Below are 45,006 nucleotides of genomic sequence, written 5' to 3'. Positions count from 1 at the left end.
GGGGGGGGGGGGGGGGGGGGGGGCGGCCCCCCGGGGGGGGGGGGGGGGGGGCCCCCCCCCCCCCCCCCGACGCGATGACCACCAGCGTCACGATGACGCCGATGAGCGCCGCCAGCATCGTCAGCACACGCCAGATGTGGAGGCGCGCAGGCGAAGCGTCGGTGGTGTTCGGAGAAGCGATCGGGGTCGCGCCGGTACTGGGTCCTGCAGCGGCGGACGCGACTGTGTTCGACGCAATGTGGGGTGAGGCCATGACCTTTCACCACTTTCGATTGTCCGGGGCCAACTTCGACCATGACGGCCTGCGGTTCACAGACCGGAGCGGACTCGCCCGGTTCTGGTACTGCAGTGATAAATGTGTCATAAGTTACCCACGTTGCGGTGGTTCCCCTCACGCGTGTCGCGATAACGAAACCGCAACGCGGCGGACGGCAACCCTGAGATCCTACGAGTCACACATCGAAGTCGGGGGCGGAAGATGAAATTGCCGAACGGATTCCGGATGGACGCGCGCTCCGCGTGGCTCGTCCTCGTCGCGTGCTTGTCCGTGAGCATGGTGGTAGCAGCGATGGCGGCACTCAACACGGCACTGCCCGACATCGCCGTCGACACCGGTGCCGACGCCGGTCAGATGACGTGGATCGTCGACGGCTACACGCTCGCCCTCGCCGCCCTCTTGCTGCCCGCCGGTGCGATCGGTGACCGCTTCGGACGGCGCGAGGTCCTCATCGTCGGTCTGGTGCTGTTCGGGCTCGCGTCGCTCGCCGCGATCTGGGTCGACGGCCCGGAACAACTGATCATCACCCGCTGCCTGGCCGGCGCAGCCGCCGCGCTGATCATGCCGACGACGCTGTCGCTCATCACCTCCGGGATGCCGGACGGCCAGCGAGCCGTCGGCATCAGCATCTGGTCGGCGATCGCCGGTGGCGGTGCGATCGCCGGTTTCCTCGTGACCGGCCTCCTGCTCGAGTTCTTCTCCTGGCATTCGATCTTCATCACCTTCGCCGCGTCATCGGGCGTCTCGGCGCTGCTGTGCTTCACCATCGGCACGTCGAAGGACACCGATCCCGGCCGCTTCGACATCCCGGGCACCCTGTGCTCGGTCCTGGCGATAGCCGGCGTGGTCTTCGGTCTCCTGGAGGCGCCTCACCGCGGGTGGGGCGATCCGTTGGTACTCTGCTGCCTCGTCGGTGGTCTCTTCCTCGCCGCACTGTTCGTGGTCGTCGAGGTGCGTTCGGCCTCCCCGCTCTTCGATGTCCGACTGCTCCGCAACCGGGCCTTCGGTTCGGGATCGCTGTCGGTGGCGGTGCAGTTCCTCGCCTCCTTCGGCATGTTCTACCTCGTCCTGCAGTTGCTGCAGCTGGTGTTCGGCTACTCCCCGCTGCAGTCCGCCGTGGCGCTCATGCCGTTCGTCGCCGGCGTCGGGATCTTCTCACTCCTCTCCAACTGGCTGGCGGTGCGGCTGGACTCGCTCAAGTTCGTGATCGCCGGCGGCGCCCTGCTGTCCGGGATCGGCCTGACCCTCATGGGTCTGATCCGGGTCGGCGACTACTGGACACTGGCCGCGATCCTGGCGGTGGTCGCCATCGGCATCGGCCTCGCTTCCGCCCCGGCGACCACGGCCATCATGTCCAACACACCCCTCGACAACCAGGGCGTCGGTTCGGCGATCAACGACACCGCTCGCGAGATCGGTGCGGCCATCGGTATCGCGATCGCCGGTTCCATGGTCGCCGCCGGCTACAAGGCACGGATCGGACCGACCGCGGACCTCGCCCGCGAGCAGCTCACCGCCGCCGGACAGCAGCAGATCGCCGCGGGTGACCCGACCGGCGGTCAGGCCACCATCGCCCAGGCCGAACAGGCCGGAACACTCATCGAGCGTTCCCTCGCCGAGGCGAGGGTCGTCGTCGACAATCTGTCCGCGCAGTCCGGCGAGCTCGCCGACGAGATCGCCGACGGCAGTCAGGCCGCCTTCGACGTGCCGTTCGAGCACGCGTCGTTGATCCTGGGCGGCATCATGCTCGCCAGCGCCGTCGTCCTGTTGTGGATCACTCCGCGTCGCGTCGTCGAGGGCCCGGTCATCACGAGCCGGACCGGCGACTTCGAACCCGATCCCGACCTCGACGACACCTACGCCCGCGACTGACGCGTAGCCGGTCTGCGCGTACTCTTTCTGCGGTGCTCACCGTGGACAGTGTCGCCGGCTGCATCGTCAGCATCGCCGGCCTCGTCGTGGTGATCGTCGCAACCCTTGCCGCGCAGCGTGTTCCGGCCGTCGTGGTGGCGGCTCCGGTCGCCGGGTTGCTCATCCTGCTCGGTCTGACCGACCTCGACGCCGCGGCCGACGAGGTCATGACGATGGCCCCGACCATCGGCTTCCTCGCCGCGATGCTGGTGGTCGCGGACGTGTGCGCCCGCGAAGGCGTCTTCACCTGGGTCGGGACGGTCCTCGCCGGCTGGAGCCGAGCCTCGCCATACCGGCTGCTGCGCATCGTTTTCGTGGCCGCGGCGGTGACCACCGCCATCCTCAGCCTCGACACCACGATCGTGCTGCTGACGCCGGTCGCCGTCGCCACCGCGCGCCACATCGGCGCACGGGTGACCCCGATCGCCTTCTCCAGCGCCCATCTGGCGAACACCGCGTCGACGCTGCTGCCGGTCTCCAACCTGACCAACCTGCTGGCGTTCTCCGCCACCGGGTTCGGCTTCCTCGGCTTCACCGGGGTGATGTTGGCGCCGTGGATCGCGGCGATCCTCGTGGAGTACCTGATCTTCCGGTGGTACTTCGCCGGCGCACTCGGCAGTCCCACGCCCGGCGATCCCGCGCCTCGACCCCCAGACGCACAGCCCCGGCCGGACGCGCCTCGGCCGACCCTTCTGCTCGTCGGCCTGGCCCTGTTGCTCGTCGTGTTCGTGGTCGCCGAACCGTTCGGTGTACCGCTCGCCGCAGTCGCCGGGGTGGGCGCGGTGCTCTTCACGCTGCCCGAGCTGCTCCGCTCCCCGATGGCCACGCTGCGCAGCACCGTCACCGCGGTGAACATCCCGTTCCTGGGGTTCGTCGCCACGCTCGGCGTCGTCATCCTGCCGGTCCGCGACGGCCCGCTCGGCGACTGGATCGGCGGACTCATACCGTCGTCGTCGACGCTGCTCGGCATCCTGGCGGTCGCCGTTCTCGCCGCGGTCCTCGCGAACTTGGTCAACAACCTCCCGGCGACGCTGCTGCTGATCCCGCTGGTGGCCCACGACCCCGGTCTGGTCATGGCGATGCTGCTCGGCGTCAACATCGGCCCGAACCTGGCCTACTTCGGGTCGCTGGCCAACCTGCTCTGGCGGGAGATCATGCACCACGACGTCGCCGCCCCGACCTCACGCGAGTACCTGAGGCTCGGCGCGCTCACCGTCCCCGCGACGCTGGGTGTCGCCGTGCTCGCGCTGTGGGCGAGCCTGCAGCTCACCTGAGCGACCCCTCCGCTCCCTCAGGTGCGAGCGAAGCACCTCTCCGCTCCCTGAGGTGCGAGCGCAGCACCTCTCCGCTCCCTGAGGTGCGAGCGAAGCGAGCCACGAAGGGCCTGGCGAGACAATGTCACCAGGCCCTTCGTGGCTCGTCGCTATCGCTCCTCGCACCTCAGGGAACGAGAAGGTCCACGCGCTACCGCTCCTCGCACCTCAGGGAACGAGAAGGTCCACGCGCTACCGCTCCTCGTACCTCAAGGAGCGAGAAGGTCCACGCGCTATCGCTCCTCGCACCCAGGGAGCGAGAAGGTCCGCTCGACTAGACGGGAGTGCTCTCCTTGGCCGCCTCGGCCTTGGCCCAGCGGTAGTCGGCCTTGCCGGCCGGCGTGCGCTTGACCTCGTCGACGAACACGACGGTGCGCGGGACCTTGTAGCGGGCGAGGGTCTCGCGGCAGTGTTCCTGGATCTCCTCGAGCGTCGGCTCCTCGGCGCCCTCGGCGAGCGAGATCACCGCGGCGACCCGCTGGCCGTACTTCTCGTCGGGGACCGGGACAACCAGCGCGTCGGCGACGGCCGGGTGCCCGTGCAGGGTGGCCTCGACCTCCTCGGCGTAGACCTTCTCGCCACCGGTGTTGATGCACTGCGAACCGCGGCCGAGGAAGACGATCGAGCCGTCGGCCTCGACGGTGCCCATGTCACCCAGGATCGAGATGCGGGTGCCGTCCGGCAGCGTCGGGAAGGTCTTGGCGGTCTTCTCCTCGTCCTTGTAGTAACCGAGGGGGACGTTGCCGATGCGCGCGATGTACCCGACGTTGCCCGAGCCCGGCTCGATCTTGTTGAGGCTCTCGTCGACGACCATCATCTTGTCGGTCGGCGGCACCTTGAGGTTGCCGTTGTCGTCCATCATGATCTCGCCGTCGTTGCCCGACTCCGACGCGCCGAAGTTGTCGCGCAGCACCAGATCCGGCTTCACCGCGAGCATGCGGTCGCGCACGTGCTGCGACCAGATGGCGCCACCGGAGGTGATGGAGAACATCGACGACAGGTCGACCTCGTCCTTCCGCTTCTCCAGTTCCTCCACGAGCGGCATACCCATGGCGTCGCCGACGATGAGGACGATGTTGACCTTTTCCTTCTCGACCTCGGTGACGATGGCCTCCGGGTCGAAATCGCGCTGGATCACCAGGCGACCGCCGAGGGTGAAGAACGTGAACAGCGAGTACGACGCCGCGCCGTGCATGAGCGGGGCCGCGAGCAGGAAGGCGATGGACGGGAAATCCTTGACCGCGGTGCCGATCTCCTCGAGGTCCTTGCGGGCCTCGCCGTAGGGGTTACCACCCGAGAGCGGCTTGCGGAAGAAGTCGTCGTGCTGCCACATGACGCCCTTGGGGTAACCCGTGGTGCCGCCCGTGTAGAGCAGGTACAGCTCTTCGCCGTTGCGCGGCTCGAAGTCGCGGTTGTCCGGCTTGGAGTGGGCATCGGCGAAGGACACGATCTCGACCGTGCGCCCGTCGGGCAGGTCGGCTGCCGCCCGGGTGAGCTCCTCGACGACGTCACCGATGACGAACACCGTTCGCACGGTGGGCGTCTCGGCGAGTAGCGTGGCGACGCTGCGCTGGTGTTCGGGGAGCTCGACGATGATCGCGCGCGAGTCGGAGTTGTCGAAGATGTACTGCAGTTCGGCGTTGGTGTACCGGTAGTTGATGTTGACCGGTACCGCGCGGACCTTCAGCAGGCCGAGGAGGCTCGTGACGTGTTCGACGCTGTTCTTGAGGAACAGGGCGACGTTGTCGAAGGCGCCCACTCCGGCACCCGCGAGCAGGTGTGCCACCTGGTTGGACAGCTTGTCGAGTTCGGCATAGCTGATCTGGCGGCCCTGATAGCTGAGCGCGATCCGCTCGGGCACCGAATCGGCGACCGTCTCGAAGACATCGGCGAGGTTGAACTTCATTCTGCGCGCTCCTCGTTCTCAAGAGTGTTGTTGCACTGGACTGGCTGGTCGGGACTGATGTGGGCGGTGCGTACGGTTCCGGTCATGCGGTGAGCACCAACCCGCTTGTGGGAACGCCGGTTCCGGCGGTGACGACGACCTTCTCGGCGTCGTCGACCTGGTTGACGGAGGTTCCGCGGATCTGACGGACGGCTTCGGCGATGCCGTTCATGCCGTGGATGTAGGCCTCGCCGAGCTGACCGCCGTGGGTGTTGAGCGGTAGGCGGCCGCCCACCTCCAGGGCACCGGGTTCCCGGACGAAGTCCTTGGCCTCCCCGCGTCCGCAGAAGCCCAGCTCTTCGAGCTGGAGCAGCGTGTACGGGGTGAAGTGGTCGTAGAGGACGGCCATGTCCATGTCCTCGGGACCGAGGCCGGACTGCGACCACAGCTGCCGTCCGACGAGCCCCATCTCGGGTAGGGATGCCAGTTCGTCACGGTAGTAGCTGGTCATGATGAACTGGTCGGCCGCCGAACCGGCTGCGGCCGCGGCGATCACGGCCGGCGTGTGCGGCAGGTCCTTGGCCCGCTCGGCCGACACGATCACCAGGGCGACACCGCCGTCGGACTCCTGGCAGCAGTCGAGCAGATGAAGCGGCTCGGCGATGTACCGCGAATTCTGGTGGTCTTCCAGGGTGATCGGCTTCTCGTAGAAGAAGGCGTCGGGATTGACCGCGGCATGCTTGCGGTCGACGACCGCGATACGGCCGAAGTCCTCGCTGGTGGCGCCGTAGTCGTGCATGTACCGCTGGGCGATCATCGCGACGAACGCCGCCGGTGTCGACAACCCGTGCGGGTAGCTGAAGGCGTTCTCCGTGCCCGAGGAGTTCTCCTGGTTGGCGACCGCCGAATTCACCTGTCCGAACCGTAGTCCCGACCGCTCGTTGAACGCGCGGTAGGCGACGACGACGTCGGCGACCCCGGTCGCCACCGCCATCGCGGCCTGCTGCACGGTCGCGCACGCTGCGCCGCCGCCGTAGTGGATCCGCGAGAAGTAGGTGAGCTCGGGGATTCCGACGGCCCGGGCGACCGAGATCTCACTGTTGGTGTCCATGGTGAACGTGACGAGACCGTCGACGTCGGCCGGCGTGAGACCCGCGTCGGCGATCGCCGCCGACACCGCCTCCGCCGCGAGCCGCAGCTCGCTGCGCCCGGAGTCCTTGGAGAACTCGGTGGCCCCGATGCCGGCGATCGCCGCTTGTCCGGACAGCCCGCCCATCAGTGCCCCTCCCCTTGCGTCGCATCCGAGGCGCCCTCGCCGATGGTGAGGGTCACGGTCGAGATGACGTGCTTGCCCAGCGAATTGGTTCCGGTGACGGCGACCGTCAACAGGCCGTCGTCGGCGACCTCGGTGACCTCACCGGTGAAGGTGACCGAGTCGTAGGCGTACCACGGCACGCCCAGTTTCAGTGCGATGGAGCGGATTCGGGCGGTGGGCCCGGCCCAGTCGGTGACGAATCGTTCGACCAGACCGGTGTCGGTCAGGATGTTGACGAAGATGTCCTTGGACCCCTTGGCCTGCGCGAGGTCGCGGTCGTGGTGCACATCCTGGAAGTCGCGGGTGGCCAGTGCCGTCGCGACGACGAAGGTCGGGGTCGCGTCGATGACCAAGGGCGGCAGGGTGGTTCCGACGCCCACCGCCGGAGTGGCGACACTGGTCATGCTTTTCCCCCTTCACTCGCCGGTTCCCAGGCGTACAGCGTCCACGCCGGCGTTCCGGCCTCATCGCGGGCCGGGAAGTCCAGGAAGGTCGCCCGGACCGACATCCCGATCTCGACGTCCTCCGGTTCGACGCCACGCAGTTCACCCAGCATCCGCACACCTTCGTCGAGCTCGACAAGGGCCACGACGAACGGCAGCTGCCGGCCGGGGACCTTGGGTGCACGATGAACGACGTAGCTGTAGACGGTTCCGGTTCCCGAGGCGACGACGTAGTCGGTCTCCGGGACCGATCCATCGGCCTCTCGTGGCTTCCAGGTAGCCGGGACCGGCGGATGACGCAGGGCGCCCTCGCCGTCTCGCTGGATGCGCAGTTCGTGTGCGGCGACACCTTCCCAGAAGAAGGCGGTGTCCCGCGAGACGCTCGGCTTCAGCAGACGCGCCGGGTCGAGATCGTCGGGCACCGACGAAACCGGCTCGGGTGCAGCGTCCTTCGCAGCCGGGCGGAACTTCAGGATGCGGAACCGCATCTCCGCGACGACCTCGTCGGTACCGTTCTCATCGGGCACCGACCACACGTTGCGGGTCGTGAAGAACCAGCCCTCGCCGAGCGCGGTGTTCTTGGGGCCGACGATCTCGACGAGTTCCGCCGACAGCGACACCTGCTCACCCGGCCGGGTGTAGCGGTGGTAGACGGTGTCGCAGTTGGTCGCGACCACCGAGGTGAAGCCCGCGTCATCGAACAGCTGGGTCGCGCGTCCGAGCGGATCGTCGGCCGTGCGAACGCCGTTGAGGCCGCGCATGGTCCACACCTGGGCCATCGCCGGCGGTGCCACCACACCCGGATGCCCGGCAGCCCGCGCGGCGGCCTCGTCGACGTAGATGGGATTCTCGTCGCCCATCGCCTCGACCCAGTTGTTGATCATCGGCTGATTGATCGGGTCGCGCCCACGCACCGGTGCGCTCGCACCGTCGTCCATGATCGCCTGCGCCGCAGCGCGGATCGCCTCGTCCCCGGTCAACTCGGTCCCGGTCATCTCGGGGGCGCTCACCGCTTGGCCCTCGGGAGTCCGAGGCCGGCGGTGGCGATCATGTCGCGCATGACCTCGTTGACCCCGCCGCCGAAGGTGATGACGACGTGGCGCTTCTGCTGGACGTCGAGCCAGTCCACCAGGGCGGCGGTCTCGGGATCGGTGAAATCGCCGTAGCGACCGATGATCTCGTTGGCCATCCGGCACACCGACTGGATGCGTTCGGTGGAGAACACCTTCGTCGCGGCGGCGTCGGCCATCGAGATCGCCTCGCCGGTGGAGGCGACCTGCCAGTTCAGGAGTTCGTTGATCCGGCCGTAGGCGTCGATGGTGGCCAGGGCCCGGCGCACATCGGGATGCTTGGCGATCACGGTGCCGTCGGGACCCGGACGCTGCGTCCAGGCCCGCAGCCGTGCCGCCAGACCGTCGATGCGGCCGGCCGGTCCGAGCATGACGCGTTCGTGGTTGAGCTGGGTGGTGATGAGCTTCCAGCCGTCGCCCTCCTCGCCCACTCGCATCGACACCGGGACCTTCACGTCCTGGTAGTAGGTGGCGTTCACGTGGTGGGCACCGTCGGCGGTGATGATCGGCGTCCAGCTGAACCCGGGATCCTTGGTGTCCACGATGAGGATCGAGATGCCCTTGTGCTTGGGCGCGTCCTTGTCGGTGCGCACGGCCAGCCAGATGTAGTCGGCGTCGTGACCACCGGTGGTGAAGATCTTCTGGCCGTTGACCACATAGTGGTCGCCGTCGAGCACGGCGGTGGTGCTCAACGACGCCAGGTCGGTACCGGCCTCGGGTTCGGTGTAACCGATGGCGAAATGCACATCGCCGGCCAGGATCGCGGGCAGGAACTTTCGCTTCTGCTCCTCGGTGCCGTGGACCTGCAGGGTCGGGCCGACGGTCTGCAGGGTGACCGACGGCAGCGGGACGTCGGCGCGAACGGCCTCGTTGGTGAAGATCTGCTGTTCGATCTCCCCGAATCCCTTGCCGCCGAAATTCTTCGGCCAGCCCACACCGAGCCAGCCGTCGTCACCCATGCGCTTGATGACCTTGCGGTACGTGGGTCCGTGCCGCTCGGTCAGCATGACTTTCGCTTCTTCCGGGGTCACCAGGTCCGCGAAGTACTCCCGGAGTTCCTCCCGCAGCGCGCGCTGCTCGGGCGTCAGATCGATGAACATGCTCACCCCTGTGCTCGGTCGGCCGGGGCAGCGCCCTCGGTGATGTCGGCGAGTTCGTCGAGCCGCACGGCGGCCCCGCCCACCAGGCGGGCGAGGTCCTTGGCGACGGAGAAATACCGGTGCAACGGATAGGTGATGTCCACGCCGATACCGCCGTGCAGGTGGGTCATCGTGCGCAGCGTCGGCGGGATCTCCTCGGCGAGCCAGTATGCGGCGACGCCGAGATCCGTTGCGGCGTCGAGGCCTTCGGAGAGTCGCCACGCCGCAGCGGTGGTCGAGAGCTCCATCGACCGGCCGACGACGTAGATGTCGGCGAGCTGCTGGCCGACGGCCTGGAACAGCGCGATCGGCTTGCCGAACTGTTCGCGGGTCGAGACGTGGTCGGCGGTGAGCCGGGTGGCCCCGGCGACGAGACCGTCGGCATAGGCACACAGTGCCAATCGGTAGCGATCGCGCAGGACCGACAGCTCACGACTGATGACGTCGGCATCGTCGACGGCGACGTCGTCGAAGGTGACCGTGTACTCGCCCCAACCGCTCGACGACGGAGTACGCGTGAGCGTGACGCCGTCGGCCGTCGGCGAGACGGCCACGACGCCGGCATCGGACGTGACGAGCAGAACCGAGGCCCCCTCGGCGTGCAGGACCCCGACCTTGGTGCCGTTGAGCTTCCCGCCCCGAACGCTCGTCTGCGGGGTCGGCGTCAGCGGGTCGCCGTGTTCACCGATCGCGATCGCGGCCCAGCGGCCACCGGTCAGGGAGTCGGCCCAGCGCGACCACACATCCGCACCATCGCCGGCGGCCTTGGCGAAGACGAGCGCGGCGGTCAGAGTGCCGAGCGCCGGGGTCACCGCGGCCGCCCGCCCCATCCGACGGAACAGCGGCAGCAGTCCAGACTCGTCGACCTCGTCACCGTCGTGGTGCGCCGGCAACGGCAACGCGAGCAGCCCGGCGTCGACGAGCGCCTGCCAGGTCTCGGCGTCGAAGCCACCGACCTGATCACCTGCTCCCGACCCGCCGGAATCCCCCTTGCCGAAAGTCGACTCCCAGTCGGGTTGTCGTCGTGCGAACACGTCCTCCGCGACGTCGCGAACCGCGATCGCCGTGCCGTCCAGGGCAAAGTCCACCCTGCGTCTCCTCACCGTGCGCGAACTACAGAACTAGAACTTGTTCTAGTTGTATCAGAGTCGGCCCATCGGAGGGTAGAGATCCGGTTTTATCTGCGGTTTCGTACGGCCGCGAACGGTCAGCCGCGTGGCAAACCGAGAATGCGTTCCGCCGCCGCGGTCTTGAGGATCTGGGTCGTACCACCGGCGATCGACAGGCAGCGGTTCTGCAGCACGGCGTCGGACGCATCGGTGGCCGCGAGGCCCTGCACGCCGAGGAGCTGCAGGGCGAGATCGGGTACCGATTGGCGGTGCTGCACGCCGATCAGTTTGCGGACGCTGGACAGCGCCCCCGGGTCGAGTCCGGCGAGCTGCTGGGTGGCGGCGCGGGCGTCGAGAACCCGGCCGACGTGCGCGTCGGCGAACTGACTGCCGAGTGCCACGCGTTCGGCGTCGGAGAGGTCGCGCGTCATGCCCTGCACCTGCCGCAGCAGCGACTCCATCTCCTTGCCGAGCCCCGACCCGCCCATCGCCACGCGTTCGTTCGCGAGGGTGGTGCGGGCGAGCCGCCAGCCGTTGTTCACCTCGCCGACCACGCAGTCGTCGGGCACCACGACATCGTCGAGGAAGACCTCGTTGAAGTTGGCGCGACCGGTCAGCTCGCGGAGTGGCCGGATGTCGATGCCCGGCGAGGACATGTCGACGAGGAAGTAGGTGATCCCCTTGTTCTTGGGAGCCTCGGCGCCGGTGCGTGCCAGGCAGATGGCCCACTGCGCATTGTGCGCCTGCGAGGTCCAGATCTTCTGGCCCGACAGTTTCCAGCCGCTGTCGACGCGTTCGGCCTTGGTACGCAGCGCGGCGAGGTCGGAACCGGCCTCGGGCTCGCTGAACAGCTGACACCACACGATCTCGCCGGCGAGGGTCGGGCGGACGAAGCGTTCGCGCTGGGCATCGGTGCCGTGCGACAGGATCGTCGGGATCGCCCAGGCGCCGATGACGAGGTCGGGGCGGACGACGCCGGCCGCGTCGAGCTCGGTGTCGATCAGCAATTGCAGGGCAGCATCGGCCCCGAGTCCGTACGGCGCCGGCCAGTGCGGGGTGAGGTAACCGGTCTCGGCGAGGACGCGCCGCTGGTCGTCGGCGTCGGCCTCCGCAGCGATGCGGGCGACCGTCTCGCGGACCTCGTCGCGCTGGTCCTCGACCTGCGACAGATCAAGCGCGAAGCGTCGGCGCGCACCGGCGAGCCCACGGTCGGCGAGCGCGGTGGCGGCCGCATGGGCGTGGTCCAGGGCGGCCTGCGCGGCGAGCGCGGACCGCAGGTAGAGATGCGCGTCGTGTTCGAAGGTGAACCCGATCCCGCCGAGCACCTGGATGCAGTCCTTGGCCGTGGCCACCGGCGCTTCGGCCACCACGACGTCGGCGGCGAGCCTGCTGATCTCGAGTTGCTCACGCGCAGCGGCCAGTTCATCGGGGGACGCACCGAGCACCTCGTCGACCGCAGCGGCCACGTCCCATGCGACGGCGGTGACCTCCTCACTGCGGCAGAGCATCTCGGCGCAGATGTGCTTGATCGCCTGGAACGATCCGATCGGCGCACCGAACTGCGTGCGGACCTTGGCGTAGTCGACGGCGGTGTCGAGCGACCAGCGCGTCACACCGCTCTGATACGCCGCGAAGGTCGCCGACAGCAGCCCCTCGACGAGCGGCGCGTCGGGAAGTTCGACGAGGTCGTCGGCGGTGACACCGGTCAGTCGTACGCGCGCCACCGAGGTCGTGCCGTCGAGCGGGGCCTCCGGCGCGATGTCGGCGCTGCCGACGTGCGGCGGGATGATCCACCAGCGACCGTCCCGACCGGGGACATCGAGCGCCGCGAGGACCGCAACCCCCTCGGAGTGACCGCCGACGAGACCGAGATCGAGGACGTCGGTCAGCGTTGTGGTCGCCCCACCTGCGTAGCTCACGACGGGCGTCACGACGGGTACCGCACCTTCGAGGATCTGGTCGAGGAGCGCCTGCGCCCGGGCATCGGTGCTGGTGGAAAGTGCGATGGCGGCGGTCACCGTCGGCGCGATGGGCCCCGGCACCAGCTCGATGCCGCATTGCTCGATCATCGCCGCCACGTCGACGAATTCCGCTCCGAGGCCGCCGGACGCCTCCGGCACCGCGGCTGCGAACACGCCGAACTCCGCAAGCTGACCGAACAGCTGTGTCCACTGGTCACGCGGTTTGTCGATGTCGGAACGGACGAGTTCGGTCACCTTCGCGGCGCGCGCCCAGGACTCGATGCTGTGGCATACGGCTTGCTGTTCGGGAGACGTGGCGATTGTCACGAGTGATCCTCTGTATGTCGAGTTGTGAGGAATAATTAGAACCTGTTCTAATATGCCATGGGTGGAGGTGATCGGGTAGCCACCCGTGAATCCCCGCCTCCCCGGTCGCCGATCACGTGAGGATGTTCGTAAACACATGGCCCGCTCTGCACCAGGCAACGCCGCGGTCGACGCCCCAGCCGGGGCCACGACGACCCCTGCCGCGTCGCCCGAAGCCGGTTCCACCGCGCAGCGCGAACGCCGCCGCCGCATCCTCGACGCGACGCTCGCACTTGCCTCCAAGGGCGGCTACGACGCCGTCCAGATGCGCACCGTCGCCGACAAGGCCGACGTGGCGGTCGGCACGCTCTACCGCTACTTCCCGTCCAAGGTCCACCTGCTGGTCACGGCGCTGGCGCGCGAGTTCGAACGCGTCGAGTCGAAGGTCGACCGCTCACAGTTGCGGGGCGACACCCCGGTCGACCGCCTGCGCCACGTCCTGGACATGATCACCTTCGCGATGCAGCGCGACCCGCTGCTCACCGAGGCCATGACCCGCGCCTTCATGTTCGCCGACGCGTCGGCGACCGCCGAGGTCGATCAGGTCGCCGGCATCATCGACCGACTCCTCGCCGGTGCCATCGTCGGCGTGGGCGAGCCCACGGAAGAGGATCTTGCGATCGCCCGTGTGCTCTCGGACGTGTGGATGTCGAACCTCGTGCAGTGGCTGACCCGGCGCGCGTCGGCCACCGACGTCACCAACCGCCTCGAACTCACGGTCCGGCTCCTGCTCAAGGACCGCGCCAACTGAGCTGATTCAGTCGTTCCGGTCGGCCGGCAGAGGGGTGCCGGCCGACCGAGCGTGTACGTATGCCTCGACGACGGTCCGCATCACCGGTTTTCCTGCGTCGTTCACCAGTTCCGATGTGGACGTGACGAGCGCGCGGTCACGGTCGTCGAACTCGACGGCGTCGATGGTCAGCGAACCGGTCAACGTGTCCCCGGGACGCACCGGCCGAAGGAACACGACATCGGCGAGTCGCCTGCCCGCGATGACCTTCCAGCGGTACAGGACCCCGGTCACCGCGAGTTTCTGGTAGATCGACATCGTGTGTAGGCCACTGGCAATGAGCCCGCCGTAGACGCCGGCCTCGGCCGCGGCCTTGTCCGTGTGGAAGTCCTGCGGGTCCCACGCGCGGGCGAAGTCGAGCAGTTCGTCCTCGGTCACATGGTGACTGCCGAATCCGAACACCTGCCCGACCTCGAGATCATCCGCCCACAGTCGATCGGCGTCGCTCACTTCAGATCTTTGGCGATCATCGGCCACGTCGTCTTGAGGTCGCGCTCCCAGTAACCCCAGGAGTGGGTACCGTCGGGCCGGAACAGGACCTTGTGCGGAACCTTCAACGCGCGCATGCGTTCTGCCATCTGCTTGGTGCACTCGTTGACGGCGGCTTCGATGACACCGCCGAGGACCACCTGGTTGGCCAGCGTCAACGGGTCACCGGCGATCAAAGGTGCCTCGAGGCGGTCGTACCAGCCGGGGAGGCCCGTGCCGCTGGTCATGTAGACCTTGGTGCCCCGGAGTTTCGCCGCGTTGACGTACGGGTCATTCTTGCGCCAGCCCGCCGAGTTGACCGGGCCCCACATGTTGTCGACGTTGCCCATGCCGCGATCTGCGACGACCATCCGGATGTAGGTCTGGCCCAACGGATCACTGGTTCGAGCGCAACCGCTGTAGGCGGCCACCGACTTGTAGAGCTTCGGGGCGGAGATGGCGAGGTTCAGCACCGAGGTGCCGGCCATCGAGATGCCCGCGATCGCGTTCTTGCGGGTGGTGTTGAATTCCTTGTCGACCAGCGGCGGCAGTTCCTTGGTGAGGAACGTCGTCCACTTGTTGCGGCCGAGCACCGGGTCGTCGCGCTGCCAGTCGGTGTAGTACGAGAACGCGCCACCGATGGGCGTCACGACGTTGACCTGCTTGTCGCGGAAGAACTTGGAGTACTGCGTCTTCGCCGCCCAGGTCGCGGAGTCCTCGCCACCACCGGCTCCGTTGAGGAGGTACAGGGTCGGGCGCGGCTTGGTGAGGTCCTTGGGGCGCAGCACGTTGACCGGGACCAGCCGGCGCATCGCGGCCGAGTAGACGATCAGGGTCGTCTGCTGGGCCGAGTCGTGGATGACGGTGTCGATCCGGGCGCGGTTGGGGTCGGGGGCCGGCGCAGCAAGAGCCGCCGGTGCCCATCCGGTCGCCGCCACTGCAACGGCACACGCGACGACGCTCAGTCGCCTCTTCCACGAGGAACGCACCAATAGCCCCTTTTGTTAACATTGTTCTCAGACGTAACAAAGGTAACCGAGATCGGCGGGACGTCCCAGCCGAGACGATCGTCGTTAGGCGTTTGTGACCGTCGAAGTGCGAGGACCGTCGGGCGCCCGTGGCCAGGTCCCGAGACGATAGAGGGAATCGTCAGCCGACGCCCGGCACCGGGACCTGCGCGCCGGTCACCGCGGCAGAGGCGTCGGACACCAGGAAGGCGACGGTCTCGGCGATCGTCTCCGGCGACACCCAGCCCTTGCGCGAGGAATCCGGCTGACTCTCACGGTTTCCCGGGGTGTCGATGACCGACGGCAGAATCGCGTTGGCCCGGATGGCGTCGTCCTTGTACTCGGCCGCGAGGGCGCCGATGAACGCCCACACCGCCGCCTTGGACGTGATGTATCCGGCGGCACCGGAGAACGGCGCGAACGCGGCCTTCGCCGACACCCCGACGATCGACCCGCCACCGGCCTCGATCAGCTTCGGGATCGCCGCCGCGGACAGCAGATACAGCGGTCGCAGGTTGAGGCGGAGGAGTCGCTCGAACTCGTCGACCGGAGTCGCGTCCACCCGCTCCCCCATCGCGAACCCACCGACCAGGTTGACCACCGCCTTCACCGGTGCCGTCGAGTCGCTTGCCGCAGCGGCGACGACCTCGGTCACCGATGACTCGTCGAACAGGTCTGCCTGCAGGGTGACCAGGCGATCGGATTCGGGTAGCCGCGACAGTTCGGCCTCGACGACCCACGGCACCACCACGCGCCAACCGTCGTCGAGCAGTTTCTTCGTGACCGCGGTACCCAAGCCGCCCGTACCGCCCGACACGATCACCGTCTGCACCATCGTCTGATCCGTCCTGTCCGATTGCCCGTTTCGTCTCACCCTATGCGTGAAAGGCTGGGCCGATGAGTACGAATGTCACCGCCGACGCTCCGGAGTGGTTTCGCACAGCAGTCGCCTCGGAACCCGAGCACTCGTCGATCACCGTCCACGGCGCACGGATCGCCTATCGCTGCTGGGGCGAACCCGGCGCCCCCGGCCTGATCCTCGTCCACGGTGGCGCGGCCCATTCCGGGTGGTGGGATCACATCGCCCCGCGGTACGCGCAGGACAGGCGCGTCGTCGCCCTCGACCTGTCCGGACATGGCGACAGCGACTGGCGCGACACCTACCGCCTGGGCACCTGGGCCGACGAGGTCACCGCGGTCGCGGCGGCTGTCGGGGCGACCACCGAGGCAGTCCTGGTGGGGCACAGCCTCGGCGGGCTCGTCGGCATCCGGACGTCGATCGCCCACCCCGACCTCGCCGAGAAACTCGTGCTCGTCGACTCCCGCATCCTCGACGCCGCGATGCTCGACGAGATCCAGCGCAATCAGCCCGAGGAGGGTATTCCTCGAGGTAGCAAGCACTACCCGTCACTCGAGGCAGCCCTCGAACGGTTCCGCCTCGTGCCCGACCACGCGAGCCTCGATTTCGCCCGGGAGTACGTCGCGCGACAGTCGGTCGTCCGCGATGACGCCGGCTGGCGGTGGAAGTTCGACCGCGGCTTCGCCGATGAGCTGACCGATCTGCCGTCATGCCCGCCGAATGACTGCCGACTCAGCGTCGTCTACGGCGAACACGGGGTCGTGACCCAGGCGATGATCGACACGGTCACCGCAGGTCTCGACGAACCGGCGCGCGTCGTCGAACTCGCCGGCGCCGGTCATCACATCCCGCTCGAGCAGCCCCTCGAACTGATGGATGTCATCGACGACGTTGTGCGGGCCTAACATGGACGTCGATGACCGACGACCGCGCTTCCGAGATCAGCGGCGTCGGCTCGGACTCACCAGTCTCCGCTGACTCACGCGACAGCGTCTTCGCCTCGCTGCACATCCCCAACTACCGGCTCTTCTTCGCGGGGATGACGGTGTCGATGACCGGCTCGTGGATGCAGGCCACCGCTCAGGCCTGGCTGGTCCTGACCCTGAGCGGGTCGGCATCGATTCTGGGCCTGATCGTCGCCCTCCAGGCGCTGCCCGTGCTCCTGATCGGCCCCTACGCCGGAGTCATCGCCGACCGCGTCGACCGTCGGCGGCTGCTGACGATCCTGCAGGCGATGATGGGTCTGCTCGCCGCGGTCCTCGCCGCGCTCACTCTCGCCGGGGTGGTGGCGGTGTGGCATGTGGCCGTCCTCGCGCTGCTACTCGGCCTCGGACACGCCTTCGAGCAACCCGCGCGGCAGGCGTTCATCCACCAGATCGTCGGGAAATCGCTGATCCGTAATGCCGTCACCCTGAACTCGGTGATGGTCAACGCCGCCCGCGCGGTCGGCCCGGCGGTCGCCGGCGTCATCCTCACCCTCGTCGGGGCTGGTTGGTGTTTCGCGATCAACGCGGTCAGCTTCGCCGCGGTGGTCGCCTCGCTGATCGCGCTCGACAGCACGAAGATCACCCAGGAGACCCCGGTCCCCCGCGCCAAAGGGCAACTGCGTGAGGGCATCCGCTACGTTCGCGGCGTCCCGTCGCTGTGGATCCCGCTCGCCACGATGGCGCTGGTCGGCACCTTGGCGTACAACTTCCCGGTCACCCTCACCGCCGCCGCCGATTTCGTCTTCGACGGCGGGCCACAGGCTCTCGGCTTCATGACCTCGGCCATGGGAGTCGGCGCGGTGGTCGGCGGGCTCGTCGTCGCCGCGCGCGGCACCATCGGACTGCGGCCCCTCACGCTGGCCGCGTTCGGCTTCGGCGTCACCATCGCGGCAGCAGCGCTGGCCCCGAACCTCGTCACTGCCATCTGCGCGCTGTTCCTCGTCGGTTGGCTCAGCGTGACGTTCATGTCGACCGGCAACGCCACCCTGCAACTCAACGCCGAACCCCAGATGCGGGGTCGGGTCATGGCCCTGTGGTCGGTGGCGTTCATGGGGTCGACGCCGATCGGCGGTCCGCTGATCGGCGCGGTCATCGAGGCCACCAATCCACGCGTGGGTCTGGGCGTCGGTGCCGCCGCATGTCTGGCCGCGGCGGTGCTCGCGTTCGTCGCCGCGAAACGCCTGCGGCCGGCCAGCTGAGCTGACCGGCTGCGTGCGAGGCTGGGTTCAGAGTGAGGGGTCCTCAGACCGCATCGCCCCCGTCGATGCTGCCGAAGTCGCCGACCGAGACGTTGCCCTCGTCGTCGACGGCGGTGTCGAACGTGCCGTCGCAGTCGGTGTCGGCGACCGCGATGTCGGTGTAACCGTCGCCATCGGAGTCTGCCTCGATCAGGTCGATCGCGCCGTCTGAGTTGGTGTCGTAGGCGATCGAATCGGCCGAGCCGTCACCGTCGGTGTCCAGGACGGCGTCGGTGGTGCCGTCCCCGTCGATGTCTGCGAGAGCGGCGTCGACGAGACCATCGCCGTCGGTGTCGACCAGGACTGCGTCTGCGGGGATCTGGGTGCTCATGGGGTGTTCCTCTCGATGGTGCCCGCCGGTGCGGGCTGTCTGCTGCGTTCGAATACTTGGAGGGGGTGCGGGCCGACAATGTTCCCGGCGGTCCCGGAGTCGTTCGGACGGCCGACCCGTCCGAACGCGCGCGTCCCGCGTGCAACTTTCGACAAATCAGCCCCGGCGTCTCAGCCCGGCCGCTAGCGTGGCTCACGTCACGATCGGAGGGGCGATGACGCCAGATCGATTCACTGTGTCCACCGCACGACGGCGATTGCACGCGATCACCTGTCTGGCCGCGGGGGCACTCCTTGCGTCGACGATGTTGGTGTCGGCACCGGCGAGCGCCGCGAACCATTGGTTCCCCGACATCTCCGACACTTCTGTTCCCAAGGCCGAGTGTGGTCCGGGCTCCAAGCCGGAACCGGGCCTGCAGGGCGACGTCAGTGCCGAGGACCGACAGTCGGGCCGAAGCAAACAGGGTTACCACTGCAACCTGACCAAGCTCGGCAACGTCACCGGTGCGGGCGGCGGCATCGTGTCGGCATCCTTCGAGCACTGCAGTTACACCGGAAGCCTGTTCCCCGGCAACAACTTCCTGCCCCAGCCAGGCGTCCAGGTCATCGACGCCTCGAATCCCCGGAAGCCAAAGGTCGTCGGGTCGCTGACCGATGCGGCGATGCGCGGCGGCACCTGGGAGACATTGAAAGTCAACAAGAAACGCAAGCTCCTCGCTGCGACCGGTGTGCCACTGGTATGGGGCGCAGGCTTTTTCGCGGTCTACGACATCTCCGACTGCACCCGCCCCAAACTGCTCAACGCCCGCGGCGGCGGCATCGCCTACCCCATCCCGTTCACCTCGCATGAGGGCGGCTGGTCCCCGGACGGCCGAACCTACTGGGCGTCGGGCATCGCGCCCGGCCATCTGAGCGCGATCGACGTCGCCGACCCGCGGAACCCGAGGGTGATCTGGCAGGGACTGCACAGCTTCCTCGGCCACGGTTTCGGCATCACCCCCGACGGCAACCGGATGTACCTGTCGAACATGGCGGGCGTCACCGTCCTCGACATCAGCGCAGTGCAGCGTCGTGCGCCGTATCCGCAGGTCCCGCACGTGGCTGCATACCTGTGGCCGGACGGCCAGCTCAACCAGCACTCGATTCCGATCACCTATCGCGGGACGCCCCACATCATCACGGCCGACGAGGGTGGCTCGGGCGGCGTGAAGATCTTCGACGTCGCCCGGGTGAACAAACCGCGTTACGCCGCACAGCTCAAACTCGAGATCAACCTGCCCGAACACCTGGACACCCAGTTCCGTTCGTCCATGGGCGGTTCGTTGTTCGGCAGCAACCCGCACTATTGCGCGGTCGACCGCCCGAACGATCCGACGGCGCTGGCGTGCGCATGGGAGTCGTCCGGCATCCGCGTGTTCGACATCCGGGACTTCTCCGCCATCAAGGAGATCGCCTACTACAACCCGCCGGCGCAGAAGGGCGCCACCGCGATGACCCGACCCAACTCGCCGCATGTGCTCGGGTCGATCATCGGCGCACCGGGCATCGAATTCCTCAGCCTCGGAATGTCTCTCGCGAACGGGAAAGCCAAGCTGAACGAGATGATCGGTCCGCGCATGGGCATGGTCGTCGGGGGTGACATGGCCACCGACTGGTGCTTCTCCCCGCCGGAGTTCCACGGCAACAAGATCCTGACGACCTGTGCCGACGGCGGCTTCTACGCCCTCGAGTTGAGCAACCGGGTCTACACCCCACCGCCGGATCAGGATTCCTTCCTCGGATGACCACCGAGCAGCGGCCCGCGTGGCTGCAGATCGCCGGGCCGGCGTCGCTGGCCGTCCTGCTCGTGGCGATCGGCGTCGTCGTCGGTTCGGTGTGGTCGCCCGGCTCGCGGGACGACGTGAAGGCGATGAGTGCCGCCGACATCGGCTTCGCGCAGGACATGTCGACCCATCACGATCAGGCGCTCCTGATGGCCCGCACGATTCTCGCCGCACCCGGCGTGGACCCGACGATCCGCGGCCTGGCCGATCAGCTCGTCGTCGCTCAGTCTGCGGAGAGCGCGACCATGCGCGGTTGGCTGCAGTTCTTCGAGCTGCCCCTGACCTCGGATGAGCCGATGTCGTGGATGTCCCACGGTGATTCGCACGCCCACGGTGATCTCTCAGCGGACATCCCTGATGCCCCGCTCATGCCGGGTATGGCGAGCACCGACGAACTCGGCCGGCTCGCCACACTCAGCGGCGATGAGGCCGAGAAACTGTTCCTGCAGTTGATGATCCGACACCATCGCGGCGGACTGGAGATGGCGCAGGCGGCGTACAACGACGACCGTTCCGGCCCGGCGACCAAGCAACTCGCCCTGAACATGCTCGGCGATCAGGGCAACGAGATCGGCCAGATGTCGATGCTCCTGAAAGAGCGCGGTGCCGAACCCCTGCCCACCTGAACGGTTCTCGCGTTTTCACGCTCTCAGTCGGTCTTGGGATGCAGCATGAACATCTCCCAGACCTCTTTCTGGTCGACGGCCCACGGGTCGTAGACGAAGGGTGCGTGCCGCAATGCCATGCCGGCTTTCCGCGGGGTTCGGTTGGCCTTGAAACCGTTGCAGGACTTGCACGCCGCGACCTGGTTGCCGAACGTGCTCGGGCCGCCCTGAGATACGGGGACGATGTGATCCACGGTGTCGGCCGGGCCGTCGCAGTAGGCGCAGATCCATTGGTCGCGCCGCAGGATCGTCGCATTGGAAGCATAGGAATCCATCGTCTTGCCTGCGTACGGGCGGTAGGCGTCCCGCTTGATGGCCACCACCTTGTGGATGGGCAACGAGAGGGTCGGCGAATGGACGACGCGCACCAAGGGGGTGCCCTCGACGTTGCGTGCGACCTCGGTGGTCAGCAGGACGGCGGCGCGACGCCAGGTGACGCGCGCGAGGATCTGTAATCCGGCATTCGTGACGAAGATGGTCATGGATACTCCTCGATGCGTGGGCGAGTGAGCGCGCCGACCATCGAGGTTCACGACCTCAGGAACTGGTGACGCTGGATGTGATTGGTCCGGACCGGGTTCGGGCTGGTAGCCCGTACCGGCAGCCGGGGTCGGTCATCCGCCACTCGCGAACGAACACCACCGTACCGATCGACATCTGCGCCACCTCCTTTCAGCACTCGTCTGGCCTGCTGTTCGCCACGATAACCGCGGTCAGCGCAGCCTGCCACCGTTTATGCCGCGTGTTCGCGGATGTTCACGTACGCAATACAAGGCGTTCGCACAGCTGACGAAGGTCCCAGCGGTATCGTCGCGACGTGCCGGACACCAGCGACAACCTCGACGGGGGCGATCTCGCGGCGTCGATACTGCTCTGGGTACTCCACGTCCCCCTCTCTGCTGACGTTCGTCGTCGCGGCGTTCACAGCATTCGTCACGGACCCGTGCGGTTACGAGCCCTGCGGTGACCCGCGGTGGACCCAGGTCGCGGACGCGACCGCGATCATCGCGGCGATCGTGCTGTGGACTGCGTCGTTGGCGCTCGGAATCCGACGTTTGCGACGCCGTGACCGCGCCTGGCCCGTAGCCGCGTGGGCATGTGCTCTACAGCTGCTCATGATCCCGATCGTGATCGCGATCGGAAACCAGGCCGGCCCCGTCAGCTGACAGCTGACGGGGCCGGACCTGAACAGCTGAGCTCAGAAGATATCGGGCAGATCCTCCGACACCTTGTTCGGGTACGTCGCCGGTCGCTTCTCCAGGAACGACATGACGCCCTCGTAGACGTCACCGGACTGGCCGCGGTAGAAGATCGCCTTCGAGTCGGCGTGGTGGGCGTCGAGCGGGCTGGGCGCACCGGCCATCCGCCACAGCAGCTGACGGGTCAGGGCGGTCGAGACGGGGGCGCTGTTCGCGGTCATCTCGCGGGCGACGGCGATCGCGGTCTCGAGCACCTTGTTCTTGGGCACGACCTGCTGGATCAGTCCACGCTCGAGCGCCTCGTCGACCTGCACCATCTTGGCGCCGACCGTCCACTGCAGAGCCGTCGGCAGGCCGACGAGCCGCGGGAGGAACCAGCTCGACGCCGCTTCCGGGACGAGGCCGCGGGCGGCGAAGACGAAGCCGAATTTCGCGTCCTCGGAAGCGATCCGGACGTCGGCGGGCAGGGTCATGGTGACGCCGACGCCGGCCGAGGGGCCGTTGATCGCGGCGATGACCGGCTTGAGCGAGGCGAACATGCGTAGCGTCAGCTTGCCGCCCTCGTCGGCCGGGACCTCGTCGCCCTCGACCACCGAGGACGCGTCGAAGGTCGAGCCGCCTGCTTCGAGGTCGGCCCCGGCGCAGAACGCCCGGCCGGTGCCGGTGAGTACCACTGCGCGCACCGAGTCGTCGGCGTCGGTCTCGTCGAAGGCCGCCCGCAACTCCTCGCCCATCTGCAGGGTGAAGGCGTTGAGCCGGTCGGGGCGGTTCAGCCTAAAGATGGCGATCTCGCCGTCCCGCTCGACGGTGATGGTGGGCTCGGCCTGCGTGGCCTTACGGCCGACCTCTGATGTATCGCTCGTCACAGTGATCGATGGTATCCACCACTGTCACACCTGCCACGGGCAGGCAACACAAAATGGCGGCGCCACCCTCTCGGGTGACGCCGCCGCTCTTTGTGTCAGATCTGCTTGTGTCAGATCAGCTCAGGTCAGCTCGCGTCCGAGCCGCCGTCGCCTGCCTTGGACAGCTCGACCGGTGCGTCCGGGACCGCATGCGGCTTGTCCGAACCGGTGAAGGTGAACTTGGCGTCTTCGCCGTCGCCTTCGCCGTCCCAGCCCTCGACGTCGACCAGCACGATCTGTCCGGGAGCGACGTCGCCGAACAGGATCTTCTCCGAGAGCTGGTCCTCGATCTCGCGCTGGATGGTGCGACGCAGCGGGCGTGCACCGAGCACCGGATCGAAGCCGCGCTTGGCGAGCAGGGACTTGGCGCGGTCGGTGACCTCGAGCGCCATGTCCTTGTTCTTCAGCGCGCTCTCCACACGGGTCAGCATGAGGTCGACCATCTGGATGATCTCGTCACGCGTCAGCTGGTGGAAGACGACGATGTCGTCGATGCGGTTGAGGAACTCGGGCCGGAAGTGCTTCTTGAGCTCGTCGTTGACCTTCTGCTTCATCCGCTCGTAGCCGGACTTGGTGTCGTCCTTCGACGAGAAGCCCATGCCCACGGCCTTGGAGATGTCGCTCGTACCGAGGTTCGAGGTGAAGATCAGGACGGTGTTCTTGAAGTCGACCGTACGACCCTGACCGTCGGTGAGACGGCCGTCCTCGAGGACCTGCAGCAGGGTGTTGTAGATCTCCGAGTGAGCCTTCTCGATCTCGTCGAACAGCACCACCGAGAACGGCTTGCGGCGCACCTTCTCGGTGAGCTGGCCGCCCTCTTCGTAGCCGACGTAGCCGGGAGGGGCACCGAACAGACGTGACGCGGTGAAGCGGTCGTGGAACTCGCCCATGTCGATCTGGATGAGTGCGTCGTCCTCGCCGAACAGGAAGTTCGCCAGCGCCTTGGAGAGCTCGGTCTTACCGACACCGGACGGGCCGGCGAAGATGAACGAGCCCGACGGACGCTTCGGATCCTTCAGGCCGGCACGGGTGCGGCGGATCGCCTTGGAGACGGCCTTGACGGCGTCTTCCTGGCCGATGATCCGCTTGTGCAGCTCCTCCTCCATACGGAGCAGACGGGTGGTCTCCTCCTCGGTGAGCTTGAACACCGGGATACCGGTCCAGTTGCCCAGGACCTCGGCGATCTGCTCGTCGTCGACCTCGGCCACGACGTCCATGTCGCCACTGCGCCACTGCTTTTCACGCTCGGCGCGCTCGGCGACCAGCTGCTTCTCCTTGTCGCGGAGGCTGGCGGCCTTCTCGAAGTCCTGCGCGTCGATGGCGCTTTCCTTCTCCTTGCGCGCGTCGGCGATGCGCTCGTCGAACTCGCGCAGGTCTGGCGGCGCGGTCATCCGGCGGATGCGCATGCGCGCACCGGCCTCGTCGATGAGGTCGATCGCCTTGTCCGGCAGGAACCGGTCGTTGATGTAGCGGTCGGCTAGCGTCGCGGCGGCGACGAGTGCACCGTCGGTGATCGAGACGCGGTGGTGCGACTCGTAGCGATCACGCAGACCCTTGAGGATCTCGATGGTGTGCTCGACCGACGGCTCGCCGACCTGGACCGGCTGGAAGCGGCGCTCGAGGGCGGCGTCCTTCTCGATGTACTTGCGGTACTCGTCGAGGGTGGTCGCACCGATGGTCTGCAGCTCGCCGCGGGCCAGCTTCGGCTTGAGGATGCTGGCGGCGTCGATCGCGCCCTCGGCGGCACCTGCGCCGACGAGCGTGTGCAGCTCGTCGATGAACAGGATGATGTCGCCGCGGGTGTTGATCTCCTTGAGGACCTTCTTCAGGCGTTCCTCGAAGTCACCGCGGTAGCGGCTGCCGGCGACCAGCGAACCGAGGTCGAGGGTGTAGAGCTGCTTGTCCTTGAGCGTCTCGGGGACCTGACCGTTGACGATGGCCTGCGCGAGGCCCTCGACGACGGCGGTCTTGCCGACGCCCGGCTCGCCGATCAGAACAGGGTTGTTCTTGGTGCGGCGGCTCAGGACCTGCATGACCCGCTCGATTTCCTTTTCCCGGCCGATGACCGGGTCGAGTTTGCCCTCGGCGGCGGCAGCGGTCAGGTTGCGACCGAACTGGTCGAGGACCAGCGAGGTGGACGGGGTGCCGGATTCGCTGCTGCGACCGCCGGTGCCCGCCTCCTGCGGCTCCTTGCCCTGATACCCGCTCAGGAGCTGGATGACCTGCTGGCGGACCCGGTTGAGGTCGGCGCCGAGCTTGACCAGGACCTGTGCGGCAACGCCCTCACCCTCGCGGATGAGGCCGAGCAGGATGTGCTCGGTGCCGATGTAGTTGTGGCCGAGCTGCAGGGCCTCGCGCAGCGAGAGCTCCAGCACCTTCTTGGCACGCGGGGTGAACGGGATGTGTCCCGACGGTGCCTGCTGGCCCTGGCCGATGATCTCCTCGACCTGACTGCGGACACCTTCCAGGGAGATCCCGAGAGACTCGAGCGCCTTGGCAGCCACACCCTCGCCCTCGTGGATGAGGCCGAGGAGGATGTGCTCGGTACCGATGTAGTTGTGGTTGAGCATCCGCGCTTCTTCTTGGGCCAGAACCACAACCCGTCGCGCGCGGTCGGTGAACCGTTCGAACATTGTTCTCCCTCACATTGCTAGCGCCCCGGCCGCCGCGAGAACCACCTCGTGTGTCCGGTCGGGACAACGCGGTGCGGGTAGGCGACGACCAGCCTGCTTCCACTCTAGAGGTCGTCGCTGATGTACCTGCAGTTAACGCCCGTGCAGAGTGCACGGATCGACCGCGATGGCGGGGATGTGCACAGTACAACTGCGCAGGCCGGGGCTGTGTTCCCCGTCCGCTACGCCCAGAGCGAACGGGTCGCCGGACCACCTCGAATGGGGGACGTTGCGGGTTCAGGCCGGCAGTACCGACAGGATGTTGCCCCGGCCGGTCGAGAACCAGACGATCTGGATCATCCGGTGTCGCCGCTGGGCAGGGGCGGTGAGCCGATCGTTACGGTTGCCATACCAATCCAGACCGGGTGGGGGCTCCGAATTCATCGCCGGCAATCGGCGAGTCGGGCAATTCACCCGACCACTCGAGTTCGGAGAGGCTAGCGTCATACGTCATGAGTGCTGGTGAGAGACCTGCAGTCCCGTCCACTCCGGCCACCCCGGACACCGGGGAACCAGCGCGGCGCCGGAGTACGGTCAACCTGACCGTCTTCGTCGCGTCGGCGGTCATCGTGCTCGCCTTCGCGATCTGGGCGTTGGCCGCGCCGGCCGCGGCGGAGTCCGTGATCAACGAGGTGCGGAACTTCATCACCCGCTGGTTCGGCTGGTGGTACTTCATCCTCGCCACCGCGATCGTCGGTCTCGTCGTCTTCCTCGGTGTCAGCAAGTACGGGCGGTACCGCCTCGGACCGGAGGAATCCCGTCCCGAGTACAGCCTGTTCACCTGGACGTCGATGCTGTTCGCCGCCGGTATCGGCATCGACCTGATGTTCTTCTCGGTCGCCGAACCGGTCACCCACTTCCTCAATCCCCCGACGGGCGCGGCGGAGACCAACTTCGCCGCGCGGGAGGCCGTGACGTGGACCGTCTTCCACTACGGGGTCACGGGTTGGGCGATGTACGCCCTGATGGGCGGGGCCCTGGCCTACTTCGCGTTCCGACACAATCTGCCGTTGACGATCCGCGCGGCGCTGTACCCGATCTTCGGCAAGCGGGTCGAGGGACGGTGGGGCGACGCCATCGACGTCGCAGCCGTGCTCGGCACGATCTTCGGCATCGCGACGTCCCTGGGAATCGGCGTCGTACAGCTCAACTTCGGCCTCAACGAGATCTTCGGCATCGAGCAGGGGAAGGCCGCGCAGATCGGCCTGATCGCCCTGTCGGTCGTCATCGCCACCGCATCGGCGACCTCCGGTGTGGACAAGGGCATCCGACGCCTGTCGGAGATCAACGTCATCCTCGCGATCCTGATGCTGGTCTACATCACCGTCGCCAAGGACGCCGACTTCCTGCTCAACGGTCTTGTGCAGAATGCCGGCGACTACGTGTCGACGTTCGCCGACCGCACCCTCGACACGTTCGCCTGGGATCAGGTGAACCCGCCGCCCGGCAACGACGCCCGCGCCTTCGTCGACGGTTGGACGTTGTTCTTCTGGGCCTGGTGGGTCGCCTGGGCGCCCTTCGTCGGCCTGTTCCTGGCGCGCATCTCGCGCGGACGCACGTTGCGGCAGTTCATCTTCGGCGTTCTCGTGGTCCCGTTCAGCTTCATCCTGGTGTGGGTCTCGATCTTCGGTAACAGCGCCCTCGCCGTCGCCCGCGGGGACCAGGAATTCGCCGAGACCACCGCTTCCACCCCGGAAGCCGGCTTCTACTCACTGCTCGACCAGTATCCGGGCGCGACGCTCCTGATCGGCATCGCCACCATCACCGGTCTGCTGTTCTACGTGACGAGCGCCGACTCGGGGTCCCTGGTCATGGGCAACTTCACCAGCCGACTCGACGATCCGATGGCGGACTGCTCCCGGTCGCTGCGCATCTTCTGGTCGGTCGCCATCGGTCTGCTGACGCTCTCGATGCTCTTCGCCGGCGGAGGGGACGGGTCGATCCTGACGCTGCAGGCCGCGACGGTCATCATGGGGCTGCCGTTCTCATTCGTCCTGGGCCTGATCGGCGTCTCGCTGCTACGGGCCGTACGCAACGAGTCGTACAAGCTCGACAGTTTCCGCGCGACGCTGCCGAAGGTGATCGCCGTCGGACGCGGGCCCACCGAGCAGAGCAGTTGGCGACAACGCCTGATCGGAACCCTCCGCTTCCCGGGTCGGGTCGCGACGCGCAAGTTCATCACCGCGACGGTGGTCCCGGCGATGCACGAGGTCGCCGACCAGTTCGGACGCGAAGGTGTCTCGGCGACGGTCGACGAGTCGGCCGAAAACGAAGGCTTGCCCTCGCCTCGGCTCATCGTCGAACTGGCCGACGTCCCCGCCTTCGAGTACTGCGTGTGGCCGGTGTCCGCGCCGACCCCGACCTACGCGGTGCGTTCACAGCGCTCCGATGACCGGTACTTCCGGTGCGAGGTGTATCTGACCGAAGGCTCACAGGGTTATTCGTTGTCGGGGTACACCCGGGAGCAGATCATCGGCGACATCCTCGACCAGTACGAACGGCATCTGGGTTACCTCCATCTGCGTGACTCGGCAACCGACCATCACGATCACGCCGAGGTCGACCCCGACACCGGTGACGCCCCCGGCGGGTACACGCCAACCGGTACCGTCGCAGAGACGGACATACCCGACAGCAACCCGGAAGGAGCGCCCGCTCCATGAGCGACACTCTGTACATCGACGGCCGCTGGCAGGCCGCGAAGTCCGGCAAGACCCGCGAGATCCGTTGCCCGGCGGACATTTCTGTGGTGGGCGTGGTGGCCGAGGCGTCCGCGGAGGACACCGAGGCGGCGATCGCCGCAGCCCGACGCGCTTTCGACGCCGGTGACTGGAGCGGCACCCCGGCCGCCGAACGCGGTGATCTACTGCTCCGTGTCGCCGATCAGATCGACACCCGCCGAGACGATTTCGTCCGTGCCGAGACGCTCGACACCGGCAAGCGGCCGTACGAGTCGGACATCGACATGACCGACATCGCCAACTGCTTCCGCTACTTCGGCAAGCTGGCGGCCCAGGATGCCGGTCGAGTCGTGGACACCGGGTCACCTGATGCGGACTCGCGGATCGTCTACGAACCGGTCGGCGTCTGCGGTCTCATCACGCCCTGGAACTATCCGCTGCTGCAGGCGGCGTGGAAGGTGGCACCGGCGCTGGCCGCGGGCAACACCTTCGTGCTGAAGCCTGCCGAGCTGACACCGCACACCTCGATCCTTCTCCTGGAAGTCCTCGATGGCCTGGGACTTCCGGCCGGGGTCGCGAACCTCGTCCTCGGTGCCGGGGCGGATGCGGGTGCGCCGCTGTCGTCGCATCCCGACGTCGATCTGGTGTCGTTCACCGGCGGACTCGTGACCGGCCGCGTCATCGCGCGCGAGGCCGCGGCGACGGTGAAGAAGGTGGCGCTCGAACTCGGCGGCAAGAACCCCAACGTGGTGTTCGCCGACGCCTGCGCCACCGACGAGCTGCTCGCGGCCGCGGTGGACAACGCACTCAACGCCGCGTTCCTGCACTCCGGCCAGGTCTGTTCCGCGGGCGCGCGACTCATCATCGAGGACTCCGCGCACGACCGGTTCGTCGACGAATTGGTCCGTCGCGCCGAGGAGATCCGTCTCGGACTCCCCTACAGCGAGGGCACCGAGACCGGACCGCTGATCTCCGAAGCCCACCGCGACAAGGTGCACGCCTACGTCGAGCAGGCTCGGGCTGACGGTGCGGTGATCCGCACGGGCGGCGCCTTCGCGACCGGCGATCAGGGGTCGGGGAAGCTCGACGACGGTTGGTTCTACCTGCCGACCGTGATCGACCGCGCCGACCGTTCGATGGCCTGCGTGCACGACGAGGCCTTCGGGCCGACCGTCACCGTCGAGACCTTCACCACCGAGGACGACGCGGTGACGCTGGCCAACGACACCGTCTACGGCCTCGCCGGCGCCGTGTGGTCGTCCGACGCCGCTCGTGCGCGACGCATCGCCGGCCGTATCCGGGCAGGCACGGTGTGGGTCAACGACTTCGGGCCCTACCTCCCCCAGGCGGAGTGGGGTGGATACGGCCAGTCCGGTTTCGGCCGTGAGCTCGGGCCGTCGGGCCTGGCCGAATATCGCGAGGCAAAGCACGTCTACGAGAACCTCCGGCCGGGTGTGACCGGCTGGTTCGAGGACCGGAAGGGGCAGCAGCAGTGAGTGAGTCGTGCGACTACGTCGTCGTCGGAGGCGGTTCGGCGGGTGCGGCGGTGGCGTCCCGATTGTCCGAGGACCCGTCGGTCACGGTGTGCCTCCTGGAAGCCGGCCCGTCCGACGTCGGCGACGACGCGATCCTGCGACTCGACCGCTGGATGGAGCTGCTCGAATCCGGTTACGACTGGGACTATCCCATCGAACCGCAGGAGAACGGTAACGACTTCATGCGGCATGCTCGTGCAAAAGTGCTGGGCGGTTGCAGTTCCCACAACAGCTGCATCGCCTTCTGGGCACCGCGTGAGGACCTCGATTCCTGGGAACGCAACTTCGGTTGCGCGGGTTGGGGTTCGGAGGAGTTGTACCGCCTCTACCCGCAGATCGAGACCAACGACGCGCCCGGCGATCACCACGGCCGCAGCGGCCCGGTCCACATCATGACTGTGCCGCCCAACGATCCGTGCGGTGTCGCCGTGCTCGACGCCTGTGAGGCGGTCGGCATCCCGAGGGCCGAGTTCAACAGCGGCGCAACGGTGGTCAACGGCGCCAACTTCTTCCAGATCAACCGGCGCCCCGACGGTGTGCGCGCCTCGTCGTCGGTCAGCTACCTCCACCCGAATCTCGACCGCCCCAATCTCACGATCCGCACCGGTTCCTGGGCCAAGCGCATCGTCATCGAGAAGGTCGACGGCGAGTTGCGTGCCGTCGGCGTCGACATCACCGACAACGCCTTCGGCCGCACCACGAGGATCGAGGCCGGTCGCGAGGTCATCGTGTCGACGGGTGCCATCGACACCCCGAAGCTACTGATGCTCTCCGGGATCGGTCCGGCCGAGGACCTGCGTGAGCACGGAATCGACGTCCTCGTCGACTCCCCCGGCGTCGGCGAACACCTCCAGGACCACCCCGAGGGTGTCATCGGCTTCGAGACGAAGAAGCCCATGACGCAGGAGTCGACGCAGTGGTGGGAGGCCGGCATCTTCACGACGGTCGACGACGGTCTCGACCGACCAGACCTGATGATGCACTACGGCAGCGTGCCTTTCGACATGCACACCCTGCGCCAGGGCTACCCCACCAGCGAGAACACTTTCTGCCTGACGCCGAACGTCACCCACGCACGGTCGCGGGGCACAGTGAAGCTGCGGTCGCGCGACTTCCGCGACAAGCCTCGCGTCGACCCCCGGTACTTCACCGACCCCGAGGGTTACGACATGCGGATCATGACCGCCGGCCTCCGCAAGGCACGGGAGATCGCCGCAGCCGCACCACTACAGGAATGGGTTGCGCGCGAACTCTATCCGGGACCCGACACCACCAGCGACGAGGAGCTTGCCGACTACATCCGACGCACCCACAACACCGTCTACCACCCCGTGGGCACGGTCCGGATGGGACCGCCGGACGACGACATGTCGCCGCTCGACCCCGAGCTGCGGGTCAAGGGAGTCGCCGGCCTGCGCGTCGCCGACGCGTCGGTCTTCCCCGAACACACCACCGTGAACCCGAACATCACCGTCATGCTCGTCGGGGAACGGTGTGCCGAGTTGGTGGCGGCAGAGCGGTGACCGTCTAGCTCCGAAACGAGTCGACTACGCGGTCGAGGACCGCGGCGACCTCCGCGGTCGCCGCGTCTCGATCCTCGGCCGCGGCGACGTAGAGCGCCGCCTCGTCGAGCGCACCGATCGCCACGTGGGCAAGAGGCCGGGTCGGCTGGTCGATGGCCTGGCCTGCGGCGATCGTCGCCTTGATCAGCCCTTCGACAAGGGCGAAGCCGAACTCCTCGCCGCGTGCTCGCCACTGAGCCCAGCCGAGGACGGACGGCGCCTCGACGAGGGTGATCCGGTGTACCGAGGGTTCGGTGCACAGTTCGAGGAACAGCCGCATGCCCGACTTCAGTGCAGCAATCGGGTCGTCGGCCGCGAGTGAGGCGGACCGTTCGGCGATCCGGGCGACGACGTCCTGCTCCACCGCGTCGTAGACGGCGGTGAACAGACCCTTCTTGTCATCGAACTGGTGGTAGAGCGCGCCGCGGGTCACGCCGGCTTCGGCGACGATCTCCTGGGTGCCGACGTCGGCGAAGCCGCGCTCACCGAATAGCTTACGACCTGCAGCGATGAGCGCCGCGCGGGTCGCCGCGGTGCGTTCGGCCTGGGTCCGACGATTGACTTTCATACAATCTGCACGTAACTTTCGTACTCAGTGTTCGTAAGTTCACTGAGTCTACGAGAAGCGGACCTCGCCATGGCCAACATGCTGCCGACCGTCGAACTCCCGTCTGGGGTCATCGAGTACGCCACATACGGACCCACCGATTCCACCCTGCCGCCGATCGTCTTCGTGCATGGGGCCGTCGTCGATCACCGGCTGTGGGAACCGGTCGCCGAACTCCTCGCCGAACGCGGTCACCGGTGCTTCGTGCCGTTGATGCCGCTCGGTTCACACCGAATCCCGTGGGGACCGGATGCGGACCGTTCACCGCGCGGTGCCAGCCGGTTGTTGCGCGAGTTCGTCGGGCACTTCGACCTGTCGTCGGCGACACTGGTGGCCAACGACACCGGCGGCGCGGTCACCCAGTTCGCCCTCGACGAGGACCCGCACTTCGTCAACCGCCTCGTGTTCACCAATTGCGACGCCTTCGATCTGTTTCCGCCGCAACCGTTTCGACTGGACTTCGCATTGATGCGGCAGCGACTCCTGCTGAAGCCGCTCGTCGAAGCGATGCGGTTCAAGGCTCTGCGTCATTCCCCGCTCGGAGTCGGCTTGCTCCTCCACGACCCCGACCCTGGTCTCACCGGTTCGGTGTTCACTCCCCTGCAGAGCGACGCCCGCATCCGCGACGACTTCATCGCATTCCTGCGCGCGATCAGCCCGGCGGAGCTAGCCACGGTGACCCCACGCATGTCACGGGTCGAGCTGCCCGTGCGGTTCGTGTGGGGTCGTGACGACCGGTGTTTCACTCTCGAACATGGTCGACGATTCGCCTCGGTCTTCCCCGGAGCCCACGGCGAGGGCGCCCGGTTCGTCGAGGTTCCCGATGCCCGGACGTTCGTCTCGCTGGACCAGCCGCGGGCGGTGGCCTCGGAGATCGCGGCGTTCACGACGAAGGCGTCGAAGCGCTAGGAAAAAAACTTCGCCGAAGGGCGTCGGGTTCCGTCGCCCACGCACGACGATGAAGACGTGAGCAGCGACCAATCGGCGTCTTCTGGACCAGAGGGACTGCTGGCGGTGTACGACCAGGCACTTCCGGCCGTCTACGGGTTCGTGGTCCGTCGCTGCGCGGATCGGCGGACTGCAGAGGACGTGACCTCGGAGACCTTCCTGGCCGCGATGGACTCCGTCCGCCGGCACCAGGACACCCAACCGACCACTCCGTGGCTGATCGGGATCGCGCGGCACAAGCTCGCCGATCACTGGCGGCGCGCCCAACGCACGCCGGAACCGGTCGAGGATGTACCCGACCACGGGGACGATCCATGGGACACCGAACTCGACCGCATGGTCGCCCACCACACGCTGGGGCAGCTGACGCCGATCCACCGCGCTGTGCTCACGTTGCGCTACGTCGACGACCTTCCCGTCGGCGAATGCGCCGAGATCCTCGGTCGCACGGCCGGTGCCACCGAGGCGCTTCTCACCCGCGCGAAGCGTGCCTTCCGCGCGGCCTACCCCGAACCACAACGCCAGAGCAGCGGGAGAGGAGGTCACGCATGAACACCCGGAACAGCGCACGCTTCGGCGAGGCACGGGATCCGTTGCACGTACTGCGCGCAGCCGACACCCCCGGCTTCGACGATCCTGTCCAGCCCGACCGCGACTTCGCCGCGTCCCTGCGCGACCGACTCGAACGCGGGGCGACGCTACCGCAAGGAGTCATCATGTCCACCGCAACACAATTCGACGAGCCAGTCACCACGGAGGCGACGAGCGCGCTGCCAGTGGTCGAGCGACCCGGCGCACTCCCCTACCTCACCGTGGCAGAGCCGCAGGCCGCCATCGACTGGTACACCGCAAACCTCGGTGCTCGGCTCCGTGGTGAGCCGATCGTCATGGACGACGGGTCCATCGGCCACGCCGAACTCGAAATCGGTGGCGGGGTCATCTATCTCGCCGGCGAGTTCCCTGACCTCGGTTTGCGGGCGCCCGCCCCGGGCCACGTCTCGGTGAGCCTGATGCTCGAGGTTGGCGACACCGACGCCGCGGTCGCCACCGCGTCACGCGCGGGCGCCTCCGTGACCCGCGAGCCCAACGAGGCGTACGGTTCACGCACCGGTGTCATCGTCGACCCGTTCGGTCACCGCTGGATGCTGACCGGGCCGTCGAAAAGCCGGCTGTCCAACCGGATTCGTCAGGGCGACATCGGCTACATGTCGCTGAACATCCCCGACGCTGCGCGCGCCCGACGTTTTTACGCCGCGGTCCTCGGCTGGGAGTTCGATCCCGAGGGTCGCCGCGTGACCAACGTCGGGCATCGACTCGGAATCTTCGAGACCGACGGCGCGCCAACGGTGTTCTGCGCCTACGCCGTCGACGACCTCGAGGCCGCCCATGCAAGGATCGTCGCAGCCGGCGGGCGAGGCGAGTTCGGGACGAGTCCCGACAGTCACCGCGTCGTCGACTCAGTCGATGCGCAGGGTGTGCGTTTCGCGGTGTTCGCCCCCGAACCCGGTGACGTCCGACCCGACCAGCACCCCCGCGGCATCGGGGCGATGAGCTACCTCACCGTGATGACCCCGGACAGCGCCCGCTTCCGCGACTTCTACGGATCTGTACTCGGCTGGACCTTCCACGGCGGACGAATCGACGACGGCTGGGAAGTCGACGACAGTCGGCCACAGGTCGGGATCGCCGGTGGCGCCGACACTTCCGTCGCGGTGCCGATGTGGGTGACCGACGACGTCGAGGCAGCGGTCGAACGTGTCCGCGGCGCCGGCGGGACGGTCCTCGAGGAACCCCGCACCGCGCCGTACGGCATCTCCGCCCGGTGCGCCGACGACCAGGGAGCGCAGTTCTATCTCGGCCAGTTGTTCTAAGGGCCTGACGCCCAGACCTCACTTCGACGGTGCGACTTCGATCGAAGTCTCACCGTCGGATTGATGTCGCGCACGACTTCAGATCGGTTGATCATTCTGCCGCACAATGTGTTACCTCGCTGCTCGCTGCTCCTGTGGATGAGAATCCGAGTTTGTCGGTGGGTTGATCTAGATTGGTTGGTAACAGATTCAGCCGTCCAGGTTGGGCTGTAGACGTTGTGGGGGCAGCGTGAGCAGGTGGACCGATCTACCGGGCGGGTTTCTCGCCGGGGTCGATCCTGCCCACCCCGGATCATCCTCTACCGCAACCCATATGGAACGGTTGCGGTCGATCCGTCACGGCGAGTCCTACCTGGCGTGGTGCCGGTACGAGTCGATCGTCACCGTTTACGACCAACTCGTCGTCAACACCGGTGGCGGGTTCTTCATCGACCGCTACAGCGAAATGGTCACCCGCCTCTGCCGCGAAGCCGCCATCACCCGGTATCAGGCCGATCAGTGGGTCGGGGAAGCCCTCGCCCTGCGCGACCGGCTACCGAAAGTGTTGACCACCCTGCGCGACGGCATCCTGTCGCGGCAACTGATCCAAACCATCATCTCGCGTACCGACCTGATCTCCGACGCGGCGACTGTCGCCGACCTCGACACCGAGATCGAGTCCATCCTGCGCCACCGCAAGGGCGCATGGACCCGGGTGAAGCTGCGCGACATGGTCGACCGGCTTGTGTTCCGCCACGACCCCGACGCGGTCCGGGAACGGCGTCGCGAAGCGCTGGACAAGCGCGGTATGTGGATCGAGAACTTCACCGACGGCACCGGTGAGATCACCGGTGTCATGGCTGCCGAAAACATCCGCATCGCCGCGAAAGCGGTGAAAGCCCTCGCCGACACCGTGTGTGCCCAGGACGGCCGGAATCGTAATCAGCGCAACTCCGATGCCATGTTCGCGCTGTTGACCGGCACCGTCTTCGACTGCCAATGCCAGCAGGAGGAGTGTGACGCCGAGATCCCCGACCCGGCGAACGTGGTCCGGTCGGTGAGCACCGAGGCCATCATCCACGTCGTCACCGACGCCGCCACTCTGGCCGGGGCACCAGGGATCGGCTGGGTCGACGGCCACGGCATCGTCTCCGACGAGCACGTCCGCGACCTCGCCGAGCGGCCCGACGCCACCATCACACCCGTCACCCCGGTCCGCACCGCACCGACGCGCGTTGTCGCAGAGCGGCCGACGACAAAGACTTCCGACGGTCCGGATAGCCCCGTCGAGCCGAGATCGGCCGATGCCCCGCCAGCAGACATGGTGATCGTCTATCCCGGTGCACAATCCGCCGATCCGTATCGACCCACCGCTGCGTGCGCCGACTTCGTGCGTGTTCGTGACGGCTACTGCACCGAACCCGGTTGCGGATGTTCGGCTTTCGACTCCGATCTCGACCATGTCACCGAATACGACCGCACCAACCCCACCCAGGGTGGGTCGACGTCGAGTGAGAATCTCAACGCCAAGTGCCGGTTCGGGCACCTGCACAAGACCTTCGGTGATTGGGTCGATGTCCAGTATCGCGACGACGAGGGTCGCCTGGTCACCGAATACCGGACTCCGGAGGGGTTCGTCATCCCCGGCGACGCCGAAAACCTCGAAGACTCGTTCCCGAACCTGCGTCGTATCCGCTACGAACAGCCACCCCAGGCCCCACCCACACCACGGGTGATCGCGGGCGACGACACCCCGCCCACACCCAACCGGCTCGCACAGAAACACGCGCGCCGGCGAGCCGAACGTGCCCGCAACAAGGCTCAGCGCCTCGCAGACCAGGCAGACCCGCCGCCATTCTGACGGGTCAGCTCACGAGCACTATCGGCACCGAGTCCCATGGTCACGACCGTTGGAGTCACCCGCACCGCCTGCAGAAGGCCCCTGTAGACCTGCAGTAGGCCCCTATAGAACAGTGCACCTCGCGGGACGCCGAAACGCCCATGGTTCACTCTTACCCATGTCCTCACGCTCCCGCGCCCGGGCGCTCTCCGCGCGCCTGCCGTTCGGTATCGGGACGGTCGTACTGATCCTCTGCGCAGCAATGCTCGTGACCGTCGGAGTGGTGCTCTCGGGCGGGAAGTACCAGGTGGACAACGCCGAGTACGCCTACGGGGAACTGCGCGATTACCACCGTGCGCCGTCCATCGCCTGGACCATCGTCGGCCACGAGGATCTCCCCGATTATCGCGACGAGGTCACCATCCAGGTCGTCGACACCTCCGACGAGGGCTGGCTGATCGCCTACCCGTCCGGCCTGGGCCGCTCGTTCACGATGGTCGACCGCCGCAACGGCCGGCTCCTCTGGGACTCCCCCGTCAACGCCGGCCAGGGCGACTGCGCCTTCAACGAAGCCGGACAGGTCGGTTGTGCGGTTCAGCTCGGCACTCCTCTCGACGACGGCTTCTATCTCGTCGACGACGCCGGGGTGCCGACGCAGACGGCCGAGTACCTCGACACCAAGAAGGTCGTGGGACTCGGCAACAACTTCCTGCGGGTCAACCGGGTCGGTCACCAGCTGTCGTTGAACACGCCGGTCGGGAAGACCATCTGGGCGCGTACCTTCGCAGCACCGGTCGTCGATCTCGAGGTCACCGGCGACATCGTCGTCGTCAAGACCGCCGACGCCAGCCAGTTCCTGGTCAACCCGACGAATGGCGACAACCGCATCGCCTGCGACCAGTGCAACATCGCCCTCTACCCGACGGGCGTGGCCGTCGAGCACCAGGATTACAACGCCGAGCGCGTGACCACCTACGCCACGGTCAACGGACGCGTCGACCCCGACCCCGTCGACGACTCGGAGGGGCTGCAGGTGGAGTCGGGACCGTCGAAGCTGCCACTGCTGACCGCCTCCAACCGCATCTTGGCCGACCGCGGCACCTACGAGGTACGCGATCCGGCTCGTCGGGGCGCGCTCTGGCGAATCAGCGACCGGGAGCTCTCGAAGTCCGGCGCCATCGCCTGCGGCTCACTGGTCAATTTCGGACGTCTCGACGGGTCGCGAACGACGTACGCGCTCGCCGACGGCAAGCACATCGGCAGCGGCCCGCCACCCGGCCCGGAACAACCCATCCTGGCCAATCCCTCCTGCATCGGCTCCACGGGCACCACCATGATCCTGTCGAATCAGGGCCAGCTGACGGCCCTGACCCCGGAGAACAGCGTGGCCTGGGAACAGGGCGTCGGTTCGCCTGGCTTGATCAAGGTGGTCGAGGGCTACATCGTGCTGAGCGAGGGTTCCACGATGTCCGTTTTGCGGCCGAACTGACCTCGCATGTGGGCCGTTTCACATCCACACCCGTGTCCCCGCGGCGACCTGCACAGACACAAACCTGACCTCCTGTCCATACCAGGGATGGTCACGGGAAGATAACGCTTTGCTCACGACCGCGTGTACGGTCGGCTCGGTTCCGAAAGCACGAACCACGAGCAGTACACGTGAGGTCAGTAAGTTTTGGGTAAGCATTCCAAGCCACGGAAGAAAACACGCACACCGCTGTGGGCCACGGCCCTCCTCCCCGTCGGAGTCCTGGCAGGCGCGGCCACCGCAGGAGCCGAGCTGTCGCACCCGACAGCCGCCCCGGAGCCCACCAGCCTCTCCACGGGGGTGACGGCCACCGCGGCCCCCGCATTCACCCCCGCCGCGAAGGCGCACCCGGTTGCCCCGGCCCCGACGCCGGCACCCGCCCCGGTCATCCGCCCGGCGAGCGTCACCTCCGGCGCGGTCCCCGAGACCAACTACGACGCCTACAAGAAGGCTGCGGGCACCCTCGCCGACACCACCCCGCGCTGCGGCATCGACTGGAAGGTCATCGCCGGCATCGGCAAGGTCGAGTCCCACCACGCCGATCAGGGCAACGTCAATCCCGACGGCGTGCTGCGCAGTGCGATCTTCGGTCCCGTCCTCGACGGTTCGCTCGGCGGCAACGAGGTCATCAGCGACACCGACGGCGGCGAGCTGGACGGCGACGCGACCTACGACCGCGCAGTCGGCCCCATGCAGTTCCTGCCGTCCACCTGGAAGGCCTACGCCGCAGACGGCAACGGTGACGGAAAGTCGGACCCGCAGAACATCTTCGACGCCGCGCTGACAACCGGTCGCTACCTGTGCGACGAGGGTCTGGACCTGCGCAACCCGGCGTCGCTGACGACCGCGATCCTGCGCTACAACAACTCCATGGAGTACGTGAACAACGTTCTCGGGTTCGCCCGCTCCTACTGATCTACTCCGGAAACGGTCATCGACCCGGCCGGCGCCTGACTCAGGCCGCCGTCTGGGTCGGTGTCGTTCTGATCAGTTCGGTGTGATCAATTCTGGGCCAGAAAGGCCTGCAGCGCAGCCGAATACATCGGCACGTCGGCGACACCCATCAGCTCGCGCGCGGAATGCATCGCGAGCTGCGGAGCGCCGACGTCGATCGTCGTGAGGCCCGTGCGGGTCGCGGTGATCGGTCCGATCGTCGAACCGCAGGGCAGATCCGCACGATGGACATAACGCTGCATCGGCACGCCGGCGTCATCGCAGGCCATCGCGAAGATGGCCTCTCCCAGTGCATCCGAGGCGTAGCGCAGATTCTGGTTCACCTTGAGCACCGGTCCGCCGCCGATCGAGATGTGATGGCCGGGCTCATGCCGTTCCGGATGATTCGGATGCGTCGCGTGGGCCATGTCACCGGAGAGGCACACGCTCGCGGCCATCGCCTGCAGGTAGTCGGAACGGGAACCGCCGCGCGCCAGCACGATCCGCTCGCAGATCGAGGCCAGGAAGTCCGACGCGGCACCACGCTCTGAGCCGCTGCCGACCTCTTCGTGGTCGAAAAGGGCCAGCACCCGCGTGTGCGCCGACGACGAGCCGTCGAGCAGCGCCCGGAGCCCCGTGTAACAGGTGCCCTGGTTGTCCAGACGTGGTGCGCTGAGCAGGTTCTCGGCCGCACCGATCACCGCCGACGGCGCGACGTCGTGGGTCATCAGTTCCCAGCCCAGCAAGGTGTCCGGGTCGATGCCCGCATACTCCGCGACCCAACCGAGAACGTCCGGGGCGGCATCGTCGAGACCCCACAGACCGTTGACGTGTCGCTGCGGATCGGGTGAGACGCCCTTGCGGTTCTCGGACAGGTGGATCGCCAGCTGCGGCACCCGCACCACCGGCTCGGTCACGTGGACGAGCGTGTGCGCCACCCGATCCCCCGCCCGGTAGGCGAGGCGACCGGACAGACCGAGATCGCGGTCGAGCCAGGAGTTGAGCCAGGCGCCGCCGTAGGGTTCGAGAGCGATCATCGCCACCCCGGCCGACGTGCGGTCGGGATGTTGCTTCACCCGCAGGTTGGGGCTGTCGGTGTGGCCGCCGACGATGCGGAAGGCCGGACCGTCGCCGGTCTCCCAGGCGATGATCGAGCCACCGCGGATCACATACGACTTCGACGACGCCGCACTGACCGTGGCCGGCCACGCCCGCTCTTCGTAAAGCCTTGTGTATCCCGCGTTCTCGAGCTCACGGGCGACCGTGGCGCAGACGTGGAACGGCGACGGCGAGGCGTCGATGAACTCACCGAGGCCGGCCGCCGATGCACTCGTCGGGATCTTCGGCGATGCGTCGCTCATCCGGGGGCACTCAGACCGAGGCGAGGACCGAGTCGATCACCGAGTAGAACAGGCCGAGCCCGTCGTCGCTGGGGCCGGTCAGGGCCTCGGTCGCGTGCTCGGGATGCGGCATGAGGCCGACGATCCGGCCGTTGGGGCTGGAGATGCCGGCGATGTCGAGTGCCGAACCGTTGGGATTGCGCTCCGGGTAGGTGAAGACGATCTGACCCTCACCCTGCAGCTCCTCGAGCTTGCGCTCCGACGCCACGTAGCGACCCTCGCCGGACTTCAGCGGGATCAGGATCTCCGCACCGCGCTCGAAACGCGTCGTCCAAGCGGTCGTGTTGTTCTCGACACGTAGCCACTCGTCGCGGCAGATGAAGTGCAGACCCTCGTTGCGGGTCAACGCACCCGGCAACAGGCCGGCCTCGCACAGGACCTGGAATCCGTTGCAGATCCCCAGGACCGGCATGCCCTTGCCGGCCGCCTCGACGACCGAGCCCATCACCGGCGCGAAGCGCGCGATGGCGCCGGCACGGAGGTAATCGCCGTAGGAGAAGCCGCCCGGCACGATGACCGCGTCGACACCCTTCAGGTCGGCGTCGCCATGCCACAGCGCGACGGGTTCGGCACCGGCGAGCCGGACCGCACGGGCGGCGTCGACGTCGTCGAGGGTGCCCGGGAAGGTGATGACACCGATACGAGCTGTCATGTCACCTACTCCGAGATCCGGGAGACGTTGAAGTTCTCGATCACCGTGTTGGTCAACAACTCTTCGGCGATCCGCTCCAGGGTCACGTCGTCGACGGTGTCGTCGACCTCGAGCTCGAAGCGCTTGCCCTGACGGACGTCGCCGATCCCGGTGAATCCGAGCCGACCCAGTGCGCCGACGATGGCCTGCCCCTGTGGGTCGAGAATCTCGGCTTTGGGCATCACGTCGACCACCACTCGCGCCATGGCACCGCTCCTCAATCTCTACTGATCAGTTCTCGCCTGGTCAGCTTACCGGGTGCCCCCAAATCGACTCAGAGCACGGATTCGATTGCGGCGACGACGGTCGGATCGGTCGGCTCGGTACGCGGACGGAAACGGTTGACGACCTCACCGTCGGCGTTCACGAGGAACTTCTCGAAGTTCCACTGGATGTCGCCGGCCTCGCCGTCGGCGTCGGCGGCCTGGGTCAGCTCGGCGTACAGCGGATGGCGGGCGTCGCCGTTGACATCGGTCTTCTCCAGCAGCGGGAAGGTGACGCCGTAGGTGGTCGAGCAGAAGGTCGCGATCTCCTCGGCGGTGCCCGGCTCCTGGCCCATGAACTGGTTGCACGGCACGCCCACGACGGTCAGGCCCTTGTCGCCGTAGGTCTTCGCGAGCTGCTCGAGACCCTCGTACTGCGGGGTGAGACCGCACTTGCTGGCTACGTTGACGATCAGCAGCGGTCCGCCGAAGTCCTTCAGCGAGACGTCGGAGCCGTCGAGAGAGGTGACCGGGATGTCCTTGATGTTGCCCATGAGGAGAGATTAACCGGTCATCGAGAGACTGTGATGGGCCGCACACCCTGGTGATCCCGGAGTTCGCCCTGATGCCGGCGATGTTCTTCGCCATCGAGACACGCAACTATGCGATCGCGACACTCGGCATGTGCCTCGCGACGATCCCCCACTCGATGTTCTACGGCGCCATCGCCGGTCTCCTGGCCCGGGCCTTCCCGGCCAACATCCGCTACACCGGACTGTCCCTCGCCTACCAGGCCTACCAGCTGTGTTCACTGGTCGTCGGCGGCGGCACACCCGTTCTGGCGCAGTGGATTCTGAACTCCACCGGCGGCATCACCTGGGTTGCGATCACCGGCGGTATCTACGCGGTCGTCTCGCTCTCCTGCACACTCGCACTGCTCAAGCGCACCGGATACGACGCGACCGAACTGTCCGTCGCCGAACGCAGCGACGAGGCCGAGCTCGGCCCGGGCATCCGCGGCGACACGGCGCCCACGGTGGCGCGGCGCCCACGGTGGCGCGACGGGACGGGATCTCAAGGTCGCCGACGAGGTCTCGGTGACTCCGGAGCCGTCCTCGGAGGAGGTCCGGCTCCTTCGCGAGGAGATCGATCGGGTGCGCCTGTAACTGCGCTGATCTGTACTTGCCTGATCACCCGTGACGCCCGCCTCCTTGAGAGACGGGCGTCACACCATTTCGCACATTATGTGCGATCTCACGCCTATTGCGTTTCCGCAATAGTTGCGTCGGAGTTACTATTTCCGGGTGTCTCAGGAACCCTTGTGCGCTTTTGGCGCCGACCAATCGATCGAGTCCGCTTCGGCGGCGCTGGTAGCGTTCCTCGACCGCCTTCTCGAGCTCGGCCGGCCCGAGACCATGGACAGTCTCGCCTCCACCGACATCACCTTTTCGCAGCTCCGGGTGCTCTGCGCACTCGGCAGCCACGACGGTCCGATGCCGGTCAACGCCATCGCCGAGCAGGTGCAACTGTCCCTCGCGGCCGCGGGCCGGACGGTCGACAAGCTGGTCAGCTGCGGTTTCGCCGATCGTCGTGAAGACTCGTCGGACCGACGGATCAAGCGCGTCTCGCTCACCGACGACGGCATGCGCTACCTCGAGACACACCTGGCACTGCAGCACGAGACCGTACGACGGTTCGTGGCCGGCCTCCCCGCCGAGCTACGGGACAACCTGTGTTCGGCACTGAAACCCATCGTCGACGACGCCGTCGACCACTTCTGCCTGACCGGATCGACCGATAGGAAACGAACCGCATGACATCCTCCACCGGAGGCCACCTCCACGAAGGTCCACCAGACACCAAGCTGGACAAGAACGTCCTGCTGGTGGCCGGCGTGGTCGTGCTCGGCGCGATCATGTCGATCCTGGACGTCACCGTCGTCGGCGTGGCCCAGAACACCTTCCAGCAGGAGTTCAACACCGACGCCGCGGGCGCCGCGTGGACCGCGACTGGTTACACCCTCGCCCTCGCCGCGGTGATCCCGCTGGCCAGCTGGGCGGCATCGCGTTTCGGAACCAAGAAGGTCTATCTGACCTCGCTGGTCCTGTTCACCCTCGGCTCGATCCTGTGTGCCTTCGCACCGAACATCGGCATGCTCGTCGCGTTCCGTGTGGTGCAGGGCCTCGGCGGCGGTCTGCTGATGCCCATCGGCATGATGATGCTGACCAAGGCGGCCGGCCCCGAACGCGTCGGATCGGTCATGGCGGTCCTCGGTATCCCGATGCTCCTCGGCCCCATCTCCGGCCCGATCCTCGGCGGCGTGCTCATCGAGCAGCTCAGCTGGCACTGGATCTTCCTGATCAACGTCCCGATCGGCATCATCGCCTTCGTCTACGCGTGGATCGTCCTGCGCGACGACGCCGAGACCAAGAAGTCGTCGATCGACGTCATCGGCCTGCTGCTGCTGTCGCCGGGTCTGGCGCTGTTCCTGTTCGGCATCTCGTCGAGCGCCGAACACCGCACCTTCGTCACCGGCTCGGTGCTGATCCCGACGATCATCGGTGCGCTCCTCATCGCCGCGTTCATCTTCCATGCGCTGCGCGCCAAGAAGCCGCTGCTCGACCTGCGCCTGTTCAAGAACAAGACGCTGAGCATCGCGGTGGCCACGATGGTGCTGTTCATGATCGCGTTCTTCGGTGCGGCACTGCTGTTCCCGCAGTACTTCATCGGCGTCCGCGGCGAGTCCACGCTGACCGCCGGCCTGCTGCTCGCCCCGCAGGGCCTGGGCGCGATGCTGACCATGCCGATCGCCGGCAAGCTCACCGACAAGATGGGTCCCGGCAAGTTCGTGCTCGGCGGCATCGTGCTGATCCTGATCGGTCTGTCGACGTTCACGATGCTCGGTGCGGACACCTCGTACTGGCTGATCTGCGGCTCGCTGTTCGTCCAGGGCCTCGGTATGGGCATGACGATGATGCCGATCATGTCCGCTGCCCTCGCCACCCTGAGCAACCACCAGGTGCCGGACGGCTCGACGCTGATGAACGCCATCCAGCAGGCGGCCACCTCGATCGGCACCGCGGTCATCTCGGTGATCCTGGCCAGCAGCCTGGCGAGCAAGCCGGAGGCCGGTCTCGCGATCATGGCGAACACCTCCGACAAGCCGCTGCCCCCGGGTGTCCCGAACCCGTTGCCGGAATCGTTCTTCGAGACCGCCGCCGACGTGTTCTCCAACACCTTCGTGGTCTCGGTCGTGCTGATCTGCCTCACCGTGATCCCGGCGTTCTTCCTGCCGCGCAAGAAGATCGCCTCGCCTCTCGTCGAAGAGGACATGGAGCGCGGCCCGATCATGATGCACTGATCGACCCGGATCGAAACCGCAAAGAGCCCCACCGCCCGCGAGGGTGGTGGGGCTCTTCCGGTTTCGATACGGTTCCTCGCTGCGCTCGTCACCTACTCAACCAGCGAAGAACTGCCGGCCGAGTAGGTCTGAGCCG

37 protein-coding genes and 1 pseudogene are annotated in these 45,006 nt (G+C 67.2%); 19 read left to right on the top strand and 19 right to left on the bottom strand.

All coding sequences use genetic code 11. The annotated features are described in order from the left end of the window. The first annotated feature begins 478 nt into the window (after positions 1-478). Both M1L58_RS21800 and M1L58_RS21795 read left to right on the top strand, forming a co-directional pair. On the top strand, positions 479-2,149 hold the full coding sequence (locus tag M1L58_RS21800) for an MFS transporter (RefSeq protein ID WP_248660444.1): 1,671 nt from the start codon (positions 479-481) through the stop codon (positions 2,147-2,149). 32 nt (positions 2,150-2,181) lie between these two features. Then, positions 2,182-3,462, top strand: coding sequence for an SLC13 family permease (locus M1L58_RS21795; RefSeq protein WP_248660443.1), 1,281 nt, complete (start codon positions 2,182-2,184; stop codon positions 3,460-3,462). Between the two features lie 313 nt (positions 3,463-3,775). Here the strand turns inward: M1L58_RS21795 and M1L58_RS21790 are convergent, their stop codons facing one another. The 7 genes from M1L58_RS21790 to M1L58_RS21760 all read right to left on the bottom strand — a co-directional run bounded on the left by M1L58_RS21790 (position 3,776) and on the right by M1L58_RS21760 (position 12,750). Further along, complete coding sequence (locus M1L58_RS21790; protein ID WP_006865445.1) at positions 3,776-5,407, bottom strand: acyl-CoA synthetase; 1,632 nt, start codon at positions 5,405-5,407, stop codon at positions 3,776-3,778. Positions 5,408-5,489: 82 nt separating this feature from the next. Continuing rightward, a complete protein-coding gene (locus M1L58_RS21785; protein WP_006865446.1) occupies positions 5,490-6,662 on the bottom strand; it encodes a lipid-transfer protein in 1,173 nt (390 codons plus the stop codon). Further along, positions 6,662-7,105 carry a MaoC family dehydratase gene (locus M1L58_RS21780; protein ID WP_248660442.1) on the bottom strand — a complete coding sequence of 148 codons (444 nt, stop codon included), beginning with the start codon at positions 7,103-7,105 and terminating at the stop codon, positions 6,662-6,664. Before M1L58_RS21780 ends, M1L58_RS21785 begins: the two co-directional genes overlap by 1 nt. Then, positions 7,102-8,154: a bifunctional MaoC family dehydratase N-terminal/OB-fold nucleic acid binding domain-containing protein gene (locus tag M1L58_RS21775; RefSeq protein WP_308221835.1), complete on the bottom strand. Its 1,053-nt coding sequence runs from the start codon at positions 8,152-8,154 to the stop codon at positions 7,102-7,104. Before M1L58_RS21775 ends, M1L58_RS21780 begins: the two co-directional genes overlap by 4 nt. Beyond that, positions 8,151-9,314, bottom strand: a complete 1,164-nt coding sequence (locus tag M1L58_RS21770; RefSeq protein ID WP_248660441.1) for an acyl-CoA dehydrogenase family protein — start codon at positions 9,312-9,314, stop codon at positions 8,151-8,153. Before M1L58_RS21770 ends, M1L58_RS21775 begins: the two co-directional genes overlap by 4 nt. A gap of 2 nt (positions 9,315-9,316) precedes the next feature. Then, the gene (locus M1L58_RS21765; RefSeq protein WP_248660440.1) at positions 9,317-10,441 is read right to left on the bottom strand and encodes an acyl-CoA dehydrogenase family protein; all 1,125 of its coding nucleotides are present in this window, start codon (positions 10,439-10,441) and stop codon (positions 9,317-9,319) included. Between the two features lie 119 nt (positions 10,442-10,560). Beyond that, positions 10,561-12,750 carry an acyl-CoA dehydrogenase family protein gene (locus M1L58_RS21760; RefSeq protein WP_248660439.1) on the bottom strand — a complete coding sequence of 730 codons (2,190 nt, stop codon included), beginning with the start codon at positions 12,748-12,750 and terminating at the stop codon, positions 10,561-10,563. A gap of 136 nt (positions 12,751-12,886) precedes the next feature. Between M1L58_RS21760 and kstR the strand changes: the two genes are divergently transcribed. After that, the gene (kstR, locus tag M1L58_RS21755; RefSeq protein WP_248660438.1) at positions 12,887-13,540 is read left to right on the top strand and encodes a cholesterol catabolism transcriptional regulator KstR; all 654 of its coding nucleotides are present in this window, start codon (positions 12,887-12,889) and stop codon (positions 13,538-13,540) included. A gap of 6 nt (positions 13,541-13,546) precedes the next feature. Here kstR and M1L58_RS21750 read toward each other — a convergent pair whose 3' ends face one another. The 3 genes from M1L58_RS21750 to M1L58_RS21740 form a co-directional block, all read right to left on the bottom strand. Then, on the bottom strand, positions 13,547-14,029 hold the full coding sequence (locus M1L58_RS21750) for a MaoC/PaaZ C-terminal domain-containing protein (protein WP_248660437.1): 483 nt from the start codon (positions 14,027-14,029) through the stop codon (positions 13,547-13,549). Then, positions 14,026-15,036 carry an alpha/beta hydrolase gene (locus M1L58_RS21745; RefSeq protein ID WP_006865454.1) on the bottom strand — a complete coding sequence of 337 codons (1,011 nt, stop codon included), beginning with the start codon at positions 15,034-15,036 and terminating at the stop codon, positions 14,026-14,028. Before M1L58_RS21745 ends, M1L58_RS21750 begins: the two co-directional genes overlap by 4 nt. A gap of 160 nt (positions 15,037-15,196) precedes the next feature. Beyond that, the gene (locus M1L58_RS21740) at positions 15,197-15,889 is read right to left on the bottom strand and encodes an SDR family NAD(P)-dependent oxidoreductase (protein WP_248660436.1); all 693 of its coding nucleotides are present in this window, start codon (positions 15,887-15,889) and stop codon (positions 15,197-15,199) included. A gap of 62 nt (positions 15,890-15,951) precedes the next feature. Between M1L58_RS21740 and M1L58_RS21735 the strand changes: the two genes are divergently transcribed. Then, positions 15,952-16,818 (top strand): alpha/beta fold hydrolase, encoded by an 867-nt coding sequence (locus tag M1L58_RS21735; RefSeq protein WP_248660435.1) that lies wholly within the window; start codon positions 15,952-15,954, stop codon positions 16,816-16,818. 11 nt (positions 16,819-16,829) lie between these two features. Then, positions 16,830-18,098 carry an MFS transporter gene (locus M1L58_RS21730; protein WP_248660434.1) on the top strand — a complete coding sequence of 423 codons (1,269 nt, stop codon included), beginning with the start codon at positions 16,830-16,832 and terminating at the stop codon, positions 18,096-18,098. A gap of 43 nt (positions 18,099-18,141) precedes the next feature. On the opposite strand, the gene M1L58_RS21725 is transcribed toward M1L58_RS21730, so the two are convergent. After that, positions 18,142-18,468 (bottom strand): hypothetical protein, encoded by a 327-nt coding sequence (locus M1L58_RS21725; protein WP_006865463.1) that lies wholly within the window; start codon positions 18,466-18,468, stop codon positions 18,142-18,144. A gap of 304 nt (positions 18,469-18,772) precedes the next feature. On the opposite strand from M1L58_RS21725, the gene M1L58_RS21720 reads away from it, so the two are divergent. Both M1L58_RS21720 and M1L58_RS21715 read left to right on the top strand, forming a co-directional pair. Beyond that, the gene (locus M1L58_RS21720; protein WP_248660446.1) at positions 18,773-20,251 is read left to right on the top strand and encodes an LVIVD repeat-containing protein; all 1,479 of its coding nucleotides are present in this window, start codon (positions 18,773-18,775) and stop codon (positions 20,249-20,251) included. After that, complete coding sequence (locus M1L58_RS21715; protein WP_248660433.1) at positions 20,248-20,916, top strand: DUF305 domain-containing protein; 669 nt, start codon at positions 20,248-20,250, stop codon at positions 20,914-20,916. The genes M1L58_RS21720 and M1L58_RS21715 overlap by 4 nt, the downstream gene beginning before the upstream one ends. Positions 20,917-20,939: 23 nt before the next feature. On the opposite strand, the gene M1L58_RS21710 is transcribed toward M1L58_RS21715, so the two are convergent. The 3 genes from M1L58_RS21710 to M1L58_RS21700 form a co-directional block, all read right to left on the bottom strand. After that, positions 20,940-21,437, bottom strand: a complete 498-nt coding sequence (locus M1L58_RS21710; RefSeq protein ID WP_006865466.1) for an HNH endonuclease — start codon at positions 21,435-21,437, stop codon at positions 20,940-20,942. A 716-nt stretch (positions 21,438-22,153) separates the two neighbouring features. Next, a complete protein-coding gene (locus M1L58_RS21705; RefSeq protein WP_248660432.1) occupies positions 22,154-23,020 on the bottom strand; it encodes an enoyl-CoA hydratase-related protein in 867 nt (288 codons plus the stop codon). A 125-nt stretch (positions 23,021-23,145) separates the two neighbouring features. Further along, complete coding sequence (locus tag M1L58_RS21700) at positions 23,146-25,692, bottom strand: ATP-dependent Clp protease ATP-binding subunit (RefSeq protein ID WP_040535282.1); 2,547 nt, start codon at positions 25,690-25,692, stop codon at positions 23,146-23,148. Positions 25,693-26,183: 491 nt separating this feature from the next. Between M1L58_RS21700 and betT the strand changes: the two genes are divergently transcribed. The 3 genes from betT to M1L58_RS21685 are packed head-to-tail and all read left to right on the top strand — an operon-like array spanning position 26,184 to position 31,470. Then, positions 26,184-28,394: a choline BCCT transporter BetT gene (betT, locus tag M1L58_RS21695; protein ID WP_248660431.1), complete on the top strand. Its 2,211-nt coding sequence runs from the start codon at positions 26,184-26,186 to the stop codon at positions 28,392-28,394. After that, positions 28,391-29,908 (top strand): aldehyde dehydrogenase family protein, encoded by a 1,518-nt coding sequence (locus M1L58_RS21690; RefSeq protein ID WP_248660430.1) that lies wholly within the window; start codon positions 28,391-28,393, stop codon positions 29,906-29,908. The genes betT and M1L58_RS21690 overlap by 4 nt, the downstream gene beginning before the upstream one ends. After that, on the top strand, positions 29,905-31,470 hold the full coding sequence (locus M1L58_RS21685; protein ID WP_248660429.1) for a GMC family oxidoreductase: 1,566 nt from the start codon (positions 29,905-29,907) through the stop codon (positions 31,468-31,470). Before M1L58_RS21690 ends, M1L58_RS21685 begins: the two co-directional genes overlap by 4 nt. Positions 31,471-31,474: 4 nt before the next feature. Here the strand turns inward: M1L58_RS21685 and M1L58_RS21680 are convergent, their stop codons facing one another. Further along, a complete protein-coding gene (locus tag M1L58_RS21680) occupies positions 31,475-32,077 on the bottom strand; it encodes a TetR/AcrR family transcriptional regulator (protein WP_248660428.1) in 603 nt (200 codons plus the stop codon). Between the two features lie 69 nt (positions 32,078-32,146). Here M1L58_RS21680 and M1L58_RS21675 point away from each other — a divergent pair, with 69 nt between their 5' ends. The 6 genes from M1L58_RS21675 to M1L58_RS21650 all read left to right on the top strand — a co-directional run bounded on the left by M1L58_RS21675 (position 32,147) and on the right by M1L58_RS21650 (position 39,197). Then, positions 32,147-33,025, top strand: coding sequence for an alpha/beta fold hydrolase (locus tag M1L58_RS21675; RefSeq protein ID WP_248660427.1), 879 nt, complete (start codon positions 32,147-32,149; stop codon positions 33,023-33,025). Positions 33,026-33,121: 96 nt separating this feature from the next. Then, positions 33,122-33,616, top strand: a complete 495-nt coding sequence (locus M1L58_RS21670) for an RNA polymerase sigma factor (RefSeq protein WP_248660445.1) — start codon at positions 33,122-33,124, stop codon at positions 33,614-33,616. Beyond that, positions 33,613-34,935, top strand: a complete 1,323-nt coding sequence (locus tag M1L58_RS21665; RefSeq protein WP_248660426.1) for a VOC family protein — start codon at positions 33,613-33,615, stop codon at positions 34,933-34,935. The genes M1L58_RS21670 and M1L58_RS21665 overlap by 4 nt, the downstream gene beginning before the upstream one ends. Positions 34,936-35,164: 229 nt before the next feature. Beyond that, positions 35,165-36,775 (top strand): HNH endonuclease signature motif containing protein, encoded by a 1,611-nt coding sequence (locus tag M1L58_RS21660; RefSeq protein WP_248660425.1) that lies wholly within the window; start codon positions 35,165-35,167, stop codon positions 36,773-36,775. Positions 36,776-36,932: 157 nt separating this feature from the next. Next, positions 36,933-38,243, top strand: a complete 1,311-nt coding sequence (locus M1L58_RS21655) for a PQQ-binding-like beta-propeller repeat protein (RefSeq protein ID WP_154884512.1) — start codon at positions 36,933-36,935, stop codon at positions 38,241-38,243. A gap of 186 nt (positions 38,244-38,429) precedes the next feature. Then, complete coding sequence (locus tag M1L58_RS21650) at positions 38,430-39,197, top strand: lytic transglycosylase domain-containing protein (protein ID WP_006867192.1); 768 nt, start codon at positions 38,430-38,432, stop codon at positions 39,195-39,197. An 86-nt stretch (positions 39,198-39,283) separates the two neighbouring features. Here the strand turns inward: M1L58_RS21650 and M1L58_RS21645 are convergent, their stop codons facing one another. From M1L58_RS21645 to M1L58_RS21630, 4 genes are all read right to left on the bottom strand, one after another. Continuing rightward, positions 39,284-40,576 carry a M18 family aminopeptidase gene (locus tag M1L58_RS21645; protein WP_248660424.1) on the bottom strand — a complete coding sequence of 431 codons (1,293 nt, stop codon included), beginning with the start codon at positions 40,574-40,576 and terminating at the stop codon, positions 39,284-39,286. A 10-nt stretch (positions 40,577-40,586) separates the two neighbouring features. Continuing rightward, a complete protein-coding gene (purQ, locus tag M1L58_RS21640) occupies positions 40,587-41,267 on the bottom strand; it encodes a phosphoribosylformylglycinamidine synthase subunit PurQ (RefSeq protein WP_154884515.1) in 681 nt (226 codons plus the stop codon). Between the two features lie 5 nt (positions 41,268-41,272). After that, a complete protein-coding gene (gene purS / locus M1L58_RS21635; protein WP_248660423.1) occupies positions 41,273-41,512 on the bottom strand; it encodes a phosphoribosylformylglycinamidine synthase subunit PurS in 240 nt (79 codons plus the stop codon). Between the two features lie 68 nt (positions 41,513-41,580). After that, on the bottom strand, positions 41,581-42,063 hold the full coding sequence (locus tag M1L58_RS21630; protein WP_006867195.1) for a glutathione peroxidase: 483 nt from the start codon (positions 42,061-42,063) through the stop codon (positions 41,581-41,583). Positions 42,064-42,110: 47 nt separating this feature from the next. Between M1L58_RS21630 and M1L58_RS21625 the strand changes: the two are divergent. The 3 genes and pseudogenes from M1L58_RS21625 to M1L58_RS21615 all read left to right on the top strand — a co-directional run. Continuing rightward, positions 42,111-42,560, top strand: a pseudogene (locus M1L58_RS21625) (MFS transporter); the annotation flags it as partial. A 253-nt stretch (positions 42,561-42,813) separates the two neighbouring features. Next, positions 42,814-43,326: a MarR family winged helix-turn-helix transcriptional regulator gene (locus tag M1L58_RS21620; protein WP_248660422.1), complete on the top strand. Its 513-nt coding sequence runs from the start codon at positions 42,814-42,816 to the stop codon at positions 43,324-43,326. Beyond that, the gene (locus M1L58_RS21615; RefSeq protein WP_248660421.1) at positions 43,323-44,870 is read left to right on the top strand and encodes a DHA2 family efflux MFS transporter permease subunit; all 1,548 of its coding nucleotides are present in this window, start codon (positions 43,323-43,325) and stop codon (positions 44,868-44,870) included. The genes M1L58_RS21620 and M1L58_RS21615 overlap by 4 nt, the downstream gene beginning before the upstream one ends. Positions 44,871-45,006: the final 136 nt, after the last annotated feature.

It is taken from the genome of Gordonia sp. C13, from assembly GCF_023218005.1.
Taxonomy (GTDB): domain Bacteria; phylum Actinomycetota; class Actinomycetes; order Mycobacteriales; family Mycobacteriaceae; genus Gordonia; species Gordonia namibiensis.
Note: the sequence above shows the minus strand (reverse complement) of the source record. Positions and strands in the feature narration are given on the sequence as shown.

What these genes read in the sequence shown, in the direction of transcription:
- M1L58_RS21800 (WP_248660444.1), top strand. Translation starts at nt 479, where the DNA reads ATGAAATTGCCGAACGGATTCCGGATGGACGCGCGCTCCGCGTGGCTC.
- M1L58_RS21790 (WP_006865445.1), bottom strand. Translation starts at nt 5,407, where the DNA reads ATGAAGTTCAACCTCGCCGATGTCTTCGAGACGGTCGCCGATTCGGTG.
- M1L58_RS21785 (WP_006865446.1), bottom strand. Translation starts at nt 6,662, where the DNA reads ATGGGCGGGCTGTCCGGACAAGCGGCGATCGCCGGCATCGGGGCCACC.
- M1L58_RS21780 (WP_248660442.1), bottom strand. Translation starts at nt 7,105, where the DNA reads ATGACCAGTGTCGCCACTCCGGCGGTGGGCGTCGGAACCACCCTGCCG.
- M1L58_RS21770 (WP_248660441.1), bottom strand. Translation starts at nt 9,314, where the DNA reads ATGTTCATCGATCTGACGCCCGAGCAGCGCGCGCTGCGGGAGGAACTC.
- kstR (WP_248660438.1), top strand. Translation starts at nt 12,887, where the DNA reads ATGGCCCGCTCTGCACCAGGCAACGCCGCGGTCGACGCCCCAGCCGGG.
- M1L58_RS21740 (WP_248660436.1), bottom strand. Translation starts at nt 15,889, where the DNA reads ATGGTGCAGACGGTGATCGTGTCGGGCGGTACGGGCGGCTTGGGTACC.
- M1L58_RS21735 (WP_248660435.1), top strand. Translation starts at nt 15,952, where the DNA reads ATGAGTACGAATGTCACCGCCGACGCTCCGGAGTGGTTTCGCACAGCA.
- M1L58_RS21730 (WP_248660434.1), top strand. Translation starts at nt 16,830, where the DNA reads ATGACCGACGACCGCGCTTCCGAGATCAGCGGCGTCGGCTCGGACTCA.
- M1L58_RS21725 (WP_006865463.1), bottom strand. Translation starts at nt 18,468, where the DNA reads ATGAGCACCCAGATCCCCGCAGACGCAGTCCTGGTCGACACCGACGGC.
- M1L58_RS21720 (WP_248660446.1), top strand. Translation starts at nt 18,773, where the DNA reads ATGTTGGTGTCGGCACCGGCGAGCGCCGCGAACCATTGGTTCCCCGAC.
- M1L58_RS21715 (WP_248660433.1), top strand. Translation starts at nt 20,248, where the DNA reads ATGACCACCGAGCAGCGGCCCGCGTGGCTGCAGATCGCCGGGCCGGCG.
- M1L58_RS21710 (WP_006865466.1), bottom strand. Translation starts at nt 21,437, where the DNA reads ATGACCATCTTCGTCACGAATGCCGGATTACAGATCCTCGCGCGCGTC.
- M1L58_RS21700 (WP_040535282.1), bottom strand. Translation starts at nt 25,692, where the DNA reads ATGTTCGAACGGTTCACCGACCGCGCGCGACGGGTTGTGGTTCTGGCC.
- betT (WP_248660431.1), top strand. Translation starts at nt 26,184, where the DNA reads ATGAGTGCTGGTGAGAGACCTGCAGTCCCGTCCACTCCGGCCACCCCG.
- M1L58_RS21690 (WP_248660430.1), top strand. Translation starts at nt 28,391, where the DNA reads ATGAGCGACACTCTGTACATCGACGGCCGCTGGCAGGCCGCGAAGTCC.
- M1L58_RS21680 (WP_248660428.1), bottom strand. Translation starts at nt 32,077, where the DNA reads ATGAAAGTCAATCGTCGGACCCAGGCCGAACGCACCGCGGCGACCCGC.
- M1L58_RS21675 (WP_248660427.1), top strand. Translation starts at nt 32,147, where the DNA reads ATGGCCAACATGCTGCCGACCGTCGAACTCCCGTCTGGGGTCATCGAG.
- M1L58_RS21665 (WP_248660426.1), top strand. Translation starts at nt 33,613, where the DNA reads ATGAACACCCGGAACAGCGCACGCTTCGGCGAGGCACGGGATCCGTTG.
- M1L58_RS21655 (WP_154884512.1), top strand. Translation starts at nt 36,933, where the DNA reads ATGTCCTCACGCTCCCGCGCCCGGGCGCTCTCCGCGCGCCTGCCGTTC.
- M1L58_RS21645 (WP_248660424.1), bottom strand. Translation starts at nt 40,576, where the DNA reads ATGAGCGACGCATCGCCGAAGATCCCGACGAGTGCATCGGCGGCCGGC.
- purQ (WP_154884515.1), bottom strand. Translation starts at nt 41,267, where the DNA reads ATGACAGCTCGTATCGGTGTCATCACCTTCCCGGGCACCCTCGACGAC.
- purS (WP_248660423.1), bottom strand. Translation starts at nt 41,512, where the DNA reads ATGGCGCGAGTGGTGGTCGACGTGATGCCCAAAGCCGAGATTCTCGAC.
- M1L58_RS21630 (WP_006867195.1), bottom strand. Translation starts at nt 42,063, where the DNA reads ATGGGCAACATCAAGGACATCCCGGTCACCTCTCTCGACGGCTCCGAC.
- M1L58_RS21615 (WP_248660421.1), top strand. Translation starts at nt 43,323, where the DNA reads ATGACATCCTCCACCGGAGGCCACCTCCACGAAGGTCCACCAGACACC.